Source organism: Streptomyces sp. NPDC001781 (genome assembly GCF_053596035.1).
Genome location: NZ_JBSFFI010000043.1, coordinates 1 through 42,389, shown reverse-complemented (window position 1 = coordinate 42,389; position 42,389 = coordinate 1). Strand labels below are relative to the sequence as shown.

Annotated in this window: 30 protein-coding genes and 2 pseudogenes; 16 read left to right on the top strand and 16 right to left on the bottom strand. The window is 73.9% G+C overall.

Annotated elements, in window-relative coordinates; all coding sequences use genetic code 11:
• The first annotated feature begins 348 nt into the window (after window positions 1-348).
• Both ACWCV3_RS27305 and ptsP read left to right on the top strand, forming a co-directional pair.
• Window positions 349-798, top strand: coding sequence for a PTS sugar transporter subunit IIA (locus ACWCV3_RS27305; RefSeq protein ID WP_451229478.1), 450 nt, complete (start codon window positions 349-351; stop codon window positions 796-798).
• An 88-nt stretch (window positions 799-886) separates the two neighbouring features.
• On the top strand, window positions 887-2,557 hold the full coding sequence (ptsP, locus tag ACWCV3_RS27300; RefSeq protein WP_451229475.1) for a phosphoenolpyruvate--protein phosphotransferase: 1,671 nt from the start codon (window positions 887-889) through the stop codon (window positions 2,555-2,557).
• 75 nt (window positions 2,558-2,632) lie between these two features.
• Here ptsP and ACWCV3_RS27295 read toward each other — a convergent pair whose 3' ends face one another.
• Window positions 2,633-3,526, bottom strand: coding sequence for a hypothetical protein (locus ACWCV3_RS27295; protein ID WP_451229472.1), 894 nt, complete (start codon window positions 3,524-3,526; stop codon window positions 2,633-2,635).
• A gap of 26 nt (window positions 3,527-3,552) precedes the next feature.
• Window positions 3,553-4,821 (bottom strand): MFS transporter, encoded by a 1,269-nt coding sequence (locus ACWCV3_RS27290; protein WP_451229469.1) that lies wholly within the window; start codon window positions 4,819-4,821, stop codon window positions 3,553-3,555.
• Window positions 4,822-4,866: 45 nt separating this feature from the next.
• Between ACWCV3_RS27290 and ACWCV3_RS27285 the strand changes: the two genes are divergently transcribed.
• A complete protein-coding gene (locus ACWCV3_RS27285; RefSeq protein ID WP_451229466.1) occupies window positions 4,867-6,186 on the top strand; it encodes an aminotransferase class I/II-fold pyridoxal phosphate-dependent enzyme in 1,320 nt (439 codons plus the stop codon).
• A gap of 7 nt (window positions 6,187-6,193) precedes the next feature.
• On the opposite strand, the gene ACWCV3_RS27280 is transcribed toward ACWCV3_RS27285, so the two are convergent.
• Window positions 6,194-8,161: an acetoacetate--CoA ligase gene (locus ACWCV3_RS27280; protein WP_451229463.1), complete on the bottom strand. Its 1,968-nt coding sequence runs from the start codon at window positions 8,159-8,161 to the stop codon at window positions 6,194-6,196.
• A gap of 211 nt (window positions 8,162-8,372) precedes the next feature.
• On the opposite strand from ACWCV3_RS27280, the gene ACWCV3_RS27275 reads away from it, so the two are divergent.
• Window positions 8,373-10,694 carry a glycoside hydrolase family 31 protein gene (locus tag ACWCV3_RS27275; RefSeq protein WP_451229481.1) on the top strand — a complete coding sequence of 774 codons (2,322 nt, stop codon included), beginning with the start codon at window positions 8,373-8,375 and terminating at the stop codon, window positions 10,692-10,694.
• On the opposite strand, the gene ACWCV3_RS27270 is transcribed toward ACWCV3_RS27275, so the two are convergent.
• From ACWCV3_RS27270 to ACWCV3_RS27245, 6 genes are all read right to left on the bottom strand, one after another.
• Window positions 10,688-11,221: an NUDIX domain-containing protein gene (locus ACWCV3_RS27270; RefSeq protein WP_451229461.1), complete on the bottom strand. Its 534-nt coding sequence runs from the start codon at window positions 11,219-11,221 to the stop codon at window positions 10,688-10,690. The genes ACWCV3_RS27275 and ACWCV3_RS27270 overlap by 7 nt on opposite strands.
• Before the next feature lie 76 nt (window positions 11,222-11,297).
• Complete coding sequence (locus ACWCV3_RS27265; RefSeq protein WP_451229459.1) at window positions 11,298-11,906, bottom strand: GTP-binding protein; 609 nt, start codon at window positions 11,904-11,906, stop codon at window positions 11,298-11,300.
• Window positions 11,884-15,564 carry a hydantoinase B/oxoprolinase family protein gene (locus tag ACWCV3_RS27260; RefSeq protein WP_451229456.1) on the bottom strand — a complete coding sequence of 1,227 codons (3,681 nt, stop codon included), beginning with the start codon at window positions 15,562-15,564 and terminating at the stop codon, window positions 11,884-11,886. Before ACWCV3_RS27260 ends, ACWCV3_RS27265 begins: the two co-directional genes overlap by 23 nt.
• A 24-nt stretch (window positions 15,565-15,588) precedes the next feature.
• Window positions 15,589-15,987, bottom strand: a complete 399-nt coding sequence (locus ACWCV3_RS27255; RefSeq protein ID WP_451229453.1) for a DUF742 domain-containing protein — start codon at window positions 15,985-15,987, stop codon at window positions 15,589-15,591.
• 9 nt (window positions 15,988-15,996) lie between these two features.
• Complete coding sequence (locus ACWCV3_RS27250) at window positions 15,997-16,431, bottom strand: roadblock/LC7 domain-containing protein (RefSeq protein ID WP_451229451.1); 435 nt, start codon at window positions 16,429-16,431, stop codon at window positions 15,997-15,999.
• On the bottom strand, window positions 16,428-19,127 hold the full coding sequence (locus tag ACWCV3_RS27245; RefSeq protein ID WP_451229449.1) for a sensor histidine kinase: 2,700 nt from the start codon (window positions 19,125-19,127) through the stop codon (window positions 16,428-16,430). Before ACWCV3_RS27245 ends, ACWCV3_RS27250 begins: the two co-directional genes overlap by 4 nt.
• Window positions 19,128-19,536: 409 nt before the next feature.
• Between ACWCV3_RS27245 and ACWCV3_RS27240 the strand changes: the two genes are divergently transcribed.
• Window positions 19,537-20,073, top strand: coding sequence for a hypothetical protein (locus ACWCV3_RS27240; protein WP_451229446.1), 537 nt, complete (start codon window positions 19,537-19,539; stop codon window positions 20,071-20,073).
• A gap of 139 nt (window positions 20,074-20,212) precedes the next feature.
• Complete coding sequence (locus tag ACWCV3_RS27235) at window positions 20,213-21,775, top strand: APC family permease (protein ID WP_451229442.1); 1,563 nt, start codon at window positions 20,213-20,215, stop codon at window positions 21,773-21,775.
• A gap of 17 nt (window positions 21,776-21,792) precedes the next feature.
• On the opposite strand, the gene ACWCV3_RS27230 is transcribed toward ACWCV3_RS27235, so the two are convergent.
• The 4 genes from ACWCV3_RS27230 to ACWCV3_RS27215 all read right to left on the bottom strand — a co-directional run bounded on the left by ACWCV3_RS27230 (window position 21,793) and on the right by ACWCV3_RS27215 (window position 29,771).
• Window positions 21,793-26,445, bottom strand: coding sequence for a hypothetical protein (locus ACWCV3_RS27230; RefSeq protein ID WP_451229439.1), 4,653 nt, complete (start codon window positions 26,443-26,445; stop codon window positions 21,793-21,795).
• Between the two features lie 40 nt (window positions 26,446-26,485).
• Window positions 26,486-27,358, bottom strand: coding sequence for a hypothetical protein (locus tag ACWCV3_RS27225; protein WP_451229436.1), 873 nt, complete (start codon window positions 27,356-27,358; stop codon window positions 26,486-26,488).
• A 94-nt stretch (window positions 27,359-27,452) separates the two neighbouring features.
• Window positions 27,453-28,982, bottom strand: coding sequence for a hypothetical protein (locus ACWCV3_RS27220; protein WP_451229434.1), 1,530 nt, complete (start codon window positions 28,980-28,982; stop codon window positions 27,453-27,455).
• Between the two features lie 96 nt (window positions 28,983-29,078).
• Window positions 29,079-29,771, bottom strand: a complete 693-nt coding sequence (locus ACWCV3_RS27215) for a GntR family transcriptional regulator (protein ID WP_451229432.1) — start codon at window positions 29,769-29,771, stop codon at window positions 29,079-29,081.
• Between the two features lie 331 nt (window positions 29,772-30,102).
• On the opposite strand from ACWCV3_RS27215, the pseudogene ACWCV3_RS27210 reads away from it, so the two are divergent.
• The 4 genes and pseudogenes from ACWCV3_RS27210 to ACWCV3_RS27195 form a co-directional block, all read left to right on the top strand.
• Window positions 30,103-30,539, top strand: a pseudogene (locus ACWCV3_RS27210) (D-glutamate cyclase family protein); the annotation flags it as partial.
• A 28-nt stretch (window positions 30,540-30,567) separates the two neighbouring features.
• Window positions 30,568-31,335 carry a LamB/YcsF family protein gene (locus ACWCV3_RS27205; RefSeq protein WP_451229429.1) on the top strand — a complete coding sequence of 256 codons (768 nt, stop codon included), beginning with the start codon at window positions 30,568-30,570 and terminating at the stop codon, window positions 31,333-31,335.
• Window positions 31,332-31,949 carry a 5-oxoprolinase subunit B family protein gene (locus ACWCV3_RS27200; RefSeq protein ID WP_451229426.1) on the top strand — a complete coding sequence of 206 codons (618 nt, stop codon included), beginning with the start codon at window positions 31,332-31,334 and terminating at the stop codon, window positions 31,947-31,949. Before ACWCV3_RS27205 ends, ACWCV3_RS27200 begins: the two co-directional genes overlap by 4 nt.
• Window positions 31,946-32,812, top strand: a complete 867-nt coding sequence (locus tag ACWCV3_RS27195; protein WP_451229423.1) for a 5-oxoprolinase subunit C family protein — start codon at window positions 31,946-31,948, stop codon at window positions 32,810-32,812. The genes ACWCV3_RS27200 and ACWCV3_RS27195 overlap by 4 nt, the downstream gene beginning before the upstream one ends.
• 34 nt (window positions 32,813-32,846) lie before the next feature.
• Here the strand turns inward: ACWCV3_RS27195 and ACWCV3_RS27190 are convergent, their stop codons facing one another.
• Both ACWCV3_RS27190 and ACWCV3_RS27185 read right to left on the bottom strand, forming a co-directional pair.
• Window positions 32,847-34,265, bottom strand: a complete 1,419-nt coding sequence (locus ACWCV3_RS27190; protein WP_451229420.1) for a HEAT repeat domain-containing protein — start codon at window positions 34,263-34,265, stop codon at window positions 32,847-32,849.
• A gap of 307 nt (window positions 34,266-34,572) precedes the next feature.
• The gene (locus ACWCV3_RS27185; protein WP_451229417.1) at window positions 34,573-34,965 is read right to left on the bottom strand and encodes an ankyrin repeat domain-containing protein; all 393 of its coding nucleotides are present in this window, start codon (window positions 34,963-34,965) and stop codon (window positions 34,573-34,575) included.
• A 221-nt stretch (window positions 34,966-35,186) separates the two neighbouring features.
• On the opposite strand from ACWCV3_RS27185, the gene ACWCV3_RS27180 reads away from it, so the two are divergent.
• Entirely contained in the window at window positions 35,187-35,381 is a 195-nt protein-coding gene (locus ACWCV3_RS27180) for a hypothetical protein (protein WP_030810431.1), read from the top strand.
• Window positions 35,382-35,470: 89 nt separating this feature from the next.
• Window positions 35,471-37,078, top strand: a complete 1,608-nt coding sequence (locus tag ACWCV3_RS27175; protein WP_451229413.1) for a hypothetical protein — start codon at window positions 35,471-35,473, stop codon at window positions 37,076-37,078.
• 150 nt (window positions 37,079-37,228) lie between these two features.
• Here the strand turns inward: ACWCV3_RS27175 and ACWCV3_RS27170 are convergent, their stop codons facing one another.
• The gene (locus tag ACWCV3_RS27170; protein WP_451229411.1) at window positions 37,229-38,734 is read right to left on the bottom strand and encodes an SCO1417 family MocR-like transcription factor; all 1,506 of its coding nucleotides are present in this window, start codon (window positions 38,732-38,734) and stop codon (window positions 37,229-37,231) included.
• 102 nt (window positions 38,735-38,836) lie between these two features.
• On the opposite strand from ACWCV3_RS27170, the gene yczE reads away from it, so the two are divergent.
• From yczE to ACWCV3_RS27150, 4 genes and pseudogenes are all read left to right on the top strand, one after another.
• A complete protein-coding gene (gene yczE / locus ACWCV3_RS27165) occupies window positions 38,837-39,490 on the top strand; it encodes a membrane protein YczE (protein ID WP_451229409.1) in 654 nt (217 codons plus the stop codon).
• The gene (locus tag ACWCV3_RS27160; protein ID WP_451229406.1) at window positions 39,487-40,263 is read left to right on the top strand and encodes a glycerophosphodiester phosphodiesterase; all 777 of its coding nucleotides are present in this window, start codon (window positions 39,487-39,489) and stop codon (window positions 40,261-40,263) included. Before yczE ends, ACWCV3_RS27160 begins: the two co-directional genes overlap by 4 nt.
• A 63-nt stretch (window positions 40,264-40,326) precedes the next feature.
• Entirely contained in the window at window positions 40,327-41,673 is a 1,347-nt protein-coding gene (locus ACWCV3_RS27155) for an MFS transporter (RefSeq protein WP_451229403.1), read from the top strand.
• A 267-nt stretch (window positions 41,674-41,940) separates the two neighbouring features.
• A pseudogene (locus tag ACWCV3_RS27150) lies at window positions 41,941-42,297 on the top strand (RNA polymerase-binding protein RbpA); the annotation flags it as partial.
• Window positions 42,298-42,389 lie beyond the last annotated feature (92 nt).

Here is a 42,389-nt window from a genome sequence, read left to right as displayed (position 1 = left end):
TTCCGACTCTATCAGATCTTTCCGATCCGATTTCCTCGGTGCTTTCCAGTTCCTCACTTCCGCGTTTCCGCTTCCGTGTTTCCCTTTCCGGCGGTCCAAACTCTATCAGGGTTTTTCCTTGCTCCTGACCAGTTGTTCGCAAGCATGCGAAAACCGATCCCGAGTAGGATCTGACGAGTTTGGGTGCTGCCGAGAGTGAGCGCGCTGTCGCGCCTCCCGGTCTCAGGCAGGACGATGACTGTACACAAGTCCTGACGACGGCGCAAACCCCCGAGGATGGTGGTCTAGACCACTAGCTGCTAACTTCTCTGGGGAACCACCAGCTACCCCATTCATCGGGAGGCCCCCATGACCCACGTGACGTCCCCCCTCGCCGGACGCGCCATCGGACTGGCCAACGTGCCCGATCCGGTCTTCTCCGGGGCCATGGTGGGCCCCGGCACCGCGATCGACCCGGTGCGCGAGCCCTCCGAGGTCGTGTCCCCCGTGGACGGTGTCGTCGTATCCCTCCACCCGCACGCGTTCGTCGTGGTCGACGAGAGCGGGCACGGCGTACTCGTCCACCTCGGCATCGACACGGTCCAGCTCAACGGCGAGGGCTTCGAGGTGCTCGTGAACAAGGGGGACACCGTCGCGCGCGGCCAGGCCGTCGTGCGCTGGGACCCCGCCGCGGTCGAGACCGCCGGCAAGTCCCCCATCTGCCCTGTCGTCGCGCTCGAGGCCACGGCCGATTCCCTGGCCGGGCTGCGCGAGACCGGTGACGTGAAGACCGGCGACAGCCTCTTCTCCTGGTCCTGATCTGCTTGTCCTGACGGCTCGGCCGTCCGACGGCTTGTACGACAACCAACGCGGCGGCGGGGGCCGCCGCATTAGCGGAGACGGTGAGATGGAGACAACGCTGCGAGGCGTCGGTGTGAGCCACGGTGTGGCGATCGGCGAGGTCAGGCACATGGGGACGGCCGTGCTGGAGCCGCCGGCCAAGCAGATCCCGGCGCAGGACGCCGAGCGCGAGCAGGGCCGTGCCCGGCAGGCCGTGGACGCCGTGGCCGCCGACCTGACGGCACGCGGCAACCTGGCCGGCGGCGAGGCGCAGGCCGTACTGGAGGCCCAGGCGCTGATGGCCCAGGACCCCGAGCTGATGTCCGACGTGGAGCGGCGGATCGCCGTGGGCAGCACCGCCGAGCGCGCGGTGTACGACGCGTTCGCGGCCTACCGCGAGCTTCTCGCCAACGCCGGCGAGTACCTGGCGGGACGGGTCGCCGACCTGGACGACGTGCGCAACCGCATCGTGGCGCGGCTGCTCGGGGTGCCGATGCCAGGCGTGCCGGACAGCGGCCACCCGTACGTACTGGTGGCCCGTGACCTGGCTCCGGCCGACACCGCGCTGCTGGACCCCTCGCTGGTGCTCGGCTTCGTGACCGAGGAGGGCGGGCCGACCAGCCACAGTGCCATTCTTGCCCGTGCGCTCGGGGTGCCGGCCGTGGTCGCGCTGCCCGGTGCCGGTGAGCTGCCGGAGGGCATCGTGATCGCGGTGGACGGCAGCTCGGGCGACATCTTCGTCAACCCCACCGAGGAGACGACGGACCGGCTGGAGTCGGCCGCCGCCGAGCGGAAGGCCGCGCTGGCCGCGTCGAGCGGTCCCGGTGTGACGGCTGACGGGCACAAGGTGCCGCTGCTGGCCAACATCGGGGGGCCGGCGGACGTGCCGGCCGCGCTGGAGGTCGGGGCCGAGGGTGTGGGTCTGTTCCGCACCGAGTTCCTGTTCCTGGACGACAGCAAGAACGCGCCGTCCGAGGAGAAGCAGGTGACGGCCTACCGGCAGGTGCTGGAGGCGTTCCCCGAGGGCCGGGTCGTGGTGCGGGTGCTCGACGCCGGGGCGGACAAGCCGCTGGAGTTCCTGACGCCGGCGGACGAGCCGAACCCGGCGCTCGGTGTCCGGGGGCTGCGGACGCTGCTGGACCATCCGGAGGTGCTGCGGACCCAGCTGACGGCGTTGGCGAAGGCCTCCGAGGGGCTGCCGGTGCACCTGGAGGTCATGGCGCCCATGGTGGCGGACCGTGCCGATGCCAAGGCGTTCGCAGACGCCTGCAGGGCGGCGGGGCTGCAGGCCAAGTACGGCGCGATGGTGGAGATCCCGTCGGCCGCGCTGCGGGCGCGGTCGATCCTGCGGGAGGTCGAGTTCCTGTCGCTGGGCACGAACGACCTGGCGCAGTACACGTTCGCGGCGGACCGGCAGGTGGGCGCCGTGTCGCGGCTCCAGGACCCGTGGCAGCCCGCGCTGCTCGACCTGGTCGCGCTGTCCGCCGAGGCGGCGCGGGCCGAGGGCAGGAGCTGCGGGGTGTGCGGTGAGGCCGCGTCCGACCCGGTGCTGGCGTGTGTGCTGGCGGGTCTGGGTGTCACCTCCTTGTCGATGGGTGCGGCGTCGATCCCCTATGTGCGGGCGACGCTCGCGAAGCACACGCTGGCGCAGTGCGAGCGGGCCGCGGCGGCCGCGCGTACGGCGGACGGCGCGGACCAGGCGCGGGCGGCGGCGCAGGCGGTGCTGTCCGGCGAGTAGCCGGTTCCCGCACGCGTACGCGCTCGTGGTGGTCAGGGGCGTCCCGCCCTCGGGTGGGACGCCCCTGGCGCGTTGTCAGTGGTGGTGTCCGTTGTTCTGGTCCTCGTCCGTCAGACCGGGGGCCGCGCGGTAGTCGACGCCCGGCTCCGGGGCGATGAGCTCGCCGGTGTCGATGTCGGTGCAGTAGGCGTCGAAGACCTCGGAGGCGGTGAGCGGCTGGAGGTGTCCGGCGCGCAGGCGCCAGCCGTGGACGCGGTCGGGGTGGTCCGGTGCGCTGACCCGGACGACGAGGCCGCCGGGGCTGCGGGTGGCCAGGCCGAGGGCGAGGACGCTGGTGAACTCGAGGGCTTCGGCCTGGTCGGGTTCGGCGGTGCCGTGCGCGTCGGCTTCGGCGTGCAGGACGGCGACAAGGGTTTCGGGTGATCCGGCGACGCTGCACACAAGGTGCTGGGCGCCGGGTGGGGCGGTCTCCAGGACGCGGGCGAGGAGGGCGGAGGCGCGGATGAAGGCGGCGCGGCCGATGTCCTCACCGCAGGTGGGGCAGGGGCCGAGGCGGGTCAGGAGGGTGGTGGCGTACTCCCAGGTGGCCTGGCGGACGGCTTCGCCGACGAGTACGGGCAGGAGCGCGGTGAGGGGTTCGCCCTCGTAGGGGATGGTGGGGCCGAGGGCGGCGAGTTCGGCGGTGAAGCGGCTGCGGCTGGCGGGGGCTTCGGGGTCGATGCCGGTGGCGGTGCAGAACTCGGCGTACTCCTCGGGGTCGAAGAAGGCGAGTGCGGTGTGACTTCCCTGCGCGGCACGGGTCTTGAGGACGGCTTCCATCTGGCGCAGGTAGGTGGCGTGGTCGTCGAAGGTGAAACTGCGGTAGCGCCGCATGGCGCGGAAGTCGTGTTCGTCGGTGAGCAGGCCGACGGTGCCGGCGATTTCGCGGTGCAGGGCGCGTCGCATGGTCTGGTGTTCGGTGCGTGTCATGGTCTTCCCCCTGTGTGCGCTGTCGATCAGTGCTCACTCACCGTAACCGGGGGCACTGACAACGGGACTGGGCGGAGTCGGTCGCGGACCAGGCGGTGCTGGATTCCGCAGGTCAGGGCGATGGTGGTGCCGAGGACGGTCCAGCCGAGGGGGCCGAGGGTGAGTGCGGCGGTGACGGCGAGGGGGCCGAGGGAGCGCTGTGCGGCCTGGGCGAGGCCGTGGACGCCGAGGTAGCTGCCCTGGGCGTCGTCGGGGGCGAGGGCGACGGAGAGTTCCCAGGAGACGGTGGCGTGCAGCATCTCGGCGAGGGTGAAGAGGGTGGCCGAGGCGGTGAGCAGGCAGATCGCGCGGACGGGGTCGCCGGTGGCGGAGAGGGTCATGGTGAGGCCGCCCAGGGCGAAGAGGGCGGAGAGCGGCACGAGGAGCCGGCGGGACGCCTCGGTGGTGGCGCCGAAGCGGGCGAGCGGTACCTGGAAGGCTACGACGAGTGCGCTGTTGAGCACGAGCAGCAGGGGTGCGAGGCCCTCCGGTACGCCCGGGGTGTGGGCGATCCAGAGTGGCAGGCCGATCTTGAAGTAGGTGTCGTCGAGGAAGAGCACGGTCTCGGTGCCGACGTAGGCGAGGTAGGTGCGGTCGCGCCAGGGGGTGCGGGGGCGGGTGCGGGGCGCGTCCGCGGCGGTGGCGGCGAGGCGGCCGGCGGAGGGGGGTTCGGCACAGGTGAGGGTGAGGAGGGCGACGAGGACGAAGGAGAGTGCGTCGCCGGTGAGGAGCCAGCGGTAGGTGGTGGTGCCCAGGGTGAGGGCGGCGGCCGCGGCGAGGCCGCCGAGGGCCCAGCCGGCGTTGGACGCGGTGCGGTTGATGGCCTGGTAGCGGACGCGCTCGGGTCCGGCGACGCGGGTGGCGTAGAGCTTGGTGAGGATGCCGGCGGCGCGGTCGCCGAGGGCGCCGAGCGCGGAGTAGGCGACGAGCAGGCCGTAGTGGTCGGTGGTGAGGAGGGCGAAGGAGGCGGCGGCGCGCAGGAGTTGGAGCGCGATCAGGACGTGGGTGAGCCGGAAGCGGTCGGCGAGACGGCCGCCGAGGGGTGCGCCCGCGATGCCGAACGCGCCGGCGATCGCGGCGAGGGTGCCGACCTGGGCGGCGGAGAGGTGGGAGACGTGGGTGAAGTACAGGACCGAGACGGAGGCCCACAGGCCGCTGCCGATGCGGTCGAGGAGGGTGACGGCGAGCATCCGGCGTCCGTCACGGCCTCCCGGTATGCGTGCTCGGTGGTCGGCTGCGCCGCGTTTCGCGGTCACGGTTCTCCCTTGCTTCGATTTATGTACTGATACATAATCAACTACGTGGCAATACAATATGAGATCAGCGGTACGACCGCCAAGGGGATTGCCCGTTCCGTCGAACAGGGCGTGTGGGAGGGCGCGTTGACGCCGGGGGCCGCGCTGCCCCCGGTGCGGCGGCTCTCGGAGGAGCTGGGAGTGAGTCCGGGCACCGTGGCCACCGCCTACAAGGAGCTGCGGCGGCGCGGGATCGTGGTGACCCTCGGCCGGGGCGGGACGGTCGTGGCGGAGGCGTCCTCGTTGGCGTCCCGGCGCCCGCCCAAGGTGCCCGAGGGCCTGCGGGACCTGGCCGGCGGTCACCCCGACCCGGCGCTGCTGCCCGCGCTGGTGCCGCCTTCCCGTCTCTCCCCCGGGGTCCGCGCGCACCGCTCCAGTCCCCGGCTGGCGCGGCTGGAGGACGCGGTGCGGGACTGGATCGGGGCCGACGGGGTGCCGGTGGAGCAGGTGACGTTCGCCCACGGTGCGCTGGACTTCGTCGGCCGGTTGCTCTCGGCCGAGCTGCGGCCGGGGGACGCCGTGGCGATGGAGGACCCTGGGTATCACCATCTGCTGGACCTGGTCGCGGCGCTGGGGCTGCGTACGGTGCCGGTCGCGGTGGACGGCGAGGGGATGCGCCCGGCGGAGCTGCACGGCGCGCTGCGGGCCGGGGTGCGGGCGGTGGTGCTCAGTCCGCGAGCGCAGAATCCGTTCGGCGGGGCCTTCTCACCGGCGCGCCGGGACGCGCTGGCCCGGGTTCTGCGGGAGGCACCGGACGTGCTGGTGCTGGAGAACGACCACGCCTCCGACATCGCCGGCGCGCCCCTGCATTCGCTGGCCACGACGGGGCCGGCCCGCTGGGCGCACGTCCGGACGGTGAGCAAGTTTCTCGGCACCGACCTGCGGTGGGCGGCGGCCGCGTGCGACCCGGTGACGCTGGCCCGGCACGACGGGCGGCTGCTGCTGACCTCCGGCTGGGTCAGCCACCTTCTCCAGGAGACGGTGCACGGCCTGCTCACGGACCCCGCCACGGTCGCGCTGGTGGCACGCGCGCGCGGGGAGTACGCGCTGCGCCGGACCGCGCTGGCCCAGGGCCTGGCCGAGCGGGGCATTCCCGCGTGCGGCGGGAGCGGGATGAACCTCTGGGTGCCGGTGCGGGACGAGTCGGCCGTGGTGAACGGGCTGCGGTCGCGCGGCTGGTGGGTCGCGGCCGGCGCGCGGTTCCGGCTGGCGTCCGCGCCGGGGGTGCGGATCACGACGACGGACCTCGAACCGCCGGAGGCGGCACGGCTGGCCTCGGACTTCGCGGCCGTACTGGGCGAGTCCGAGGCCACCTACGGGGGCTGAGGCGGGATCAGGCGCGCTTGCGGGCCAGCTGCTCGTAGAAGCCGAGCAGGGAGAGGTCGTCGATGGAGCCGGGGTTGACCGCCTTCTCCAGCGGGGTGCCCTGGAGGAGGCGCTTGACCGGGACCTCGATGCGCTTGCCGGTGAGGGTGTGCGGGACGCCGGGCACCTCGATGATCTCGTCCGGGACGTGCCGGGGCGAGAGCTCTTCCCTGATGGCCTTCCTGACGCGGTCCCGCAGGGCGTCGTCCAGGGCGGCCCCGGGGGCGAGGTGGACGAAGAGGGGCATCCAGTAGCCGCCGTCGGGCTGTTCGATGCCGATGACGAGGGATTCCTTGATCTCCGGGAGGCGCTCCACGACCTCGTAGATGTCCGCGGAGCCCATACGGACGCCCTGGCGGTTGAGGGTGGAGTCGGAGCGGCCGTGGATGATCACCGAGCCGCGTGAGGTGACGGTGATCCAGTCGCCGTGCCGCCACACGCCGGGGTAGGTGTCGAAGTAGCTCTCGCGGTAGCGGCTGCCGTCGGGGTCGTTCCAGAATCGGATGGGCATGGACGGCATGGGGTTGGTGACGACCAGCTCGCCCACCTCGTCCACCAGCGGTGCGCCGCCGGGGTCCCAGGACTGGAGGTCGGTGCCGAGGCCGGGGGCCTGGAGTTCACCGGTGTAGACGGGCAGGGTGGGCACGGCTCCGGCGAAGCAGGAGCAGACGTCGGTGCCGCCGCTGACGGAGGCGATCCACAGGTCGTCGCGGACCTCGTCGTGCAGCCAGCGGAAGCCGTCCGGGGGCAGTGGGGAGCCGGTGGTGGCGACGCACTGCACGGTGGAGAGGTCGAAGTCGCGGGAGGGGTGGACGCCCGCCTTGCGGCAGGCCATGACATAGGCGGCCGAGGTGCCGTAGAGGGTGGTGCCGGTGCGTTCGGCGACGCGCCACTGGGCGCCGGTGTCGGGGTAGCCGGGGCTGCCGTCGTACAGGACGATCGTGGTGCCGGTGAGCAGGCCGGAGACGAGGAAGTTCCACATCATCCAGCCGGTCGAGGTGTACCAGAAGAAGCGGTCCTCGGGGCCGAGGTCGCAGTGCAGGCCGAGCTGCTTGAGGTGCTCGACGAGGATGCCGCCCTGCGACTGGACGATGGCCTTGGGCAGGCCGGTCGTACCGGAGGAGTACAGCACCCACAGCGGGTGGTCGAAGGGGACCTGTTCGAAGACCGGCGCGGTGTCGCCGGCCGTCAGGTCCGCCCAGTCGAGGGCGCCTTCGGGGGCCTCGGTGCCGAGCAGCGGGATGTGGACGACCGCCCGTACGGTGGGCAGTTCGCGGCGGAGTTCGGCGACGGCGTCCCGGCGGTCGTGCTCCTTGCCGCCGTAGCGGTACCCGTCGACGGTGAACAGGACGACCGGCTCGACCTGCTGGAAGCGGTCCAGGACGCTGCGGGCGCCGAAGTCGGGCGCGCAGGAGGTCCACACCGCGCCGACGGCGGCCGTGGCGAGCAGGGCGACGACGGCCTCGGGGATGTTGGGCAGATATCCGCTGACCCGGTCGCCGGGGCGTACGCCGAGTTCGCGGAGGCCGGCGGCCAGCGCGCCGACCTGGCGGCGCAGTTCGGCCCAGGTCACCGGGCGGGGCTCGTGGGTCTCGTCGACGTGGAGCAGCGCGGGCTCGTCGGGGCGGTCGTCGGCGGCGCGCAGGGCGTGCTCGGCGTAGTTGAGGGTGGCGCCGGGGAACCACTGCGCGCCGGGCATGGACCGGTCGGCCAGCACGCGCGCGTAAGGCGTGGCGAAGCGGACGTCGAACCACTGGGTGACGGCCGTCCAGAAGGCCTCCGGCTCGGCTACGGACCACTGGTGCAGCGCGGGGTAACCGCCCTCGGCGGGGGCCCCGTGGTGCTCGGCGGCCCATGCCTGGAACCGGGTGATGCGGGCACGGGCGATCCGCTCGTCGGTGGGCTGCCAGAGCGGCTGCGGATGCTCGGTGGACATGATGCGGCTCCCGGACTGTACGCGTCGTTGCGTCGTCCGCGCACGGCTGAGGGGTGCGCGGGACAGGGCTGACAGGGACGATGCCATGTGATCGACTTCGGCACCAGGGCACGCCCCCACATGGTGCGTGTGTCAACGATGTGGTCCCACCACGGTGAACGGTAGTTGAACGGCACACGCGCGGGGCGCGCACAGTGACAGGGTGAGCAGCATGAACGGTCGTGACCTGGTGCGTTCGTGGGGCGGGGGCGGCGCGGAACGCGCCGCGCGGGGGATGCGGGCGGTGCGGGCGGCCTGGCACCGCAGGCGCAGCGACGCCGTGGGGCTTCCCCCCAGGGGCGCGGAGCGGGCGCGGGTGCCGGGCGAGGTGCGGGACGCGGAGCCCGGGCCCGGTGGCGGGGTGATCCGGTTCGCGCGCTCGGAGCTGCGGATCGTGGTGGCGGTCGGCGGAGCGGTGTTCCTCGGCTGGGACGGGGCGGGCCCGGAGCCGTCGTACGCGCTGGCCGGCGGCGCGCCCGAGGCCGATCCCCGGGCGGTGCTGGAGCCGGACAAGGACGGCGGCTGGTGGGTGGTGGCCGAGCGGGTGACCGTCGCGGTGTCCCGGCAGGGGGCGGTGGAGATCCGTACGCCCGGCGGGCTCGTGCTGCGCCGGGAGCTGCCGCCGCGCTGGTGGGAGCCGCTGGGTGGGGGTGCGGCGCGCTGGACGCAGCGGGCCGAGGTGGCTGCGGACGCGCGGTTCTTCGGGCTGGGCGGGCGGACCTCGGGGCCCCGGCTGCGGGACGGCTCGTACCGGTTGTGGAACGGGGCGGTGCCCGTGGCGATGCCGGTGCAGCTCGTGGTGGCGGACGCCTCGGCTCATCTGGTGTTCCACGACACGCCATGGGACGGGACGGTGGTCCTGCGGGAGGGCGAGGAGGGCGCCGGCTCCGGGCACGACCGGGCCGGACGCTGTGAGATACGCATGGACGGGGGCCCGTTGCGCTGCTGGGTGATCGTCGGTGCCCCCGCGCGCGTGCTGGGCGCCTGGGCGTCGCTGACCGGCGCGCCCGCGCTGCCGCCCGCCTGGGCGCTCGGGCACCAGCACGCACGGGACTTCACCGGCGAGCAGGAGGTACGCGCGATCGTCGCGGGCTACCAGGAGCGCGATCTGCCCCTGGACTCCGTGCACCTGGACGCCGGTCACCACGACTCCGGGCGGCCCTTCAGCGTCGACCAGGACCGTTTCCCCAAGCTGCAGGTCCTCGCGGAGGAACTGCGCCGGGACGGGGTGCGGCTGGTGTCGGCCGTCGACGCGGCGGTACGGGTGGCGCCGGGCGACCCGGTGTACGAGGGCGGCTGTGCCGTGGACGCGTTCGTGCGGGACGCGTCGGGGCGGACGGTCCGGGGCGAGGGGCGGGCCGGTGAGGCGGTGTTCCCCGACTTCACGCACACGCGGGCACGCGAGTGGTGGGGCGGGCTCTACGAGGAGCGGCTGGAGCAGGGGTTCGCCGGGTTCTGGCACGGCGCCCACGAGCCCTCCCCGCGGGACGCGTTGGGAGTGCCGCCGCTGCCGCGCTCGGCGCGGCGGGCCCTGGAGGGGGCCGGCGGCGACCATCGCGAGGCGCACAACCTGGACGCCCTGTGCATGGCGCGTGCCGCGTTCGAGGCACTGTGCGAACTGGCGCCCGGGGAGCGGCCCTTCGTGCTCTCCCGGTCCGGCTGGGCCGGGACGCAGCGGTACGGCGGCATCTGGCAGGGGGACGTGGAGACGGGCTGGCCGGCGCTCAGGGCGTCGGTGTCCCTGGTGCTGGGGCTCGGTCTGTGCGGGGTGCCTTACGCGGGGACGGATGTCGGCGGGCCCGGCGGTGACGTGTCGCCGGAGCTTTATCTGCGCTGGTTCCAGCTCGGCGCGTACCTGCCGCTGTTCCGCACGCGTACGGGCGCGCGTGCGGGTCGGGAGCCGTGGGAGTTCGGGGCGGAGGTGCTCGGGCACGCGCGCGTGGCGCTGCTCGAACGGCGCCGGCTCCTGCCGTACTTCGTGACGCTGGCGCATCTGGCCCGGTGGACGGGTGCGCCCGCCGTGCGGCCGCTGTGGTGGGGTGCTCCGGAGGACCGGGCGCTGCGGGACTGCGAGGACGCGTTCCTGCTCGGTGACAGCCTGCTGGTGGCGCCGGTGCTGGATCCCGGCACCGAGCGGCGGGCGGTGCGGCTGCCCCGGGGTCGCTGGTACGACACGGTGACGGAGCGGGCGTACGAGGGGCCGGGGCAGGTGCTGGTGGAGGCTCCCCGGGGGCGGATCCCGGTGCTCGCGCGCGCGGGTGCCGTCCTTCCGGTGCGTGGGGCGGACGGCACCGTGGGCCTCGAGGTGTGGGCGCCCGCGCCGGGGCGGACCGGGGGCGGTCTGGTGGTACCCGACACGGGAGGGATCGAGCGGTACGTGACCCGCTGGGACGGTACGCGCGTGATCGTCACCCGGGAGGCGGACGGCGGTCCCGCCGAGCCGTCCCGGCCGGTGCGGGTACGGGGGCTCGGCGGGGCCGCCACCGGTCAGTAGCGGCCTTCGAACCAGGCGCGGACGGCCAGGGTGTGCAGCGGGAAGGCGAGTTCCCCGGGGCCGCGCAGGAGGTGCCAGCCCTCGGTCTCGTCGGTGGCGGCCGAGACCGGGAGAGAGTCGGCCGGGCGTTCCGGGAGGAGCCCGAAGAGGAGCAGGTGGCCGTCGGGCGAACTCATGGCGTCCACCAGCCGCACGTCGCGGGCGTCGGCCTCGATGCCGGTCTCCTCGCGCAGTTCGCGGACGGCGGCGTGCTTCCAGTCCTCGCGGTCGTCGATGAAGCCGCCGGGCAGCGCGACGCCGCCGAGCCGCGGGGCGACGGTGCGGGTGATGACGACCAGGGCGGCGCCGTGGGTGTCGTACACGGGCTGGAGCACGACGGCCACCGGCAGCGGATTGCGGTAGGCGGTGGTGCCGCAGGCGGGGCAGGCGCGCGGCCAGCCGGTGACGCCGTCCCCGTAGGGGGCCCCGCAGCTCGAACAATGGGAACCGGGACCGGAGTTGGCGGCCGGCTGCTGAATCTCGGACACGCGCGGACTGTATCCGATCACGGTGGGCGTGTCGCGGGGTGCCGATGGGACGGGGCGGGCGGGGTGCCCTGCCCGTTCAGGTGGCGACGGCGCGGCGGCGTTCGGCGGCCAGTTCCATGGCGTGCTGGACGACGCCGACGAGGACGGTCTTGACGGACTCCCGGTCACGGGCGTCGGTCAGCAGGACGGGCACGTCCGGGTCGAGGTCGAGGGCCTTGCGGACCGATTCCGCGGGGTAACGGGCTGCCCCCTCGAAGCAGTTGACGCCGACGACGAACGGGATCGACCGCCGCTCGAAGTAGTCGACGGCGGCGAAGCAGTCCTCCAGGCGCCGGGTGTCGGCGAGGACGACCGCGCCGAGCGCGCCCTCGGACAGCTCGTCCCACATGAACCAGAAACGCTCCTGGCCGGGCGTCCCGAACAGATAGAGCACGAGGTCGGCGCGGAGGGTGATGCGGCCGAAGTCCATGGCGACGGTGGTGGTGCGCTTGCCCTCGACGCCGTCGGTGTCGTCGACGGGCCGCCCGGCCTCGGTCAGCACCTCCTCGGTGCGCAGCGGCCGGATCTCGCTGACCGCGCCGACCATGGTGGTCTTGCCGACGCCGAACCCTCCGGCCACCAGGATCTTGAGCGTGACGGGCTCGACGGGGGGCTTGCCGCGTTCAGCTCGTCGCTCGAAGACCATCGCTCGCTTCTCCTGCTCGGTGGGGACCGTCGGCTCGGGTGCCGGTGTCGATGCGGGTGCCGGTGCCGGTGTCGCCCGGACCGGTGGGTGGCGTGCCGTAGCCCCCGCCACCAGGGGTTTCGACGACGAGTACGTCACCGGGGGCGACCTCGGCCGTGCCGCTGGCGCCCAGGTCCGTGACCGTGCCGTCGGCGTGCTCGACCCGGTTGGCGCCGAGGGCACCCGGTGCGCCGCCCGCCATACCGTACGGGGGGACGCGGCGGTGCTGGGAGAGGGCGGAGACGGTCATCGGTTCGAGGAAGCGGATGCGGCGCACCGCACCGTTCCCGCCCCGGTGCCGTCCGGCACCCCCGCTCCCCCGCCGTACCGCGAACTCCTCCAGGCGGACGGGCAGTCGCCACTCCAGCACCTCGGGATCGGTGAGCCGGGAGTTGGTCATATGGGTCTGCACCACATCGGCGCCCGGAAAGGTGTCGCCCGCACCCGAACCGGAGGCGATCGTCTCGTAGTACTGGTAGTCGTCGTTGCCGAAGGTGACGTTGTTCATCGTGCCGGAGCCCTCGGCCTGGACGCCCAGTGCCGCGTAGAGCGCGCCGGTGATGGCCTGGGACGTCTCCACGTTGCCCGCGACCACGGCGGCGGGTGCCTCGGGGGCGAGCATGGAGCCGGGCGGCACCACGATGTCGAGGGGGCGCAGGCAGCCGTCGTTGAGCGGAATGTCGTCGGCGACAAGGGTACGGAACACGTACAGCACGGCCGCGTGGACGACCGCGGTGGGGGCGTTGAAGTTGGTGCCGAGCTGGGCGGAGGTGCCGGTGAAGTCGACGGTGGCCCGGCGCGCGGTCCGGTCGACCCGCACCTGGACGCGGATCACGGCGCCCGAGTCGGTCTCGTAGGCGCACTCCCCGTCGTCCAGGACGTCGATGACGCGCCGGACGGATTCCTCGGCGTTGTCCTGCACGTGCTTCATGTACGCCTGGACGACGTCCAGCCCGAACTCCTCGATCATGCGGCCCAGTTCATCGGCGCCCTTGCGGTTGGCGGCGATCTGGGCACGCAGGTCGGCGAGGTTGGTGGCGGGATCGCGCGAGGGGTGGGGGGCGTCGGTGAGCAGGCGGCGGGTCTCCTCCTCGCGCAGCCGGCCGTCCTCGGTGAGCAGCCAGTTGTCGAAGAGGACGCCCTCCTCCTCGATGGTGCGGCTGCCGGCCGGCATGGAGCCGGGGGCGATGCCGCCGATCTCGGCGTGGTGGCCGCGCGAGGCGACGTGGAAGAGGATCCCGGTCTCACCCGGCCCGCCGCCGAAGACGGGGGTGATCACGGTGACGTCGGGCAGGTGGGTGCCACCGTGGTAGGGGTCGTTGACGGCGTAACTGTCGCCGGGGCGCATCCGCGCACCCCGGCGGCGCACGACCTCCTTGACGCTCGTGCCCATGGAGCCCAGGTGGACGGGGATGTGGGGGGCGTTGGCCACGAGGTCGCCGTCCGGGTCGAACAGGGCGCAGGAGAAGTCCAGGCGTTCCTTGATGTTGACCGACTGGGCGGTGGACTCCAGCTGGGCGCCCATCTGCTCGGCGATGGACATGAAGAGGTTGTTGAAGACCTCCAGCAGGACCGGATCGACTTCCGTGCCGGGGCGGGAACTCTCCGTGACCGTCGTCCGTTCCATCACCAGATGTCCGTGCTCGTCCGCGGTGGCCCGCCAGCCCTCGTCGACGACGGTCGTGGTGCCGGCCTCGGTGATGATCGCGGGTCCGGCGACGGTCTCACCGGGCGGCAGTGCCTCCCTGCGGTGCAGGGGTACGTCGCGCCAGGCGCCGCCGGTGTGCAGGCGGACGATGTCGGGGGCGGCGGGGATGCCCTCGTAGGGGGCGAGGGCACGGAGATCGGGGGGCGGGGTGAGACCGGTGGCCTCCACGGAGAGGGCTTCGACGACGATGCCGCGGTCCAGGGTGAAGGAGTACGTGGCGCGGTGGCGTTCCTCGAAGGCGCGCCGCATGGCGTGGGGGTCGGTGAGGTCGACGGTGAGAGCGGTGTCGGTGCCGTCGTAGCGGAGCTGGGCGCGGCGGGCGGTGCGGACGCGGTCCTCCGGCACGTCCTCGGCGCGGAGTTCGGCGCGGGCCGCGGCCTCCAGTGCGGCGGCGGTGCTGTGGACGCGGGGCATCGCCGCCTCGGTCAGGGGCACCTCGACGGACTGCTCGCGCATGGCGGTGATGTCGGCCAGGCCGATGCCGAGCGCCGAGAGGACACCGGCCATGGGCGGCACCAGGACGGTACGGATGCCGAGCGCGTCGGCGACCTGGCAGGCGTGCTGGCCCCCGGCGCCCCCGAAGGTGGTGAGGGTGTAGCGGGTGACGTCGTGGCCCTGCTGGACGGAGATCCGCTTGATCGCGGCCGCGATGCCGGCCACCGCGATGCGCAGGTACCCTTCGGCCACCTGCTCCGGGGTCCGGTCGTCGCCGGTGGCTTCGCGGATCTCGCGGGCGAGGGCAGCGAATCCGTCGCGTACGGCGGTGGCGTCCAGCGGCTGGTCTCCGTCGGGGCCGAACACGGCCGGGAAGCGGGCGGGCTGGACGCGGCCGACCATGACGTTGGCGTCGGTGACGGTGAGCGGGCCGCCCGCGCGGTAGCAGACGGGGCCGGGGTCGGCGCCGGCCGAGTCGGGGCCCACCCGGTAGCGGGAGCCGTCGAAACGGAGCACGGAGCCGCCCCCTGCGGCGACGGTGTGGATGTCCAGCATGGGAGCGCGCAGCCGGACGCCCGCGATCCGGGTGGTGAAGACGCGCTCGTACGCGCCGGCGAAGTGCGAGACGTCGGTCGAGGTGCCGCCCATGTCGAAGCCGATGACGCGGTCGTGTCCGGCCAGCTCCGACAGGCGGGCCATGCCGACGATGCCCCCGGCGGGCCCGGACAGCACGGCGTCCTTGCCGCGGAAGTGCCCGGCCTCGGTGAGCCCGCCGTTGGACTGCATGAACATCAGCCGTACGTCCTGCAGTGCGTCCGCCACGTGCCGGACGTGGCGGTGGAGCACTGGCGAGAGGTAGGCGTCGGCCACGGCGGTGTCCCCGCGCGGGACGAGCTTCATCAGCGGACTGACCTCGCTGGACAGCGAGATCTGCGGAAAGCCGACCCGCTCGGCCAGTTCGCCCACGGCACGCTCGTGGTCCGGGTGGAGGTGACTGTGCAGGCAGACGACGGCGACAGCTCGGATGCCGTCGTCGTACGCGCGGCGCAGCTCGCCCTCCAGGGCGGCCAGATCGGGGGCACGCAGTTCGGTGCCGTCGGCGGCGAGCCGCTCGTCCACCTCGACCACGCGCTCGTAGAGCTGCTCGGGCAGTTCGATGTGCCGGGCGAAGATGTCGGGACGGTTCTGGCAGGCGATCCGCAGGGCGTCCCGGAAGCCCCGGGTGATCACCAGCAGGGTGCGTTCGCCCTTGCGCTCCAGCAGTGCGTTGGTGGCGACGGTGGTGCCCATCCGAACGGCCTGGACGGGCTCAGGGGAGTCTCCCAGCAGTTCACGGACGCCCGCCACGGCCGCGTCGGCGTAGCGGGCCGGGTTGTCGGAGAGCAGCTTGCGGGTGACCAGTCCGCCGTCGGGGCGGCGTGCGACGATGTCGGTGAAGGTGCCGCCCCGGTCGACCCAGAACTCCCAGCCTGTCACGTCACTACCCCGCTTCCGTGCTGGTCACAGCGCCCGGAGGCCGTCGATCACGTCGCGCAGGATACTCTCGTCCGGCAGCTCTGCCGGGGGCACCGGACGCGTCACATGGACGAGTCCGGCGTGCACGAGGTCCCCGATCAGGACGCGTACGACTCCTACGGGCAGGTCGAGTGCGGCGGCGAGTTCGGCGACCGACTGCGGTTCGTCCCGGCAGCGGCCGGCGATCTCCACGTGCTCCGGCGCCAGCGTCGGGTCCTCCTCGGGGTCGCCGGCGTCCGGTTCGGTGACGACGACCGCGATCAGGTCGAGGACGTGCTGGCCGGGGCTGCTGGTACGGCCACGTGTCATCGCGTACGGGCGGACGACGGGGCCCGCCTCGTCGTCGAACCAGCGGCCGCCGCTTCTCTGACCCTCTCCGCTCATGTCGTCCGACTACCCGCCCACGGGCGGCTCGCTGCGCGGGGCGCTGCCCAGATGGACGCCGACCCGCTTGACCAGCAGCGTCATCTCGTAGGCGACCTGGCCGACGTCGGAGTCGGCGTCGGAGAACACGGCGAGGCAGCTCCCGTCGCCGGCCGCGGTGACGAAGAGGAAGGCGTCGTCCAGTTCGACCACGGTCTGCCGGACGTTGCCCGCCTCGAAGTGGCGGCCGACGCCCTTGGCGAGGCTGTGGAAGCCGGACGCCACGGCGGCGAGGTGCTCGCTGTCCTCCCTGGTCAGGTCGGTGGACGCGCCCATGGCGAGGCCGTCGCCGGACAGGACGACGGCCTTGCGGATGCTGGCGACCCGGTCGACCAGGTCGTCGAGGAGCCAGTTCAGCTCCTTCTTCTTGCTCTCCGTGTGGCCGGTCGCGTTCGGTGCGGTCATCGACCGTCTCCCTCAGTCGTTCCTGGTGCTGTGCCGCTGTGGGCTCGGTCGCCCTCAGCGTTCTCCTCGCGGCCACGCTCCCAGCCACGCTGCAGCGAGGCCATCCGCGAGCGGACCTCGTCGGCGTCGCGTACGGCGGACTCCAAGGTGTTCTCGGGGCGCCGGTCCGGCTCGCGCCGGAGCTGCGGCGCCAGATTGGCCTGGCGTACGCGCTTGGGCAGCGGCGCGGAACCGTCGGACGCCGGGTCTGCGGGGGCGGGGGCCATGTGGGCGGCCGCCGCGCTGATCGGGTCGGGGGTGTCCGGGCCGGTCCGGGTGCGGCGCGGCAGCTCCGGGGGCGACGCGGCGGCGCCGGCGGCCGGGGCGCCGGGCCGCTCGGCGGTGGCGGTGCGTGCGGTCCTGGGCGTGGGGCGCCTGCCGGAGTCGCCCCGGCGGCGGGTGGGCAGCGGGGGCGGACCGTCGTGCTCGGCAGCCAGGTGTTCGGCACGCGAGGTGACGGGTTCGCCGTGCGAGCTGACCAGCTTCGGCGGCTCGCGCCGCGGCGCCGGGACGAGCGCCGCCGGGTCGTGGACGTCGGCGGGGGCGAGGCCGCGGGCGCGGAAGATGCCGCCGAGTTCGCTGTCGTCGTCCGCCAGCATGCCGGGGAACTCCCCGGTGGGCGCGTCGAGGGCGGGGCGGTCCGCGGTGAGGGCCGGTTCGGCCGGCTCGTCGCGTTGCACGGGCCGGTCCGCGCCGCGCTCCCTGGTGCGCTGGGTCTCCTTGGACAGGTCGCCGAGCCGGATGCCGATGCCGTCGGTGTCGGGGGCGTCGTCGGTGAGCAGCGCGTCCGGGATCAGGACGACGGCGGTGGTGCCGCCGTAGGGAGAGGGCTGCAGGGAGACCCGTACGTGCTGGCGGCGGGCGAGGCGGCTGACCACGAACAGGCCGAGCCGGTCGGTGTCGGACAGCTGGAACTCGGGGGTCTCCGCGAGCCTCAGGTTGGCGTCGAGCAGCGCCTCGGCGGTCATGCCGAGGCCGCGGTCGTGGATCTCCAGCACGAAACCGTTGGGGACCCGCTCCCCCACCACGTGCACCTGGGTGTGCGGGGGCGAGAACAGCGTGGCGTTCTCGAGCAGTTCGGCCACGAGGTGCGTGAGGTCGGAGACGGCGGGGCCGATGACGGCGACGCCGGGCAGCCGCCGCACCTCCACGCGCTCGTAGTCCTCCACCTCGGCGACGGAGGCGCGGACGACGTCCATCAGCCGTACCGGGCGCCGCCACTGGCGGGAGGGTGCGGCGCCGGAGAGGATCACCAGGCCCTCGGCGTGGCGGCGCATCCGGGTGGTGAGGTGGTCCAGCCGGAAGAGGTCGGCGAGCTCGTCCGTGTCCTCGGTGCGGCGCTCCATGGTGTCCAGCAGGGTGAGCTGCTTGTGCAGCAGCACCTGGCTGCGGCGGGCGAGGTTGACGAACACCTCGGACACCCCCGCACGCACTTCGCTCTGCTTGACCGCCGCCTCCACGGCGGCCCGCTGCAGGGTGTTGAGGGCGCGGCCGACCTCGCCGATCTCGCTCTGGTCGTACTCGGGCCGGGGCACCTCGCTCTCCACGTCCACCGGTTCGCCCGCGGAGAGGCGGCGCATGACGTGGGGCAGCCGGACGGCGGACGCCTCGTGGGCCTCGGTCCGCAGCCGCCTGAGGTCGCGGATGAGGCGGCGGCCGACGCGCACGGAGAGCACGAGGGAGATCAGGAGGGCCGCGAGACCGAGGACACCGACTGCGGCGGCCTGGGCGATGACTGCGTAGGTGACGGGCCGGACCCGGTCGCGGAAGCGGTGGCCGGCCTGGTCGTCCATGGTGCCGAGGTCTTCGAGGACACCCCCGGCGACGGCGTGCCAGCTGGCGGTGGTGACACCGCGCGGGATGCCGGCGCCGGTGTCGACGACCTCGCGCTCGGCAGTCCGCAGGGGGGCGGTGGCGGCGTTGCGCCAGTAGCTGTCGTAGCGGTCGCGTTCCGGGGCGGGCAGCAGCGGGAGGCTGACGTCGTAGAGGAGGGTGCGCTGGGCGACGAGGTCGGAGACCTCGCGGGCCTCCTCGCGGGAGAGAGCGCCGACCACCAGGGCGGAGCCGAGGATGGCGTCCTCGCGGCTGAGGAGTTCGCGGGCGCGGCCCGTGTTGACGAGGGCTCCGGCCTGCTTGTCCATCTCCACGTCGTCGACGCCGTCGACCGCGGCGACCAGCGCGTAGCAGGGGTCGACCAGGCGGTTGTAGAGGTCGAGGGCGCCTTCGCGGGTGAGGGTGCGCTCCTCGACACTGCGACGCAGGGACTCCAGGCCGCCCAGGGCGTCGAGTGCGGTGGTGAGACGTTCGCCGTCCTCGCCGCGCAGCGCGTCGCGGGTCCTGGGGTTCCGGGCGTTGGCGCGGAGGGTGGCCAGGGCGCGGTCGGTGGCGATGCGGGAGCGGTGCAGCCCGGCCAGGGCGTCGGCGGCGCGCGGGTCGGCGAGGTAGACGAGGCTCTGCCGGCGCTCGTGCTGGAGGCCGCGGACGGTGTCCTCGGTGGGGTGTCCGATGTCCTTCACCGCGTGTGAGACACGCAGCGACCGGGCGACCTCACCTCCCGTCAGCACGGTGGCGAAGGCCCAGACGGCGGTCAGGGCCACCAGCGGCACGAGAAGCAGCGCCACGATCTTCCGGCGGATCGACTTCCCGCGAAACCGCATGGCCTCCCCCAGCTCGCCCCCTCACCCGGGGTACGTGTGTCCGACGTGGAACGGCGCGAGCCTACTACCGCCCCGCAGCTGTCTCGAAGATGCTTCTGATCACCGAACTCCCTTACGGCGGATGGCAGATGGCGAGTTGTCCGGGCATGGGGGGAGATTGCGGCCGTGCCGGGAGGGGTCCAGGGGAAGCGGGCCGAAACAGTACGGACACCGGTTGGCTGGAAATTTTCACAAGTCGGGAATCTTCCAGACGCCTCGTTCGTCGTTCACACGGGGAGACGGGGAGGGAACCGGTCACACCGGCCGCATCCTTCGTCCCGGTCGCGTAGAACAGCGCAAGCCGGGCAGCCACAGGGGAGCCGGGACCTTCGGGTTCCGGGCGAGCGGTCTGCCGGCGGTGGGGAGTGACATGGTGATGGGCACGGCTGAGCGGCGCGATGCGCCCGAGGTGGGCGTGGCGGAGCGCCCGGCGCGGATTCCGGGCCAGGTGGGTCCGGAGCGCGAGACACCGGCACGCACGGTGGATGGCGCCGGCGCCGGGCGGCAGCAGCCGGCGTACCGGCCGCTGTGGGTGGAGGAGCCGGCGAAGCGGCGCCGGATGGCGGACCCGGTGCGTACCGCCGCGGTGCGGGCGGTGCTGATCATCGCGGTGACCCTGATCCAGGCGATGGTGGCGTTCCTGTGCACACTGGCCGGGTCCTGGGCGGCGTTCCCGATGGTGATCAGCAGCGTGGCGGGCACGGTGGTGGCGACCTGGGCGGTGGTCGACGTGTGGGTGACCCGTCAGGTGTGGAACCAGCGGTACGGAGTGGTCTCCGAGCCGAGCAGCACCGCCCGGCAGCTCCGCCGCGAGCGCCGGGCGGCGCGGCGCCGCGAGCGCGGCGCACGGCGGGACCGGGAGCGGACAGCCGGGCGGGCCGGCGCGAAGCGGCTGTCCCACCCCTGAAGCAGCGGGCGGTCCGGGCGGGTTCACGTCCGGGCTCTCTCCGCCGTCCTGCCGAACCGGGGCGGACAGGCTCCGTGCGGGCCGAAGCGGGGTAGGACACGGCAGCTCCCGTTTCCCTCTGCTCCCAGGAGTCACACCGATGACCAAGGCAGCACCGCCGTCAGACACGCACGGGCAGGACGACAGCGAACTCGCGGAGTTCGGGTACCGGCCCGAACTCAAGCGCACGCTGGGCAACTTCCACACCTTCGCCGCCGGGATCAGCTACATCTCGATCCTGACGGGCACCTTCCAGTTGTTCTACTTCGGCTACGGCAGCGGCGGTCCCGCCTACTGGTGGTCGTGGCCGATGGTGTTCGTGGGCCAGTTCGCGGTGGCCCTGTGCTTCGCGGAGCTGGCGGCCCGGCATCCGGTGGCGGGCTCGGTCTACAACTGGTCGAAGCGGATCGGCAATCCGCATCTCGGCTGGCTCGCCGGATGGATGATGCTGATCGCGTCCGTCGTGTCGATCGCGGCGGTGGCGCTCGCCTACCAGCTCACGCTGCCGCAGATATCGTCCGCCTTCCAGTTCGTCGGGGACGGCACCGGCACCTACGACGTGGCGACCAACGCCGTGGTGCTGGCGGCGGTGCTGATCCTGTTCACCACGCTGGTCAACGCCTTCGGGGTGAAGTTGATGGCGAGGATCAACACGGCGGGGGTGTTCATCGAGCTGGTCGCCAGTGTGGTGCTCATCGCCATGCTGGCCGTCCACATCACCCGGGGTCCGCAGGTCGTGCTGGAGACCAACGGCACCGGCGCGGGCCACGGAGCCGGCTACACGGGCGCGTTCCTGGTGGCGTCGCTGGCGTCGGCGTACGTGATGTACGGCTTCGACACCGCGGCCTCGCTCGGTGAGGAGTCGCTGAACCCGTCCCGGAACGCGCCGCGTGCCATCCTGCGGGCGATCACCGCCTCGTTCGTGCTCGGTGGCCTGGTGCTGCTGCTGGCGCTGATGAGCGTCTCCAGCCTCAAGGGCGGCAAGCTGTCCACGGACGGACTCCAGTACGTGGTGCTGGACGTGCTCGGGCCGACGGCCGGCAAGGGCATGCTGTGGTGCGTGCTGATCGCGGTCACGGTGTGCGCGCTGGCCGTGCACACGGCGGCGATCCGCCTGGCGTTCGCCATGGCGCGGGACAACAACCTGCCCGCGTCCTCGGTGCTGGCCCGCGTGAGCCCGCGCTTCAGGACACCGGTGGTGCCGGCCGTGGTGATCGGGGTGCTGGCGCTGGCGATCCTGGTCGTCAACATCCGTCAGCCGCAGATCTTCACCGTCGTCACCAGCATCGGCATCATCATGATCTACCTCGCCTACCTCGGGGTGACCGCGCCGATGCTGGTGGCGCGGCTGCGCGGCAGGTGGAACCCGGCCGGGGAGGGGCGGTTCTCGCTGGGCCGCTGGGGGCTCGCCGTCAACGTGGTCGCGGTGGTGTGGGGCGCGGGGATGACCCTCAACCTGATCTGGCCGCGTCCGGCGGTCTACAACGCGAGCGCGCCCTACCACTGGTATCTGCGGTGGGGCGCGGTGCTGTTCGTCGCGGTGATCGCGGGCGGCGGCTTCGCGTACTACTGGTTCGTCCAGCGGCACCGGACGGGGGTGCTGGCGGAGCACCGGCTGGAGGCTCCCGCACGGACCTGTGAGCCGACGCCGACGTCGGACTGAGGGCACCCCCGCCGACGTCAGGCTGAGGGCACCCGCGCCGACGGCCGCTTGTAGATCCGGGTCGCGGTGATCTCACTGCGTACTCCGTCCCCGTCCTGCCGCTGCTGCGGCAGACCGGGCCGGAGATGCTCCTCCACGCTGATGTACTTCAGCCCGGCCCGGAGGTCGGCGTCGTTGCGCAGCCGGATGACCAGCGGGAACTCGGCCAGCGCGGTGGTGTCGAACAGGCCGGTGGTGTAGAGCAGCTGGACGCCGAGCGCGTCGGAGACCGCCCGCTGGAGCTCCAGCAGATACGTGGCGTTGGCGCGGCCGATGGGGTTGTCCAGGAACAGCGTGCCCGCGTGCCGGTGCTTGTCGCGGCCCCGGTCGTTGGAGCGCAGAGCGGCCATCGTGCAGTACAGCGCGATGGCGGCGGTGAGCAGCTGGCCGCCGGAGAACACGTCGCCCATCTGGCCGACGGGCACCCGCTCGGCGCGCAGCACCGCGTCCGGCTTGAGGATCTCCACCGCGACGCCCTTGGGCTGGAGCGCGGCCGCGACCCCGCGCAGCAGCAGGGACATGCCGTCCCGGCGCAGGTCGGCGTTCTTCCTCACGGCGGCCCGGGTCGCCTCGTCGATGACCTCACCGAGCCGCTCGGTGAGGGTGGCCTGGTCGGGCTCCTCGAAGCGGATGCGCAGGAACTCCTGCCCGGACCACTCGCCGAGCCCCTCGGGCAGCCGGGAGAGCCGCTGGGCGGAGCGGAGAGTGGCGAGGGAGGACTCGACGAGGCCGCGCAGCCGGTCCACGATCGAGTCGCGGTTGCGCTCCAGCTGGGACAGCTCGTCGGTGAGGACGCGCAGCCGGGGCGCGAAGGCGTCGGCCCACTTCTGGGCGTGCTCGGGCAGCGCGGCGGCGGGCAGTTCGCGGATCTGCTGCCGGGCCGGGGTGCGGACCTGCTCGTAGCGGGTGGAGTTGGCGTGCCGGACCAGGATGTCGCTCGCCTCGCGGACGGCGGTGTCGGCGGCAGAGAGGTCGGCGGCGCAGCCGCGCAGCGAGCGGCGGGCCTCGGCGGCGGACTGCCGGGCCTCCTCCAGAGTGCCGGGGTAGGGCTCGGCGTCCTCCCGCTCGTCCTCCGCCGCGGGTTCGCGCAGCAGGTCGCGGAGCATCGCCGCGATCTCGTCGAAGCCGCCCGCGCCGTCCTCGGCGGTGCGGTGGGCCTGCTGGAGTTCGGCGTGCGCGTCCCGGGCCTCGGCCAACGTCTGGGTGGACGTGGTGAGTTCGCCGGTGGCGGTGCGCAGCAGGGCCTGGGCGTGCTCGGCGTCGCGCGGCCGGCGGTCCTCGGGCAGCTCGGTGTGCGCCTCGCCGTCCCCGGGGGCGTGCCGCTCGGTCTCGCCGCGCAGCCGGCCGAGCTGCTCGCTCGCCGTGGACATGCGGGTCTCCAGCAGCTGCACCAGTTCCTCGGCGCGGGCGGCGGCCGCCTGCCGGGAGGGGCCGTCGGAGCCGTCGGGCGACTGCAGGAGTTGCTCGGCGCGGGTGCGGACCTTGTTGCTGAGCCGGTCCAGGTCGGCGCGGGCCGCGCTCTCGTCGCTCTCCGCGCGGGCCTGTTCGGCGCGCAGGTCGGCGCCGACGCCGACCTTCTCGTACACCTGGGACGCGGCCCGGTAGGCCTCGCGGAGCGCGGGCAGCGACGCCTTCGGGGCGCCGTCCTCCGCCTCGGGCACGTCGTCGGGGGCGCCCGCGATCTCGGCGCGCTCGGCGCGCAGGGCGCGAGCGGTGCGGCGGGCGTCGTCGGCGGCGCGCTGGGCGGCACGCCGGTCCTCGTCGGCTGCGCGGGCACGGTCCAGGCAGGACTGGGTACGGGCCTCGGACTCGGCGGCGTCGTCGGCCAGTTCGCGCAGCTTGACCTGCCAGGTGGCCCGTTCGCGCAGCCGGTGTGCGAGACCGGCGAGGGCGTCGGCGACACGGCTGGCGCGCTGGGCGGCCTCCTGGTGTTCGTCGCGCAGCCGGGTGGCCTCGGCGGCGGTCTCCTCGGCCTCGGCGCGGGCGGTGCGGGTCTCGGTGAGTTCGGCCTCGGTCTCCTCGGCGAAGGCGCGGGCCTCCTCGGCGCCGGCCGCGAGTTCGACGATCCGGCCGGCCGGGCAGCCGGTGCGCCAGGAGGCGAGCCGGGCGGCGAGTTCGCGGTCCTTGCCGAGGCGGGCGGCGAGCGCCCGGATCTCGTCGTCGCGTTCGGTGGCCCGCGCGCGCAGGGCCTGGCGCTCCTCGTCAGCGGCGTGCTCGTCGTGCATGGCCGGGTTCGGCGGCACCAGGAAAACGCTGCTGACGTCGGTGGGCTGTGCCTCGGCGGCCGGGGCCAGCAGGGCCGCGGCGGTGCCGACGGCGACGGCGGAGCGGGGCAGCAGGGCGGCCTCGCCGAGGGTCTCACGGGCGCGGGCGTGGGTGTCCGGATCGGTGATGATCACACCGTCGACCAGCTCGGGACGGGTGGCGAGCACACGCGCGTGGTCGGCGGGGTCGACGGCCTGGGCGAGGTAACGCCAGCCGGGCAGCGCGGGGATGCCGTGCTCGCCCAGGTACTCCACGGTGGCCAGCACGTCGGGTCCGGGCGGCAGCAGGCCGCCGTCGCCGAGCGCGGAGAGGATGCGGGTGTCGTCGGCGGCGGCGGTGCGCAGATCGAACAGGGCGCGTTCGGCGGCGGACACCGCGTCGTCCAGGAGGCCGCGCAGCTCGTCGGCGTAGCGGTCCAGCTCCTCGGCGGTGAGCGGGCCTGCGTCGGCGCTGTCGCGTACCGGCTCGCCGGAGTCGGAGCCGTCACGGGGGGCCGGGATGGCCGGGCGTGCGGCACCGGCGGCGGGCAGGCTGAGCAGCTCCGCGAGGCGTTCCTCGGCGGCCAGCGCCTCCGCGAGCCGGCGCTCGGCCTCATGGGCGCGCTCCGCCGCGGTGGCCGCGTCGGCCGCGCGGGCCGCGGTGAGTTCGGCGCGGGACTCGGCGGCGGCCGTCTCGCGGGCGTGCTCGACGGCCGCGCGGGCCGCCGCGCGGGCGGTGTCCCAGGCGGCGACGGCCGTCTTCTCGGCGTCGCTCGCGGCGAGCGCGGCCCGTGCCGGATCGGCGTCGGGGGAGCTGTCGTCGAGCCAGCCCGCGCGCACGGCCTCGGCCGTCTCCTGCTCGACCTCGGTGAGGCGCTGACGCAGGTGCCCGATCTCACTGCGGGCCCGCTGGGCGTCGGTCGCGGCCGCGGTGGAGTCGCGGTACGCGGCGTCGCCGGCCTCCTGGAGGGCGGCGGAGCGCTCCTCCTCCTCGTTGGCGAGCGCCTCGGCGTTCCGGGCGGCCGCGTGGAGGGCGCGTACGAGGTCGACCGCTGCCCTGGCCCGGGCGGCGAGCGCGGGCGCGGCGTCCCGCTCGGCCTCCTGGATGGCGGCGGAGACGCGGGCGACCCGGTCGGCGGCGGCGCGGTGGCGCAGCACGGCCTCGGCGGCCTGCCAGGCGGAGTACAGGGTGCGGGCGTCGGCCAGCTCGCGCTTCTGCGCGGCGGCGGTCTTCTCGGCGGCGGCCAGCGCCAGCGAGGCGTGCCGGTAGGCGAGTTCGGCCGCGATCAGCGAGCTGCGCTCGCGGGCGTCCTCGGAGCAGGTGACGGTGCCGGCGGCGGCGGCGACCCGCTGGGCGAGGTCGGCGGCGCGGACCCGCTCCCGGACGGCGCGCGCGGACAACCGCCGGGCCAGGGTGCGGGTACGGCGTTCGGCGCCGGTGTGCACGTCCCGCGCGCGGGTGCGGGTGCCGGACGCCTCCACGATCCGGCCCAGCAGGTCGACCGAGCCCGCGGTGAAGTCGCGTTCGGCGATGAGTTCGGCGCGGCGGCCGAGCTTGTTGCCGAATCCGCTCACGAGGTCCGCCAGACCGTCGGTGTCGCGGGTGTCGGTGACGGCGCGCAGCAGCAGGTCGGTGAAGTCGGAGTCCTTCTTGACCGCGAAGAGCCCGGCAGCCTCGCCCTCGTCCGCGTTCATCTCCCGCTGGTAGCGGAAGAGTTCGGGGTCCAGGCCGAGGTCGCCGAGGTGCTCGGTCCAGCGCTCGTGGATCTCCTCCCAGTGCGCTTCCAGGTGCGGGTAGTTCCGGCCCGCCTCGGTGAGGGCGTCGCGGAAGCCCTTCATGGTGCGCCGGCGTCCCCGCGCCCCGGAGGCGCCCTCCACCAGCGGCCGTACGGCGGTGGACTCGGCGACCGGCAGGTTGTCCAGGCTCAGCCCCGGGCCGGGCCGGAAGGAGTACCAGGCCTCGGCGAACTTGCGCGGGTCGTTGGAGACCTGACGCCCGCGCCACTCGCTGACCTTGCCGACGACCACGCACTCGCCGGTCTGCACGTGCTGCCACTCCAGCGCGACATGTCCGCAGTCGTCGGCGAGCAGGAACTTGCGCAGCACACCGGAGCTGGCGCCGCCCAGGGTGTTGCGGTGGCCGGGCAGCATCACCGAGAAGATCAGTTTGAGCAGGACGGACTTGCCGCCGCCGTTCTCCAGGAACAGCACCCCGGCGGGCGCGGGCCGGCGCGGCGGGCCGGCCGGCTCCTCCTCGAAGAACTCCGCCTGGGTGGGCGCGGGGTCGGGCACGGGGGCGCCCACGCCGCGCATGTCGAGCACGGTGTCGGCGTAGCGCGCGCCGGCGGGCCCGATGGAGTAGAGGCGGACGCGGGACAGCTCGTACATGGCGGACTCTCGTGAGGGCTTCGGAGAAGGTGCGGGCGGGTCAGGAGTGGAAGGGCAGTCCGGCGTCGGCGACCAGGTCCAGGTCGTCGGTGTCCTCGGCGGGCAGCAGGCTGGCGGTGCCGCCGGTCTCGGTCACCACGCCCAGCTCCAGCAGTTCGCTGAGTGCGGCGCCGCCCGCCATGTCCCGTACCTGCAACTGGTACCGGGCGGTGGTGCGGTAGGTGCCGCCGTGGTCGTCGCCGGTTCGCTGGAGGAAACCGGACTCGGTGAGGAAGCCGAGCGCCTTGGCGACGATGCCCGTGGTGGAGGCGGCGGGGCGACGGGCGTCCTTGGTGGCGCCGGTGGCGCTGCGCCGGGCCCAGATCCGCCAGGCGGCCTCCAGGCCGGGGGCGTCGGACACCGGGTCGGTGTTCTCCCCGGACCGCTCGGCCCGCTCCTCCAGCCTGCGGCACGCCTGCCGCACGAAGGCGTCCACGCCGTTGACCGTGACGCGCCCGATGTAGGAGTCGTCGGCCAGGTCCTCGGGCCGGGGGAACGCCAGGGCGGCCACGGCCAGATGGGCCAGGCCGTGCAGGAAGCGGTCGGCGGAGTCGGCGGTGGTACGGCGGGCGTAGTCGCCCATCCGCACCGCGAACACCGAGTCCTCGGCGGCCGTCACGGCCATCCCGGCGCGTGGCGACACCTCCAGCACGACGAGCCCGAGCCCGGTCGCCACGGCGTCGGCGAGCCTGGCGAACGCCCCGTCCTCCCGGTACCGCCGCAACAGCTCGGTGTACTCCTGGTCCCGCGCGGGCTGGAGCTTCGGCTGCAGCCCGAAGGCGACCAGCCGCGCCGCGTCGGCGGCGTCGGCGGGGGTGACGGCCGGCGGCGCCGCCGGCGCTTCGGCGTCGCTCCACTCGACGTGCTCGGTCACGACGCAATCTCCTTGAACTTGACACAGGGGACACCCGCGGCCCAGCCAGGAGCGCGGAGAACTTCGCGACGCCTCACGTCGCCGGGACGGGCACTCACCCGGCCACCGCCCGGTCGCTGGCCATGCCCACGGCATCCAGCAGTGCGGTCCCCACGATGAGATCGGCCCCGCCGAAGTCCGGATCTTCCAGCTCGGTGCCGTCGTCGACAGCGAAGAGCAACTTCTGCTCCCCCTGCCGGTAGGCGGTGCCGACAGCGGGACTGGCCGCGTGAACGGCCATCAGGGCGACCAGATACGCCAGCTCGAACCCCTCGGCCGCCCGGGCCTTCGCAAGCAGCCCGGAGAGTCTCCGGGGAGCGTCGGCCGGAAGGTCCAGCAGAGCCCTGGCGGCAGCCACCTGCTCCTCGGAGAAACGGCTGTCGTCCGGCGTGGCGATCAGATCCGGCTCCGGCATCTCCGCCCCGAGATGCTCCCGCTCGACCGGCGGGGTCAGCAGGATGTCGACCAGGTCCCCCACCCGCACCGACACCGGCGTACGCAGCCCCGCGCCGCCGGCGAAGAACGCGTCGGTGACCCGGATCGCCTGCCGGAGCGGCAGGGGCAGGACGGGCGCGACCAGATGCCCGTACAGGTCCATGCCGGAGGTCCCCGTGGGCGTGGCGAACGCCTGCCGGTCCTGCTCCGCGCGGAACAGCGGCCCGGCCTCCAGCAGTCGCGACTGGAGCTGGGTGTGGCGCCGGATGCAGTCCTTGACGATGTCGACGAGCTCGGCCGCGCGCCGCTTGTGCTCCGGCTCCTCCGTCTCGTCGCGGGCCTTGCGGATGTTGGTGAGGATCGCGTTCTCGTGGCGGTAGCGGTCGGCCACGTGGTCCAGCGCCTCGGCGATCATGTCCGGCACGGAGTTGAGCCAGTCCACCGCGCGGACGTTGCGCCGGGTGGCGTCCAGGGCGCGGCGCAGGGTCTCGGAGTACTGCACGGTGCGGTAGCGGGCCTGCTCGGCGGCGAGCTGGGCGTCGGCCAGCCGGCCACGGTTGATCAGCACCTCAAGCTTGACCTCGGCGGCGATCTGGGCGCTGGTGACATCGGTGTCGAGGGCGCCGACGAGGACGTTGACGGCTTCGTCGGTGGTCCGCAGGTACACCGTGCCGCCGGGACCCGGGACCTCTTCGATGAGCTTGAAGTCGTAGTCGCGGCGGACGTAGCTGCCGTCGGAGGCGAAGGTGCCGTACACCGCGCGGAAGCCGCGGTCGGCGCTGCCGACGTTGATCAGGTTCTCCAGCACCCAGCGGGCCACCCGCTCGTGCTCGGCGGTGGTGCGGTGGGGAGCCTGGGCGGCGATGCGCGGGACGAGCCGGGCGACGATCTGCTCGTGGTCCGCCCCGGTGTCGAAGTCCATGTTGAGCGTGACGAGGTCGATGGCGGCGAGTGCCACCTCGGCCATGCCGTACGTCGAGTACTCACCGGCCAGGTTGGCCTTGCGGGCGTCCAGGTCGTGCAGCGGGGCCGTGCAGGCGAGCGCGCGCAGCCGCCGCGCCAGCCCCTCGTCGGCGGCCGGGCCCGGCGCGGGGCGCGGCGCCGCGCTGAGCTGGGGCGGAACGCTGTCCGTCGGTGCAGGCGAAGTCACGGTGCACAGATTAGGTCCTCGGTCCGACAACCACCCAAACGGTGTGGAAGCGACGGCCGTCACAGCGACGCGAGACGCCCATGGCCGAAAGGCCGCTCACCGCTGATCGATCCGGCGGCGGTAGACCTCCAGCACCCGTTCGAGCGAGTCCGCGAGATAGGTCGACAGCAGTTCCTCCGCCGCGGCCCGGTCACCGGCGCGCAGAGCGTCCAGGATCTGGCGGTTGCGGACGAGGTAGGGCTCGTGGAGGCGGCGCGGGTGGCCCACGTGGTGGAACGCGAGCCGGAGTTCGGCGAAGACACTGCGCATCAGCTCGTCGGTGCGCTCGCTGCGGGCCAGCGCGACCAGCTCGCGATGGAAGTGGAAGTTGGCCGTGCCCATCGATTTCCAGTCACTTTCCCGCGCCGCCGACTCCCCCTCGTCCACCGCCCCGGCGAGCCCGCCGAGGGCGTACGGGGGTGCGCCGAGACCGCGTACGACGGCGCACTCGACCAGGGCGCGGGTGCGGTAGATGTCCTCCACGTCCGCGACGCTCAGCACCCGGACGAAGACGCCCCGGTTGAGTTCGTGGACGAGCAGCCGTTCGTGGGTGAGCAGCCGGAACGCCTCGCGCAGGGTGTTGCGGGAGACCCCGAGGGCGCCACCGATGCTGTCCTCCGACAGCCGGGTGCCGGGCGGGAAGTAGCCCTCCGCGATACGGCTCCGGAGGATGTCGGAGACGCGTTCGGCGGTGCTGGTGCGACCCAGGAGGGCGCGGTCGTCGGCCAGTTGACCCAACTGCTCTGCCATGCCCGGAATTCAACCGCAGAGCCGGGGGCGGGACAACGTACCCGTTGAAGGATCGTTGAACGATCCTCTACGGTGCTCCGCACGGCCCTTCCCCCACGGGGCCGGCACCGCACGTTCCCGCGCCGCACGACGCGCACCGCTCACCGATCCGCAGCCCCCTCACGCTTCTGCGAGGTGCCGCCCATGAGCACGACTCCCCCACCCGAAGTGACCGCTGTTCCGGACCGGACCGCCCGCGAGCGACCGACCGGTGGTCCCGGCCGGGACCGGCGCCCGCGACGGGAGCCCCCAACCCGCGCGCCTCCGATTCCGGGCGGGCCCGACCGGCCCCGTCGAGTGGGCGCCGTCCGGTGCGGGGGTGCCGGTCCGTCACGTCGAGCAGGGCCGCGACGTGCCGGTGTCCGTGACCGGCCGGCAATGCCCTCCGGCGGGGCGGCCGCGCGGGCCGATGGCCGTGTCGACGCGTCCGGTGGCGCCGGAGCGTCCGCGGGCCGCGATCCGGGAGAGCGGGCTGCTCCCGGCCGTGCACGGCGGCCCCGTGCACCGCGGTGACCCGGCGGCCCCCGGCACAGCCGACCCGGTCCGGCCCGCCTCGGCGACCCGGTGGGACTCGCGCCCGACGACGTCCCGGTGTCCCGGGCGTGCGGGGTGATCCCGCAGGCGCGCTGACGGCGTCCCGGCCGCCGTTTCGCCCTCACACACGGGCCGGGGCAGATGTTCCCGACCGGCGCGCGCGACGAGCAGTACCGCGTGGCCGGTGCCGACTGATCCGCGTACCCGAGGAGGTCCGTACCCGATGACCGTGACCGAACCGGTCGATCTCAACGCCGACCTGGGCGAGGGCTTCGGCCGCTGGCGGCTGACCGACGACGAGGGGCTGCTGTCCGTCGTCACCAGCGCCAACGTGGCCTGCGGCTTCCACGCCGGAGACGCGGCCACCATGCGCCGGGTGTGCGAACTGGCGGCCGCGCGCGGGGTGACGATCGGCGCCCAGGTCTCCTACCGCGACCTCGCCGGCTTCGGCCGGCGCGCGATGGACGTCCCCTCCGCCGAACTCACGGCCGAAGTCGCATACCAGATAGGCGCGTTGGAGGTGTTCGCCCGGGCAGCGGGTGCCCGTGTGGCCTACGTCAAGCCGCACGGCGCGCTCTACAACCGGGTCGTACGGGACGAGGAGCAGGCCCGCGCGGTGGTCGAGGGGGTGCTCCTGGCGGGGGCCCGGCTGCCGGTGCTGGGCCTGCCCGGCTCGCGCCTGCTGGAGGCGGCCGGGAAGGCGGGCCTGCGCGCGGTCCCGGAGGCGTTCGCGGACCGCGCCTACACCGACGAGGGCACCCTCGTGCCGCGCGACCGGGAGGGTGCCGTGGTGAGCGATCCCGAGGCGGTGGTGGCACGCGCTGTGGACCTGGCCCGCTCCGACGGGGTGACCGCGCTCTCCGGTGCCCGTGTCGGGGTACGGGCCCGCTCCCTGTGCCTGCACGGCGACACCCCCGGCGCGGTCGGGCTGGCCCGCCGCGTACGCACCCGGCTGGCCTCGGCGGGCGTGCCGGTGGAGGCCTTCGCGTGAGGGCGCTGCCGGTGGGCTCGCACGCGCTGCTGCTGGAGGTCGCCTCCGCCGAGCAGGCCCGCGCCCTGCACGCGGAGCTGCTGCGGCGGCGCGCGACGGGTGCGCTGTCCGCCCGCGAGATCGTCCCGGCCGCCCGTACGGTCCTGCTGGACGGGGTGGACGACCCGGTACGCCGGGCCGCCGAACTGACCGCCGCCGAGCCACCCCCCGCTCCCCGGACCACCGCCGCCCCGGTGGAACTCGCGGTCCGCTACGACGGACCGGACCTCGCGCAGGTCGCCGCGCACTGGGGCGTGCCGGTGCGCGAGGTGGCCGACCTCCACGCGGGTACGGAGTTCACGGTGGCCTTCTGCGGCTTCGCCCCCGGCTTCGGCTACCTCACCGGTCTGCCGGAGCGCCGGTGCGTGCCGCGCCGGTCGACCCCGCGTACGGCGGTCCCGGCCGGGTCGGTAGCGCTGGCCGGCCCGTACACCGGGGTGTACCCGCGTTCGTCGCCGGGCGGCTGGCAGTTGATCGGCCGTACCGACGCCGTGCTGTGGGACACCGCGCGGGAACCGGCCGCCCTGCTGGCGCCGGGCACACGGGTGCGCTTCGTCCCGGTGGGGGCGCCGTGACGGACCGTGCGCTGATGGTGGTGCGGGCGGGGGCGCTGACGACCGTGCAGGACCGGGGGCGGCCCGGCCACGCCCACCTGGGCGTCCCGCGCTCCGGCGCCCTCGACCCGCCCGCCGCAGCCCTCGTCAACCGGCTGGTCGGCAACGCGCCGGACGCGGCCGTGCTGGAGACGACGCTCGACGGCTGTGCGGTGCGGGCCCGTTCGGCGGTCACCGTCGCGGTGGGCGGGGCGCCCTGCCCGGTGACGGTGGGCGGACGCCCCGCGCCCTGGGGCGCGCCGGTCCGGGTGCCCTCCGGCGAGGTGCTGGAGGTGGGCGCGGCGGTGGCGGGGGTGCGGTCCTACGTGGCGGTCGCGGGCGGGGTCGCGGTGGAGCCGGTGCTCGGCAGCCGGGCCACGGACCTGCTGTCGGGTCTGGGCCCGCCGCCGCTCGTCGGCGGCGTGGTGCTCCCGCTGGGCCCGCCGACGGCTGCTCCGGCCCGTCTGGACACCGCCCCGCAGCCGGGGCCTCCGGCCGAACTGGTGCTCCGGGTGACGCTGGGGCCGCGCGAGGACTGGTTCACCTCGCGGGCCATCGCCGATCTGACGAGCCGTACGTACCGCGTCTCCGCGGCCAGCAACCGCATCGGCCTGCGCACGGAGGGCACCGCGCTGGAACGGGCCCGCTCGGGTGAACTCCCCAGCGAGGGAATGGTGTCGGGGGCGATCCAGGTCCCGCCGGACGGCCTGCCGCTGGTCTTCCTGGCCGACCATCCCACGACCGGCGGCTATCCGGTCCCGGCGGTGGTCCACCCTGCGGACCTGCCGGGCGCGGCCCAGGCGAGACCGGGGACTTCGCTGCGCTTCGTTCCCGTACGCCGCTGAGGGGGCCCGCCCGCCTTCCGGCGGGCCCCTTGCTTCACAGCGTCTGGGGGTCCTGTTCGAAGCGGCTGCGGACCGCCGTCTGGACCTCGTCCTCCTCGGCGGGGTCGGCGGCCAGGCGGCGGAGGCGTTCGACGACACGGGCGTCGCCGGTCTCGGCGTGGCGGGCGGCCAGTTCTCGGGTGGTCTCCTCGCAGTCCCACAGGCACTCGACCGCGAACCCGGCGGCGAAGGAGGGGTCGGTGGCCGCGAGCGCGCGGGCCGCGCGGCCGCGCAGATGGGAGGAGGCCGTCTCCCGGTAGACGTGCCGCAGGACGGGCGCCGCGCAGGCGATGCCCAGGCGCCCGGCTCCGTCGACCAGGGTCCACAGGGTCGGCGCGTCCGGGCCTTCGCCCCGTACGGCCTCGCGCAGGGCGCCGAGGACGAGGTCGCTGTCCTTCGCGCCGCCCCGGCAGGCCAGGACGCGTCCGGCGGCGGCGCCGAGCACGTCGGGCCGCTGGGCCCAGCGCCGTGCCCGGTCCACCGCGGCCGGGGTGCGCATCCGCTCGAAGGCGTCGAGCGCGGCCTCCACCACGACTGCGGGCCCGTCCGCGACGGCGGCCTCCACCAGGTCGAGCGTCTCGGGCGCCTCGCTGTCGGCGAGGTAGCGCAGCGCGGTGCAGCGGGCGCCGTGGGTGCCGGAGCGGGCGGCGGCCAGAATCTCAGGCCGGTCCTCGGGCGCGGCGACGGCGACCAGGCACCGGGCGGCGGGGACGTGGAGGGCGGCGCCGCGGTCGAGGCCCTGCTGGGCCCATTCGAAGACGGCGTCCACGCTCCAGCCGGGGCGGGGCCCGGTGGGCCGCATCTGCCGCTGCCAGCGGTCGAAGCTGCCGGTCTCGCCGGCGGCCCGCACGCGGGCGGACACGGACTCGCGCGGGTCGTCGGCCCACAGCCGCCAGGGCCGCGGTTCGAAGGCGTCGCGTACGGCGGCGGCGAGTTCGGCCTCGCCGGCCGGGTCGGTGCCGAAGCGGGCCAGCACGGGGACGGCGAGGGCGCGCAGGCCCGCGTCGTCGTCGCGCAGGGCCAACTCGTCCAGAGCCCAGGCCCAGTTGGCACCCTGGGCGGCGTACCCGCGCAACAGGGAGAGCGCGTCCTGCCTGCCGTAGGAGGCCAGGTGGCCCAGGACGGCGAGGGCGAGCCCGGTGCGGGACTCGTCGGTGTCGAGGACGTCCTCGGGGTCGAGGAGGTGGGCCTCGATGGCGTCCAGCCCGCCGTTCAGGTCGAGATAGAGGCGGGCGTAGTAGAGGGAGCGGTTCTCCACCTGCCAGTCGTGGCGGGGGTCGTGGAGGACGCAGTGGTCGAGGGCCTGGAGCGCCTCGGCGCGGGGGGCGGTGAGCGCGTGCAGGGTGCCGTCGCCCCGGCCCCGCTGGAGCAGGCCGAGCAGGGTACCGCTGGGCGCTATGACCGGATCGAACATGGGAAACAGCCTCACATCAAGCGTCGACGCAACCGGGGACCACTCATCACCTGGCCGCGTGACACAACGTCGGAGCGCCCGCCGTCTCTTGCTTGCTGCTGCCCATTCTCTCTCTGCCTCTCGTCGGGGCCCCTCGCGGGCCGCTTCACGGCCCGCGTGGTGCGGCATCCGCCGCCCGGCCATCACGTCCGTGAATCACGTCGTCATGATGACCCGCGGTTTGTGCCGCCGCGACCGTATTTACGGCGGTCCCCCTCCGCCTCCCCCCGTGGATCTCCGCCCCCGGATGGGGCCGGTTGCCGAAGTGTCAGTGCGCGCCGAACAGTTCCAGCAGTTCGGTCTTGCCGAACATGCGGGCGGTGTCGACCGCCGAGGGCGTGCCGGCGGCCGGGTCGGCGCCGCTGTCGAGCAGCGCCCGGATGACGGCCGTCTCGCCCTTGAACACGGCGCCGGCGAGCGGGGTCTGCCCCCGGTCGTTGATCCGGTCGGCGTCGGCGCCTCGCTGGAGCAGTGCCCGGACGGCGTCGGCGTGCCCGTGGTACGCGGCGAGCATGACCAGGCAGTCGCCGCGGTCGTTGGTGAGTCCGACGGGGACGCCCGCGTCGACGTAGGCCACCAGTTCCTCGGTCCGGCCCCGTCGGGCCAGGTCGAAGATCCTGGTCGCCAGCTCCACGACCTGCGGGTCGGGGGCTTCGCTCATCGGCCGGACCGCCTCTCATGACTTCCGTTCGGGTGAATCGCCAGCGTACTGGCTCGGGCTCCGGCGCGGGGGCTCTGCCCGGCCGGGTGACCGCCGACTCCACCACCCGTGGGAAAAAAGCCGAATTTCACCCAGTTGCACCTTTTATCGTATGGATACATTCTGTGATCCTGGAAGTACTCATGGTGACTGTCCCCCCTTCGACACCAGGAGGTCCCCAAATGATCCTCTCCATGTCCGGCGTGGTCCTGCTCGGCATCATCGTCTTCCTGTTCTTCCGCAAGGACGGGCTCAAGGGCTCGCACGCCGTCGTGTCGGCGCTGTTCGGGTTCTACCTGGCGAGCACGGCCATCGCGCCCAGCATCAAGGCGGGCGGCGAGAGCCTGGCGAGCCTCCTCGGCGGCATCAAGTTCTGACCGCGCCCCTCCCCCGAGGCCACGCGGACCGGCCGGTCCCGTCCGAGGGGGAGTCTCCCCACGCCCGTACCCACCTCCAGGAGACAGCAGTGGCCCGGCGCCCACTCCCCCGCATTCTGAGCAAGGACAGCGCGCAGCTCGCCCGCACCCAGCTCGCCCGGAGCCGGGAGCTCGCCCGGACGGCGGCCGACAGCGCCACGGACGTCCTCCACCCCCTGATCACCATCTCGCGCGGCCTGCGCCGGCTGGCCCTGGCCGGACGGGCCAAGGTGGCGGGCACCCCCAAGGACAAGCGGGGCCCGCTGCTTTTCCTGGCGGCCGCCGTGGTCATGGCCGTGGCGCTGATGCCGTACGGCCCGCTGCTGGCCGCCGTGTCCCTGATGGTCGCGGCGGCCTGGTACGGACGCGACCACGCCCCGGCCGAGCCCGAGGGACCCGACCCCGCGCGGACGGAACGGCTCCAGTCGCTGTACGAGGCGCTGGTGCCGTGCTTCTCCACCGCCGACGACCCGGCCCCGCTGTACGCGCACGGCGGGGCGTGGGACGCGGCCCTCACGGAGCACGGGTTCGACGAGGACGGCCGGCTGGAGCGCGTCGTCATCCGCTACCCGGCGTACTTCCCGGACGGCGACCCGGAGTCCCGCGCGCGGGTCGAGCGGCTGCTGACCGCGAAGGCGGGCCGCGGCCGGGAGTACCGCTTCACCTGGGAGGAGGAGGGCAACCGGCTCACGCTGGGCGTCCTCGCCCCCCTGCCCACCGGCATCACCGCCCAGCACTTCGTCACCGCGCCGGGCGAGACGGTGCTGGGTCTCACCGACCCCGACGAGGTGCAGCGCACCCTCCCGCTCTCCTACGGCGAGGAGCGGTGCGACATGCCTCCGGTGGTCTGGCGCACCGGAAGCCGCTCGCCGGAGCCGCATCTGCTGGCCATGGGCCAGCCCGGCAGCGGCATGTCCACACTCGTGCGTTCCATCGCCCTCCAGGCGCTGCGGCACGGCGATGTGATGGTCGTCGACGGCGGCGGCACCGGCGAGTACTCCTGCCTGATCGGCCGGACGGGCGTGCTCGCCGTGGAGTGCGCGCCGGCCGGGGCGGTGGCGGGGCTGGAGTGGGTCGCCCGGGAGACCGAAAGGCGGCTCCTCGCCGTCAGCCAGGCCCGGCAGGCGGGCGATCCGCCACCGGAGGACGCCGCGCGTCCCCTGTGGGTCCTCCTGGACCGCCCGACCGTCTTCACCCACCTCGCGGAGGCGGAGCACCGCACCGACCCGCAGGCCCTCCTCCAGGTCCCGCTGCGGCACGGGCGGGCTGCGGGGGTGACGGTGGTGGTGGCCGAGCAGTTCGACGGCGCGGACAGCCTGAGCGAGGCGATCGCCCAGCACACCCGCGCCCGGGTGGTCCTCGGTCCGGCCTCCCCGCAGCAGGTGGCCGCCTTCCTGGGCGCCCCGCCGCCCACCACCCCGCCGGACCGGACACCGCCCGGCCGCGGATACGCCCGCCTCGGCTCCGGCCCGGTCCACCGTCTCCAGGTCCCGGCAACCCCGGACCCCTACGACGAGGCGACCCCGGAACAGGAGCGCCAGGCGGTGCTGTCCCTGCTGCCCGAGCGCGTCACGCCGGTCGAATCGGAGCCGGCCCGCTCGACGGAGGTCGTCTCCCCCGCCGAACCGGCGGACGCGATCGGGGCGGACCGGGCCTGACCTCGGTCAACGAGAACGTGCCCGCTCCCACCCCCGGAGCGGGCACGTTCTCGCGTACGAGCCCGTGAACCGGCGCGAGAGCGGGACGAGCCGACCCCGCGCCGCCGGGAGAGGCACACCGACGGTGCGCCCGGACGTAGCCCCGGAACGTCACGCCACGAACGCGCCCGACGCCTCTCCGCCCCCGGTGACGCCCGACTCCACCAGCCGCGCGGCCGAGGCCAGGCGGGCCGCCGCCTCGTCGGCCACCGCGCCGCCCACCGTGAACGGCAGCCGCAGGTATCCCTCGAAGGCTCCGTCGACGCCGAAGCGGGGTCCGGAGGGGACGCGGACGCCCACCCGTTCGCCCACCTCCGCGATGCGGGAGCCCGAGAGGCCGCCGGCGCGGACCCAGAGGGTGAGACCGCCGGACGGCACCTCGTACTCCCAGCCGGGCAGCTCGCGCCGGAGCGCGGCGAGCAGATCGTCGCGGTTGTCACGGGCCTGCGAGCGGCGGAGCGCCACGGCCTGCTCCCAGCCGCCGCTGGTGAACAGCCAGTGCACGGCGAGCTGTTCGAGGACGGGGGTACCGAGATCGGCGTAGGCGCGCGCGGCGACCAGGCTGCGGATGACGTCCGGCGCCGCCCGCACCCAGCCGATGCGCATCCCGGCCCAGAACGCCTTGCTGGCCGAGCCGACGGTGATGACGGTCGAGCCGGCCGGGTCGAAGCCGCACATCGGGCGGGGCATGTTCCGGCCCAGCTCCTCATCGAACCAGAGCTCGCTCATCGTCTCGTCGGCGACCAGCACGGTCCCGGCGGCGCGGGCCGCGTCCACCAGCCGGCGCCGCTGGTCCTCGTCGGCGAGCGCCCCCGTCGGGTTGTGGAAGTCGGCCACGACGTAGGCGAGCCGGGGCGCGGCCTCGCGCAGCACCTGGCGCCAGCGGTCGACGTCCCAGCCACCGAGCCCCTCGGCCATGGCGACGGGGACGAGCCTGGCGCCCGCCTCCCGCATGAGCTGGAGGATGTTGGCGTAGGAGGGCGACTCGACGGCGATCCGCTCGCCCCGGCCCGCGAAGAGGTGACAGATGGCGTCGATGGCACCCATCGCACCGGTGGTCACCATGATCTGCTCGGGCATGGTCGGGATGCCCCGCACCGTGTACCGCTCGGCGATCATCTCGCGCAGCGCGGGCAGCCCGGCCGGGTAGTCGCCGTGGGTGTGGGCGTAGGGCGGGAGCGCCTCCAGCGCGCCGGAGACGGCGCGGGTGAGCCAGGGCTCGGGCGCCGGGAGGGCGGCGCAGCCCAGGTCGATCATGGAGCCGAGCGCCTCGGGCGGCAGCGGCTCGAGGCCGCGCGCGGGCAGCGGGTTGCCCGCCGGGACGGCCGTCCAGCTGCCCGCCCCGCGCCGGGACTCCAGGAACCCCTCGGTGCGCAGGGTCTCGTACGCGGCGGCGACGGTGGTGCGGCTGACGGAGAGGGCGAGGGCCAGCTCCCGCTCGGCCGGCAGCCGGGCGGCCACGGGAACGCGCCCCTCCAGGACGAGCAGCCGGATGCCGTCGGCCAGGGCGCGGTAGGCGGGCGGACGGCGCGTGCCGGGACCACCGGGCCGTTCCTGCTGGGAGTTGAGGAGCCGGGCGAGCTGAGCGGCACCCACCGCGGAGGTCCAATGTGCCATGAGGATCAGTCCACCTTCCCCGGATTGGCCATGGATGGCTCTCCGTCTCAAGCCACAGAGTGACACGAGCAAGGCCACTGTCACCACCCCAGGGGGTATCGCATGTCCACTCCGGGCCGTCTCGCCCGCCGGCTGTTCCAGCTCTATGCCGGTCTCGCGCTGTACGGGGCGAGTTCGGCGCTGCTCGTCCGCTCGGGCCTCGGCCTGGAGCCGTGGAACGTGCTGCACCAGGGGCTCGCCGCGCGCACCGGCCTGAGCATGGGAGTGGTGCTGACCCTGATCGGCGCGGCGGTGCTGCTGCTGTGGATTCCGCTGCGCCAGCGGCCCGGCCTGGGCACGGTCTCCAACGTGCTGGTGATCGGTCTCGCCATGGACGCCACCCTGTCCGTGCTCCCCGGCGCGCACGGCACGGCCGCACGGATCGCGCTGCTGGTCCTGGGGGTCGTGCTCAACGGCGCGGCGACCGGCCTGTACATCGCGGCGGACTTCGGCCCCGGCCCGCGCGACGGCCTGATGACCGGTCTGCACCGCCGTACCGGACGCTCGGTCCGGCTCATCCGCACCTGCGTGGAGGCCACCGTGGTGGCGACCGGCTTCGCCCTCGGCGGCACGGTCGGCGTGGGCACCGTGCTGTACGCGCTGGCGATCGGCCCGCTCGCCCAGTTCTTCCTGCGCGTCTTCGCGCTGCGCCCGGCGCCGGTACCGAGCAGGGTGGTCGCCGCCCGCGAACCGGGGCGCGCGATACTGCGCCGGTGACCGAGCAGACACGCCATCCGTACCTGGACCACCCCGGCCCGATCCCCTTCGCCCACCGGGGCGGGGCGGCGGAGGGGACGGAGAAGACCGAGAACACCGTGGCGCAGTTCCGCCGGGCGGTCGCTCGGGGCTACCGCTACATCGAGACCGACGTCCACCTCACCGCGGACGGCGCGCTGGTCGCCTTCCACGACGACTCCCTGGACCGGGTAACCGACGGCACCGGCCGCGTCGCGGACCTGCCGTGGGCGGAGGTCCGGCAGGCCCGCGTGGGCGGCCGGGAGCCCGTACCGCTCTTCGCGGAGCTGCTGGAGACGTTCCCCGGGGTCCGCTGGAACGTGGACGTGAAGGCGGAGGCCGCCCTGCTGCCCTTCCTGGAACTGGTCGGGCGGACAAACGCCTGGGACCGCGTCTGCCTCGGCTCCTTCTCCGAGGCGCGGGTGCGCCGGGCACAGCGGCTCGCGGGGCCGAGGCTCGCGACCTCCTTCGGGACCCTGGGCGTGCTGGGGCTGCGGCTGCGCTCGTGGGGGCTGCCCGCCCCGGTGCGCGGCTCGGCCGTGGCGGCGCAGGTGCCGGTGGCCCAGTCGGGCGTCCCGGTGGCGGACAGGCGCTTCGTGCGGGCGGCGCACGCGCGCGGGCTCCAGGTGCACGTGTGGACGGTCGACGAACCCGAGGCGATGCACCGCCTCCTGGATCTGGGGGTCGATGGCATCATGACCGATCACATCGACACGTTGCGCGAGGTCATGGAGGACCGCGGCGTCTGGGTCTGACCGGACCCCGCGACGCCTGCCCCGCCTTGGCACGGCACTGCGGCGGGGAAGCGAGGGGCCGGGGTGGGTATCGGCACCGTGCGGGCGGGGGCGCCCGACGAGACGGCGGGTTCACGGAGCGAGCAAGGCGGCTGGTACTGGTACGACTGGGCGTGCTCGGTCTACTCCACCAGCGTCCTGACGGTGTTCCTCGGCCCCTATCTGACCGCCGTGGCCCGGCACGCGGCCGACTCCGGCGGCTACGTGCACCCGCTCGGACTGCCGGTGCGCGCGGGCTCGTTCTTCGCCTACACGGTCTCGCTGTCGGTGGTCGTCGCGGTGCTGGTGATGCCCCTGGTGGGGAGCCTGGCCGACCGCACGGGCCGCAAGAAGCCCCTGCTGGCGGCGGCCGCGTACACCGGGGCGGCCGCGACCACGGGCATGTTCTTCCTGGACGGCGACCGGTATCTGCTCGGCGGGGTGCTGCTGGTGGTGGCCAACGCGGCGCAGTCGGTCGGGACGATGCTCTACAACTCCTACCTGCCGCAGATCGCCCCGCCCGCCGACCGCGACCGGGTCTCCTCGCGCGGCTGGGCCTTCGGCTACGCGGCCGGCTCCCTGATGCTGGTCGTGAACCTGGTGCTGTACCTGGCACACGGCTCGTTCGGGCTCTCCGAGCCCGCGGCCGTACGGGTGTGCCTGGCCTCGGCCGGGCTGTGGTGGGGCGCCTTCGCGCTGATCCCGCTGCGCCGGCTGCGCGACCGGCACGCGCGCAGGGCGGCGGCCGCCCCGACCGGGCTGCGCCGGCTGGCGGCCACGGTGAAGGACATGCGCCGCCACCCCCGCACGCTCGCCTTCCTCCTGGCCTACCTCGTCTACAACGACGGCATCCAGACCGTGATCACCCAGGCGTCGGTGTACGGCTCGGAGGAGCTGGGCCTGGACCAGTCCACGCTGATCGGCGCGGTGCTGCTGGTGCAGGTGCTCGCGGTCGCGGGCGCCCTGGCGATGGGACGCCTGGCGCGGACCCACGGCGCCCAGCGCACGATCCTCGGCTCGCTGGTGGCCTGGACGCTCACTCTGGCCGCCGGGTACTTCCTGCCCGCCGGGGCGCCGGTGTTCTTCTACGTGCTGGCGGGCGCGATCGGCATGGTGCTCGGCGGCAGCCAGGCCCTCTCCCGCTCGCTGTTCTCCCACCTGATCCCGCCGGGCAAGGAGGCGGAGTACTTCTCCGCGTACGAGATGAGCGACCGGGGCATGAGCTGGCTCGGCCCGCTGCTGTTCGGGATGACCTACCAGCTCACCGGAAGCTACCGCTCGGCGATCGTCTCCCTGGTGGCCTTCTTCGTGCTCGGCTTCGTCCTGCTGGCGCGGGTACCGGTCCGGCGTGCGATCGGCGAGGCGGGGAACCCGGTCCCCGAGAGGATTTAGCGTTCAACACGAAAGGGCGGTAGTGTACGCGTTTGGCCTGCCAGGCGTACCGTTACTGCGCGTCAAAGACAGTGAAACACTGGGTCACATCTGCGAGCAGATGTGACAAACCGGGCGCGTGTGGGTACAACAAGGGGCGGCTACGACGGCGACGCACGACCCGGAACGGGACTCGGAACGGGAATCTTTACCGCCGACCGGACGTTGACCGGATGACGACGACAGCGACACCTGTCCTGTGGGCGACAAGCCCGGGAGGCACGATTCATGAGTGAGCGAGCTCTTCGCGGTACGCGCCTCGTGGTGACCAGCTACGAGACGGACCGCGGCATCGACCTGGCCCCGCGCCAGGCCGTGGAGTACGCATGCGAGAAGGGGCATCGCTTCGAGATGCCCTTCTCGGTCGAGGCGGAGATTCCGCCGGAGTGGGAGTGCAAGGTCTGCGGGGCCCAGGCACTCCTGGTCGACGGCGACGGCCCTGAGGAGAAGAAGGCCAAGCCCGCGCGTACCCATTGGGACATGCTGATGGAACGACGCACCCGCGAGGAGCTCGAAGAGGTCCTCGAGGAGCGTCTGGCGGTCCTGCGGTCGGGCGCGATGAACATCGCGGTACACCCGCGCGATGGTCATGGCGGGCCGGGGGGGGCGGGGCCGCCCGCCCCCCCAGGCCAGCACGCCCGGGGTGTTACCGCAGATGGGCTCGCGCCACTAGGCAA

Coding starts and splice junctions, on each gene's coding strand:
- ACWCV3_RS27305 (WP_451229478.1), top strand. CDS start 349: ATGACCCACGTGACGTCCCCCCTCGCCGGACGCGCCATCGGACTGGCC.
- ptsP (WP_451229475.1), top strand. CDS start 887: ATGGAGACAACGCTGCGAGGCGTCGGTGTGAGCCACGGTGTGGCGATC.
- ACWCV3_RS27295 (WP_451229472.1), bottom strand. CDS start 3,526: ATGACACGCACCGAACACCAGACCATGCGACGCGCCCTGCACCGCGAA.
- ACWCV3_RS27280 (WP_451229463.1), bottom strand. CDS start 8,161: ATGTCCACCGAGCATCCGCAGCCGCTCTGGCAGCCCACCGACGAGCGG.
- ACWCV3_RS27275 (WP_451229481.1), top strand. CDS start 8,373: ATGAACGGTCGTGACCTGGTGCGTTCGTGGGGCGGGGGCGGCGCGGAA.
- ACWCV3_RS27265 (WP_451229459.1), bottom strand. CDS start 11,906: ATGGTCTTCGAGCGACGAGCTGAACGCGGCAAGCCCCCCGTCGAGCCC.
- ACWCV3_RS27255 (WP_451229453.1), bottom strand. CDS start 15,987: ATGAGCGGAGAGGGTCAGAGAAGCGGCGGCCGCTGGTTCGACGACGAG.
- ACWCV3_RS27250 (WP_451229451.1), bottom strand. CDS start 16,431: ATGACCGCACCGAACGCGACCGGCCACACGGAGAGCAAGAAGAAGGAG.
- ACWCV3_RS27245 (WP_451229449.1), bottom strand. CDS start 19,127: ATGCGGTTTCGCGGGAAGTCGATCCGCCGGAAGATCGTGGCGCTGCTT.
- ACWCV3_RS27240 (WP_451229446.1), top strand. CDS start 19,537: ATGGTGATGGGCACGGCTGAGCGGCGCGATGCGCCCGAGGTGGGCGTG.
- ACWCV3_RS27235 (WP_451229442.1), top strand. CDS start 20,213: ATGACCAAGGCAGCACCGCCGTCAGACACGCACGGGCAGGACGACAGC.
- ACWCV3_RS27230 (WP_451229439.1), bottom strand. CDS start 26,445: ATGTACGAGCTGTCCCGCGTCCGCCTCTACTCCATCGGGCCCGCCGGC.
- ACWCV3_RS27215 (WP_451229432.1), bottom strand. CDS start 29,771: ATGGCAGAGCAGTTGGGTCAACTGGCCGACGACCGCGCCCTCCTGGGT.
- ACWCV3_RS27205 (WP_451229429.1), top strand. CDS start 30,568: ATGACCGTGACCGAACCGGTCGATCTCAACGCCGACCTGGGCGAGGGC.
- ACWCV3_RS27190 (WP_451229420.1), bottom strand. CDS start 34,265: ATGTTCGATCCGGTCATAGCGCCCAGCGGTACCCTGCTCGGCCTGCTC.
- ACWCV3_RS27185 (WP_451229417.1), bottom strand. CDS start 34,965: ATGAGCGAAGCCCCCGACCCGCAGGTCGTGGAGCTGGCGACCAGGATC.
- ACWCV3_RS27180 (WP_030810431.1), top strand. CDS start 35,187: ATGATCCTCTCCATGTCCGGCGTGGTCCTGCTCGGCATCATCGTCTTC.
- ACWCV3_RS27170 (WP_451229411.1), bottom strand. CDS start 38,734: ATGGCACATTGGACCTCCGCGGTGGGTGCCGCTCAGCTCGCCCGGCTC.
- yczE (WP_451229409.1), top strand. CDS start 38,837: ATGTCCACTCCGGGCCGTCTCGCCCGCCGGCTGTTCCAGCTCTATGCC.